The organism is Amycolatopsis sp. PS_44_ISF1 (genome assembly GCF_032335455.1).
GTDB lineage: Bacteria > Actinomycetota > Actinomycetes > Mycobacteriales > Pseudonocardiaceae > Amycolatopsis.
In genome coordinates this window covers 1,544,477-1,601,453 of the sequence record NZ_JANUXO010000002.1, presented here as the reverse complement: position 1 = coordinate 1,601,453, position 56,977 = coordinate 1,544,477, and the positions used below count along the sequence as shown (strand labels likewise).

General features: G+C 70.5%; 50 protein-coding genes and 2 pseudogenes (1 of these 52 only partly in view). 34 read left to right on the top strand and 18 right to left on the bottom strand.

Features of this window, described 5'->3' with window-relative positions:
- The first annotated feature begins 148 nt into the window (after nt 1–148).
- The gene (locus NYF13_RS21505) at nt 149–754 is read left to right on the top strand and encodes a hypothetical protein (RefSeq protein WP_315659143.1); all 606 of its coding nucleotides are present in this window, start codon (nt 149–151) and stop codon (nt 752–754) included.
- A gap of 494 nt (nt 755–1,248) precedes the next feature.
- On the opposite strand, the gene NYF13_RS21500 is transcribed toward NYF13_RS21505, so the two are convergent.
- Entirely contained in the window at nt 1,249–2,022 is a 774-nt protein-coding gene (locus NYF13_RS21500) for a type I-E CRISPR-associated protein Cas6/Cse3/CasE (protein WP_315659141.1), read from the bottom strand.
- Between the two features lie 405 nt (nt 2,023–2,427).
- Between NYF13_RS21500 and NYF13_RS21495 the strand changes: the two genes are divergently transcribed.
- Entirely contained in the window at nt 2,428–2,901 is a 474-nt protein-coding gene (locus tag NYF13_RS21495; RefSeq protein WP_315657392.1) for a hypothetical protein, read from the top strand.
- A 67-nt stretch (nt 2,902–2,968) separates the two neighbouring features.
- Here NYF13_RS21495 and NYF13_RS21490 read toward each other — a convergent pair whose 3' ends face one another.
- Nucleotides 2,969–3,289: a hypothetical protein gene (locus NYF13_RS21490; protein ID WP_315657394.1), complete on the bottom strand. Its 321-nt coding sequence runs from the start codon at nt 3,287–3,289 to the stop codon at nt 2,969–2,971.
- Between the two features lie 42 nt (nt 3,290–3,331).
- Nucleotides 3,332–4,255, bottom strand: a complete 924-nt coding sequence (locus NYF13_RS21485) for an OB-fold nucleic acid binding domain-containing protein (protein WP_315659140.1) — start codon at nt 4,253–4,255, stop codon at nt 3,332–3,334.
- 186 nt (nt 4,256–4,441) lie between these two features.
- On the opposite strand from NYF13_RS21485, the gene NYF13_RS21480 reads away from it, so the two are divergent.
- From NYF13_RS21480 to NYF13_RS21470, 3 genes are all read left to right on the top strand, one after another.
- Complete coding sequence (locus NYF13_RS21480) at nt 4,442–5,524, top strand: site-specific integrase (protein WP_315659138.1); 1,083 nt, start codon at nt 4,442–4,444, stop codon at nt 5,522–5,524.
- A complete protein-coding gene (locus NYF13_RS21475; RefSeq protein WP_315659137.1) occupies nt 5,521–5,850 on the top strand; it encodes a helix-turn-helix transcriptional regulator in 330 nt (109 codons plus the stop codon). Before NYF13_RS21480 ends, NYF13_RS21475 begins: the two co-directional genes overlap by 4 nt.
- Before the next feature lie 425 nt (nt 5,851–6,275).
- Complete coding sequence (locus tag NYF13_RS21470) at nt 6,276–7,457, top strand: hypothetical protein (RefSeq protein WP_315659136.1); 1,182 nt, start codon at nt 6,276–6,278, stop codon at nt 7,455–7,457.
- Here the strand turns inward: NYF13_RS21470 and NYF13_RS21465 are convergent.
- Together NYF13_RS21465 and NYF13_RS21460 are read right to left on the bottom strand one after the other, a co-directional pair.
- Nucleotides 7,421–8,662 (bottom strand): lanthionine synthetase LanC family protein, encoded by a 1,242-nt coding sequence (locus tag NYF13_RS21465; RefSeq protein ID WP_315659135.1) that lies wholly within the window; start codon nt 8,660–8,662, stop codon nt 7,421–7,423. The two genes, NYF13_RS21470 and NYF13_RS21465, sit on opposite strands and share 37 nt — an antisense overlap.
- Nucleotides 8,663–8,904: 242 nt before the next feature.
- Entirely contained in the window at nt 8,905–12,327 is a 3,423-nt protein-coding gene (locus tag NYF13_RS21460; RefSeq protein ID WP_315660385.1) for an error-prone DNA polymerase, read from the bottom strand.
- 259 nt (nt 12,328–12,586) lie between these two features.
- Here NYF13_RS21460 and NYF13_RS21455 point away from each other — a divergent pair, with 259 nt between their 5' ends.
- Nucleotides 12,587–13,036 carry a GNAT family N-acetyltransferase gene (locus NYF13_RS21455; protein WP_315659134.1) on the top strand — a complete coding sequence of 150 codons (450 nt, stop codon included), beginning with the start codon at nt 12,587–12,589 and terminating at the stop codon, nt 13,034–13,036.
- Between the two features lie 209 nt (nt 13,037–13,245).
- Here NYF13_RS21455 and NYF13_RS21450 read toward each other — a convergent pair whose 3' ends face one another.
- Nucleotides 13,246–13,764, bottom strand: coding sequence for a hypothetical protein (locus NYF13_RS21450; RefSeq protein WP_315659132.1), 519 nt, complete (start codon nt 13,762–13,764; stop codon nt 13,246–13,248).
- A 398-nt stretch (nt 13,765–14,162) separates the two neighbouring features.
- Here NYF13_RS21450 and NYF13_RS21445 point away from each other — a divergent pair, with 398 nt between their 5' ends.
- Both NYF13_RS21445 and NYF13_RS21440 read left to right on the top strand, forming a co-directional pair.
- Nucleotides 14,163–14,696, top strand: a complete 534-nt coding sequence (locus NYF13_RS21445; RefSeq protein ID WP_315659131.1) for a hypothetical protein — start codon at nt 14,163–14,165, stop codon at nt 14,694–14,696.
- Nucleotides 14,697–14,833: 137 nt separating this feature from the next.
- Nucleotides 14,834–15,475: a hypothetical protein gene (locus tag NYF13_RS21440; RefSeq protein ID WP_315659130.1), complete on the top strand. Its 642-nt coding sequence runs from the start codon at nt 14,834–14,836 to the stop codon at nt 15,473–15,475.
- Nucleotides 15,476–15,573: 98 nt separating this feature from the next.
- Here the strand turns inward: NYF13_RS21440 and NYF13_RS21435 are convergent, their stop codons facing one another.
- The 3 genes from NYF13_RS21435 to NYF13_RS21425 form a co-directional block, all read right to left on the bottom strand.
- On the bottom strand, nt 15,574–16,719 hold the full coding sequence (locus NYF13_RS21435; RefSeq protein WP_315659127.1) for a methyltransferase domain-containing protein: 1,146 nt from the start codon (nt 16,717–16,719) through the stop codon (nt 15,574–15,576).
- Nucleotides 16,720–16,842 carry a hypothetical protein gene (locus tag NYF13_RS21430; protein ID WP_315659126.1) on the bottom strand — a complete coding sequence of 41 codons (123 nt, stop codon included), beginning with the start codon at nt 16,840–16,842 and terminating at the stop codon, nt 16,720–16,722.
- Nucleotides 16,843–17,205: 363 nt separating this feature from the next.
- Nucleotides 17,206–18,510, bottom strand: a complete 1,305-nt coding sequence (locus NYF13_RS21425; protein WP_315659125.1) for an IS110 family transposase — start codon at nt 18,508–18,510, stop codon at nt 17,206–17,208.
- A 1,413-nt stretch (nt 18,511–19,923) separates the two neighbouring features.
- On the opposite strand from NYF13_RS21425, the gene NYF13_RS21420 reads away from it, so the two are divergent.
- From NYF13_RS21420 to NYF13_RS21360, 13 genes and pseudogenes are all read left to right on the top strand, one after another.
- A complete protein-coding gene (locus NYF13_RS21420; protein WP_315659123.1) occupies nt 19,924–20,088 on the top strand; it encodes a hypothetical protein in 165 nt (54 codons plus the stop codon).
- Nucleotides 20,089–20,646: 558 nt separating this feature from the next.
- Nucleotides 20,647–20,862, top strand: a complete 216-nt coding sequence (locus tag NYF13_RS21415; protein ID WP_315660384.1) for a helix-turn-helix domain-containing protein — start codon at nt 20,647–20,649, stop codon at nt 20,860–20,862.
- Between the two features lie 93 nt (nt 20,863–20,955).
- The gene (locus tag NYF13_RS21410; RefSeq protein ID WP_396287626.1) at nt 20,956–22,164 is read left to right on the top strand and encodes a tyrosine-type recombinase/integrase; all 1,209 of its coding nucleotides are present in this window, start codon (nt 20,956–20,958) and stop codon (nt 22,162–22,164) included.
- A gap of 92 nt (nt 22,165–22,256) precedes the next feature.
- A pseudogene (locus tag NYF13_RS21405) lies at nt 22,257–23,105 on the top strand (phosphopyruvate hydratase); the annotation flags it as partial.
- Nucleotides 23,106–23,375: 270 nt separating this feature from the next.
- Nucleotides 23,376–25,175 (top strand): FAD-dependent monooxygenase, encoded by a 1,800-nt coding sequence (locus NYF13_RS21400; protein WP_315659121.1) that lies wholly within the window; start codon nt 23,376–23,378, stop codon nt 25,173–25,175.
- Complete coding sequence (locus NYF13_RS21395) at nt 25,175–26,335, top strand: MFS transporter (protein WP_315659120.1); 1,161 nt, start codon at nt 25,175–25,177, stop codon at nt 26,333–26,335. Before NYF13_RS21400 ends, NYF13_RS21395 begins: the two co-directional genes overlap by 1 nt.
- A gap of 9 nt (nt 26,336–26,344) precedes the next feature.
- Nucleotides 26,345–26,866, top strand: coding sequence for a MarR family transcriptional regulator (locus NYF13_RS21390; protein ID WP_315659119.1), 522 nt, complete (start codon nt 26,345–26,347; stop codon nt 26,864–26,866).
- Nucleotides 26,867–27,224: 358 nt separating this feature from the next.
- Nucleotides 27,225–28,169 carry an ABC transporter permease gene (locus NYF13_RS21385; RefSeq protein ID WP_315659118.1) on the top strand — a complete coding sequence of 315 codons (945 nt, stop codon included), beginning with the start codon at nt 27,225–27,227 and terminating at the stop codon, nt 28,167–28,169.
- Complete coding sequence (locus NYF13_RS21380; protein WP_315659116.1) at nt 28,169–29,068, top strand: ABC transporter permease; 900 nt, start codon at nt 28,169–28,171, stop codon at nt 29,066–29,068. The genes NYF13_RS21385 and NYF13_RS21380 overlap by 1 nt, the downstream gene beginning before the upstream one ends.
- A 1-nt stretch (nt 29,069) precedes the next feature.
- Nucleotides 29,070–31,169, top strand: coding sequence for an ABC transporter ATP-binding protein (locus NYF13_RS21375; RefSeq protein WP_315659115.1), 2,100 nt, complete (start codon nt 29,070–29,072; stop codon nt 31,167–31,169).
- A complete protein-coding gene (locus NYF13_RS21370; RefSeq protein WP_315659114.1) occupies nt 31,166–32,992 on the top strand; it encodes an ABC transporter substrate-binding protein in 1,827 nt (608 codons plus the stop codon). The genes NYF13_RS21375 and NYF13_RS21370 overlap by 4 nt, the downstream gene beginning before the upstream one ends.
- Before the next feature lie 210 nt (nt 32,993–33,202).
- On the top strand, nt 33,203–33,403 hold the full coding sequence (locus NYF13_RS21365; protein ID WP_315659113.1) for a hypothetical protein: 201 nt from the start codon (nt 33,203–33,205) through the stop codon (nt 33,401–33,403).
- A gap of 65 nt (nt 33,404–33,468) precedes the next feature.
- Entirely contained in the window at nt 33,469–34,059 is a 591-nt protein-coding gene (locus NYF13_RS21360) for a TetR/AcrR family transcriptional regulator (RefSeq protein ID WP_315659112.1), read from the top strand.
- Between the two features lie 94 nt (nt 34,060–34,153).
- Here the strand turns inward: NYF13_RS21360 and NYF13_RS21355 are convergent, their stop codons facing one another.
- The 3 genes from NYF13_RS21355 to NYF13_RS21345 are packed head-to-tail and all read right to left on the bottom strand — an operon-like array spanning nt 34,154 to nt 35,482.
- Nucleotides 34,154–34,615 (bottom strand): VOC family protein, encoded by a 462-nt coding sequence (locus NYF13_RS21355; RefSeq protein ID WP_315659111.1) that lies wholly within the window; start codon nt 34,613–34,615, stop codon nt 34,154–34,156.
- 42 nt (nt 34,616–34,657) lie between these two features.
- The gene (locus tag NYF13_RS21350; protein ID WP_315659110.1) at nt 34,658–35,128 is read right to left on the bottom strand and encodes a DinB family protein; all 471 of its coding nucleotides are present in this window, start codon (nt 35,126–35,128) and stop codon (nt 34,658–34,660) included.
- Between the two features lie 45 nt (nt 35,129–35,173).
- A complete protein-coding gene (locus NYF13_RS21345; RefSeq protein ID WP_315659109.1) occupies nt 35,174–35,482 on the bottom strand; it encodes a hypothetical protein in 309 nt (102 codons plus the stop codon).
- A gap of 261 nt (nt 35,483–35,743) precedes the next feature.
- On the opposite strand from NYF13_RS21345, the gene NYF13_RS21340 reads away from it, so the two are divergent.
- From NYF13_RS21340 to NYF13_RS21320, 5 genes and pseudogenes are all read left to right on the top strand, one after another.
- Nucleotides 35,744–36,244 (top strand): methylated-DNA--[protein]-cysteine S-methyltransferase, encoded by a 501-nt coding sequence (locus NYF13_RS21340; RefSeq protein ID WP_315659108.1) that lies wholly within the window; start codon nt 35,744–35,746, stop codon nt 36,242–36,244.
- Nucleotides 36,245–36,269: 25 nt separating this feature from the next.
- Complete coding sequence (locus NYF13_RS21335; RefSeq protein WP_315659106.1) at nt 36,270–36,884, top strand: hypothetical protein; 615 nt, start codon at nt 36,270–36,272, stop codon at nt 36,882–36,884.
- Nucleotides 36,881–37,333, top strand: a pseudogene (locus NYF13_RS21330) (RNA polymerase sigma factor); the annotation flags it as partial. The gene NYF13_RS21335 and the pseudogene NYF13_RS21330, both read left to right, overlap by 4 nt.
- A gap of 218 nt (nt 37,334–37,551) precedes the next feature.
- Nucleotides 37,552–38,133 (top strand): methylated-DNA--[protein]-cysteine S-methyltransferase, encoded by a 582-nt coding sequence (locus tag NYF13_RS21325; protein ID WP_315660383.1) that lies wholly within the window; start codon nt 37,552–37,554, stop codon nt 38,131–38,133.
- Nucleotides 38,134–38,372: 239 nt separating this feature from the next.
- Nucleotides 38,373–38,951, top strand: a complete 579-nt coding sequence (locus NYF13_RS21320) for a uracil-DNA glycosylase family protein (RefSeq protein WP_315659105.1) — start codon at nt 38,373–38,375, stop codon at nt 38,949–38,951.
- Between the two features lie 39 nt (nt 38,952–38,990).
- Here the strand turns inward: NYF13_RS21320 and NYF13_RS21315 are convergent, their stop codons facing one another.
- Entirely contained in the window at nt 38,991–39,842 is an 852-nt protein-coding gene (locus tag NYF13_RS21315; RefSeq protein WP_315659103.1) for a LysR family transcriptional regulator, read from the bottom strand.
- Nucleotides 39,843–39,910: 68 nt separating this feature from the next.
- Here NYF13_RS21315 and NYF13_RS21310 point away from each other — a divergent pair, with 68 nt between their 5' ends.
- The 4 genes from NYF13_RS21310 to NYF13_RS21295 all read left to right on the top strand — a co-directional run bounded on the left by NYF13_RS21310 (nt 39,911) and on the right by NYF13_RS21295 (nt 44,470).
- Nucleotides 39,911–40,840, top strand: a complete 930-nt coding sequence (locus tag NYF13_RS21310) for an EamA family transporter (RefSeq protein WP_315659102.1) — start codon at nt 39,911–39,913, stop codon at nt 40,838–40,840.
- Complete coding sequence (locus NYF13_RS21305; RefSeq protein ID WP_315659101.1) at nt 40,837–41,700, top strand: oxidoreductase; 864 nt, start codon at nt 40,837–40,839, stop codon at nt 41,698–41,700. The genes NYF13_RS21310 and NYF13_RS21305 overlap by 4 nt, the downstream gene beginning before the upstream one ends.
- A 34-nt stretch (nt 41,701–41,734) precedes the next feature.
- The gene (locus tag NYF13_RS21300) at nt 41,735–42,355 is read left to right on the top strand and encodes a TetR/AcrR family transcriptional regulator (RefSeq protein ID WP_315659099.1); all 621 of its coding nucleotides are present in this window, start codon (nt 41,735–41,737) and stop codon (nt 42,353–42,355) included.
- A 189-nt stretch (nt 42,356–42,544) separates the two neighbouring features.
- The gene (locus tag NYF13_RS21295) at nt 42,545–44,470 is read left to right on the top strand and encodes a hypothetical protein (RefSeq protein ID WP_315659097.1); all 1,926 of its coding nucleotides are present in this window, start codon (nt 42,545–42,547) and stop codon (nt 44,468–44,470) included.
- Nucleotides 44,471–44,594: 124 nt separating this feature from the next.
- Here the strand turns inward: NYF13_RS21295 and NYF13_RS21290 are convergent, their stop codons facing one another.
- Nucleotides 44,595–45,734 (bottom strand): glycoside hydrolase family 88 protein, encoded by a 1,140-nt coding sequence (locus tag NYF13_RS21290; RefSeq protein WP_315659096.1) that lies wholly within the window; start codon nt 45,732–45,734, stop codon nt 44,595–44,597.
- 223 nt (nt 45,735–45,957) lie between these two features.
- Here NYF13_RS21290 and NYF13_RS21285 point away from each other — a divergent pair, with 223 nt between their 5' ends.
- Nucleotides 45,958–48,702, top strand: a complete 2,745-nt coding sequence (locus tag NYF13_RS21285) for a ricin-type beta-trefoil lectin domain protein (RefSeq protein ID WP_315659094.1) — start codon at nt 45,958–45,960, stop codon at nt 48,700–48,702.
- 116 nt (nt 48,703–48,818) lie between these two features.
- Here the strand turns inward: NYF13_RS21285 and NYF13_RS21280 are convergent, their stop codons facing one another.
- Nucleotides 48,819–49,967 carry a glycoside hydrolase family 64 protein gene (locus tag NYF13_RS21280; RefSeq protein WP_315660382.1) on the bottom strand — a complete coding sequence of 383 codons (1,149 nt, stop codon included), beginning with the start codon at nt 49,965–49,967 and terminating at the stop codon, nt 48,819–48,821.
- A gap of 592 nt (nt 49,968–50,559) precedes the next feature.
- On the opposite strand from NYF13_RS21280, the gene NYF13_RS21275 reads away from it, so the two are divergent.
- Nucleotides 50,560–51,756, top strand: a complete 1,197-nt coding sequence (locus NYF13_RS21275) for an IniB N-terminal domain-containing protein (protein WP_315659092.1) — start codon at nt 50,560–50,562, stop codon at nt 51,754–51,756.
- A gap of 669 nt (nt 51,757–52,425) precedes the next feature.
- Here NYF13_RS21275 and NYF13_RS21270 read toward each other — a convergent pair.
- Nucleotides 52,426–52,800: an RNA-binding S4 domain-containing protein gene (locus NYF13_RS21270; RefSeq protein ID WP_315659090.1), complete on the bottom strand. Its 375-nt coding sequence runs from the start codon at nt 52,798–52,800 to the stop codon at nt 52,426–52,428.
- A 118-nt stretch (nt 52,801–52,918) separates the two neighbouring features.
- Nucleotides 52,919–54,703 (bottom strand): murein biosynthesis integral membrane protein MurJ, encoded by a 1,785-nt coding sequence (gene murJ, locus NYF13_RS21265; RefSeq protein ID WP_315659088.1) that lies wholly within the window; start codon nt 54,701–54,703, stop codon nt 52,919–52,921.
- A gap of 241 nt (nt 54,704–54,944) precedes the next feature.
- Here murJ and NYF13_RS21260 point away from each other — a divergent pair, with 241 nt between their 5' ends.
- On the top strand, nt 54,945–56,042 hold the full coding sequence (locus NYF13_RS21260) for an amidohydrolase family protein (protein ID WP_315659087.1): 1,098 nt from the start codon (nt 54,945–54,947) through the stop codon (nt 56,040–56,042).
- A 171-nt stretch (nt 56,043–56,213) separates the two neighbouring features.
- Nucleotides 56,214–56,774, top strand: coding sequence for an isochorismatase family protein (locus NYF13_RS21255; protein WP_315659086.1), 561 nt, complete (start codon nt 56,214–56,216; stop codon nt 56,772–56,774).
- Nucleotides 56,775–56,883: 109 nt separating this feature from the next.
- Here NYF13_RS21255 and NYF13_RS21250 read toward each other — a convergent pair whose 3' ends face one another.
- On the bottom strand, nt 56,884–56,977 hold the end of the coding sequence (locus tag NYF13_RS21250; RefSeq protein ID WP_315659085.1) for a DJ-1/PfpI family protein. The gene runs 545 nt beyond the window's last position; 94 of the gene's 639 nt are visible here — the last part of the coding sequence; the start codon falls outside the window, past its right edge; the stop codon is at nt 56,884–56,886.

Genomic DNA, 56,977 nt, shown 5'->3' with positions numbered 1-56,977 from the left:
AGCGCCCGGACCCGAGGTCTCATCCGCTGCCCAAGCCGATGGCAGGCTAGTGTCCGGAATGCCGGTGGCTGGGCATCACCCTCATCGGCCTTGACGAGCTGGACGGGGGCGACGCGTGGTCAGGCTGGCAGGGGCGACGGGTGCGTCGATGTCGCTGGAAGCAGCCACGATGGCGCCGGAATGGTGTCTGGATCCGCAGCCGTGGTTTTCCTGTCTCGACTGCGGAGTAGGTCTCTACTGGGTTGACCTTGCCCACGGCGAGTTGCTGATCTGTGCCAATGCCCAATGTGTCGGTGCTGGGATCGAGGTGCCGGTGTGGCGTGCGCAGCAGCACCGCGAAGCGCTTGGCCTGGACCGGCCGGTGTCCGACGCGGGGTGGCCGCGGCCGGTGCTGGAGGGCCGACCGGTGCCGTACGTAACCCCGGTGACCGCCGGTCATCCGTGGTGGCGGCTGACCCACGGCCCACGCCTATTGCACTGCCAGAACGACTGGTGCTGCCAGGTATGTGGCCAGGGGCTGGAGGCAAGCGGGTGGGTCGTGGTGGACCCGCGCGGGATGGTGCAGACCGACGCGGCGATGCACGAGCGGTGCCTTCGGCTGGCCACCGCCGCCTGCCCGCATCTGCTCGCCGTGGCAGCGCAGCGGGCGGCGCAAGTGCGCCGCGCTGACATACACGGTGACGGTCGGCCGTTGCGCGACAGCGGTGCACTGACGCGGGAGCAGTGGACCGTACCTCGGCTGGGCGCGGCGTAGCCGATCAACGGAGCGCGTAGGAGCCCGGAGCGCGGTCACTGCTCGCGAACACAGGCATCCTGGCGGAGCGGCTGCGGTCGGTTCGAGCGGAGAAACGCGGTCGAAGCTCGCGGATAGAACCAATCCCCGCGCAGGCGGGGCGCATGCGCCCCGGCTGGACCCTCTTCGACACCGACGGAACCAATCCCCGCGCAGGCGGGGCGCATACTTGCTGACCTGGGTTTGTGCTGGGTTGGGTGCGGGTTTTCATTCGGTTTGTGTGGGTGAGGGTGAGCGGGTCTGCATCTGGGGGTTTTGGCGTGGTGTTGTCGAGGGAGGGCGGTGGGGTGCGGTGGAGTCGTGTGGGTCAAGGCTGCCTTGGTGGTTGGTGGTACGGCAGTGTGTGTTGCGGGTGTGGCGGCAGGTTGTGGTGTGTGTGCTGGTGGGGTGTGGTGCTGCTGGGGTTGGTTGGGTTTCGGTCGTCGGTGCGGCGGTGTGTCGTGTCGGGGGTTGTGTTAGTTCAGTGGTGCCACTGTGAGCAGTCCGCTGCCGTAGGCGCGGCCGGTGCCGGTGCCGGTGCCGGTGCCGGTGCCGGTGCCGGTGAGGATCGCGTGTCGGAGTTCGGTGGGTTCGGCGATGGTGGCTACGCCTTCGAGGAGGGTTGCGGTGATCGCTATGCGGCGTTGGTCTCGTTGCCGCCAGCCGGTCAGTTTGATCGTTTCCCCGCTTGCTTGTGCCGCCAGACCGCCATCGCCATCGCCGGCGCCGTCTCCGTCCTGCTGTGACTGCTCGGCGCCGCCGGTGCCCGGGCTGCCCGCCTCAGCTCGGGCATCATCGTCCGGCTGACCAGGGTTCTGTTGCTGGCCGTCGCCGGTCACGACCCGCCGCTGCTGCGCGTCCTCGCGGGGGCCCTGTACCGACGACTCGGCCACGGCTGGGGCGCCGATGGGGAAGAGTTCGAGCTGTCCGGCGGTGGCGAGTTCCCGGCGGCGCTGGTTGCCCAGGCGGCGGGCGCAGGTGATGTTGTCGGTGGTGGCGGCCAGACCGCGGGCGTCCCAGCCGTTGAGGCCGGCGCCGCAGGCGGGCAGCCACTGGCCGGTGACCTCGTGGACGGTGCCGGAGGGGGCGCGGCCGTGGGCGCCGGGATGGATAGCGGCCCACACCCGCGGGTCGGGCGGGAGCCGTGCCGAGCCGGGGCGGGTGTGCCGGATGCGGCGGCGGAAGGCATCCAGCCCGGTGTGGTGCAGCGCCGAGACGGGAAACAGGGCGGGTGGCTCCGGCGGGGTCACATCGGCCATACCCACCACGGTGGCACCGGTCCTCGGGCCAGGCCGGCACCCAAGCGGTGCTGCCCTGGCCTCCGGCTAGGCAAGCCGGTGGCGGACATGCTCATACCCGCATCGGCGTGATCTTGTTGACCCGTCTGGCGGTGTCGATTTCCTCGGTATTACGGGTTAGATGATGCCCAGGGGAGGGGCAAGGGGGATTTAACGTCCAATTCATTGTTCACTCATAATCAGTTTACAGCGTTTTCGACGAAGCTTATTTCTTTGCTTCCCCTTCCTGTGTTAAGCAGATTTTTGGATTCCGTTGTGCCAATTCATCGGCATAGTGAAGAGGGGAATTTTGTGAAGTTTTCCAGGGTGATGGGAACAGTCACGGCCGCCAGCGTGCTTTCGCTGGGGTGTGCGGGGATGGCTGACGCGTCCACGGCGTCGGCGCCTGCACACGTCCAGCGACTGAACGAGCGGGCGGGTGCCGTGCAGGTGAACGCCCAGGGCGACGTGGTGGTTCGTCTCGACCCGGCCAACCCGGCCGATGCCGCCCTGATGAAGCAGCTGAAGTCACCGGCCGGCATCGTGGTTCAGGGCCCGCACGGGTACGCCGAGACTGTGCTGGGCATCCTCGCGCTGCACGTCCACCTCGACAAGTACTTCACCGACCTGCTGAAGAAGGGTCTGACCGCGGCCGGTGGTATTACAGGGATCACCGTGGCGCTCGGTGGCGGCACCGCCGCCGCTGCGATCGCCTCGGCAATCGCGACGTCACTGGCCATCGTGACGTTGTGCACCAACGAGCAGGGAGAGCTCAACATCTACTTCCTCAACACCGGCTTCCCCATCCCGCCGGCACCGCTGCCCGTGCCCGTGTGTAACCCGTTCGACTAGGACCACTGCCGGCAAGCTCCCGGAATGGCAGACTGTCAGATCCGGGAGCCTGCGGGCTCAGGTCGTCTCACTGGAACGGTGAGCGCCAGTTGATCGAGCGCAACACACCGAAGGCGGCCAGCCACAGAAGCAACAGGACCGTAGCCGGCCACGCTGACATGTCGCTATCGGTAAAAGAGATTGTTGCTACCACGACAACCGCCAGCCCCAGCGTCAACAGCACCACGAAGCCGACCCGGTTAATCCTTTGCTCCCGCTGCTGATTCGTCATGGAAATATTATGGTGCTTCTTGCGATGTGATGGCAAATCATCCGGCTTGTTGGGTTTGGCCCCGGTCCCCGGGCCCGAGCCGGTGACGTCCTGCCGGTGAGATCGATCACGGCTCACGGCCTGCAGCTTAGGCTCGGACAAATCGCTGTTCCCTCGGGGTCAGCGGAAGTCGCGGGAGGCGGCGGCGAGGGTTGTGAGGTCGAGTGGGGTGATGTGGTCAGCGACGACGGAGACGGTGCCCTGCCCGGTTTGGGCGATGCCGCGGATGAGCAGGGCAGTGCTGGCCAGCAATGTCCGGCGGTGGCGTTGCCACAGGCCGGGGCTGACGACGATATTGACCATGCCGGTTTCGTCCTCGAGGTTGAGGAAGGTGATGCCGCCGGCGGTGGCGGGGCGTTGTTTGTGGGTGACGGCGCCGCCGACGGTGATGCGGGTCCCGTCCAGGACATCCAGGAGCCGGCCCGCAGGGAGGGCGCCGAGGGTCTCGAGGTGGGTGCGCAGGAACTGCACCGGGTGGACGCCGGGGGTGACGCCGTTGGCCCACAGGTCGGCGGAGGCGAGTTCGACGGCGGTCATGCCGGGCAGGGCGGGGGCGTCCTGGCCGAGGGCGAGGCCGGGCAGGTGCTCGGCGCGGGTGGCCGCGGCGGCGCCGGCGGCCCACAGGGCGGCGCGCCGGTCGGGGCCGAGGGGGGTGACGGTGCCCGCGGTCGCGAGGGCCTCGACCACGGGCCGGGTGAGCTGGATGCGTTCGGTCAGCTGGGCGATGGAGGTGTAGGGGCCGGCGGTGTCGCGTTCGGCGACGATGCGGTCGGCGACGGCCTGGCCGACGTGGCGGATCCCGGCCAGTCCGAGCCGGATCGCGACCCCACCGGCGCTGGCGGGGTCGGGTTCGAGGGTGGCGTGCGGCAGCGACAGGTTCAGGTCCGGCTCTCTGGTCACGACGCCGTGGCGGCGGGCGTCGGCGATGAGGGACTGCGGGGAGTAGAACCCCATCGGCTGGGCGCGCAGCAGCCCGGCGCAGAACGCCGCGGGGTAGTAGCGCTTGAACCACGCGGAGACGTAGACCAGCAGCGCGAATGACATGGAGTGGGCTTTGTGCGACACCGCCCGGGTTCGCTGGGGCGCCGGCGGTGGCGGCACGCCCCGAACTACGCAGGACCAGGGGTTCTCTCGCCGCGGTGTGATCTACTTAATGATGACAAAAATTCAGTATTCCTGAAAGAATAATTCAAGTTGTGATGATTCGTCGTGGCTTGTGAATTTGGGGTGGTGGGGTTGCCGCTGGCTGTGGTGCGGGACCTGCGTGACCGACGACCGCGGCTCAATCCGGAGCAGCTGCTGGATTTCGAGACCGACGTGATGGCGGGGTTCGTGCTGGCTCGCGCGTCGGCTGGCCTGGCGGACAGCACGATCCGGCACGACGTGTCGAACCTGGAACACCTGCGGGGGTGGTTTGAGCGGCCGCTGTGGGAGATGCAGCCCCCGGACGCCGACCGATACTTCGGCGAGGTGATGCGCACGGCCGCCAAGGGCACTCGTCACGCCCGCGCGCAGACCGTGACCACGTACTTCGAGTTCCTCGAGCTGCGGCACAAGGTCGAGCTGCACGAGCTGACCGGGCGCGTGGTCGAGTGCCCGATCGACGAGATGAACCGCCCCCGAGGCCACAAAGACGCGGCATTGCGAATCCCGCCGACCACGGTGGAGCTGGCTCAGCTGTTCGAGGGGTGGCGCGGGGAGCTGGCGACCTGCCGCAAGTTCGCGCCGACCGCCCGCAACTACACGGCGGCGAAGCTCTCGTCGCTGGTGGGTCTGCGGATCAACGAGGTCCGGTCCCTGGATCTGGACGACGTGAAGTGGCATCTCGGACCATTCGGCAAGCTGCACGTCCGGGTCGGCAAAGGAAGCCGAGGCAGCGGCCCGCGTGAGCGCATGGTGCCGCTGATCAACGGCGCCGACCGGTTGCTGCGCTGGTTCGTGGAGGATGTGTGGGGTCAGTTCGGCGAGGACCACGCCCGGCCGGGCGCGCCGCTGTTCCCGTCCGAACGGCGCGCCCGCGACGGGTCAGCCAGCCGCGTCGGGTGCAACGCCCTGCGAACGGGGCTGGTCGCGGCGACCGTGGAGTACTTGCCATCCTGGGCCGGTCGGCTGACGCCGCATATGCTGCGCCACTTCTGCGCCAGCGAGCTCTACCTCGCTGGCGCGGACCTGCTCTCAATCCAGGAAATCCTCGGGCACGCGTGGGTGGCCACGACCATGAAGTACGTCCACATTCACCGAACCCGCATCGAGGAGGCGCTGCTGGCCGGCCAGCAGCGCGCCGCACGGCGGCTGGAGGGACTGTTGCCATGAAGTGGAACCTGCGTCTGGCCGCCGCCAACCGCGGCATCTGGAAGGCCAGCGAGCTGCAGCGGATGCTGGCCGAACGCGGTGTCGTGTTCTCCGTGGGAAAGATGTCCGGGCTGTGGTCGGGAAACCCCGCGAGTTTCAAGGGCGCCGATCTCGATGCCCTGTGCGCGGTGCTCGACTGCGGGCTCGCGGAGATCATGGTCGCGGAGCCCGAGGCGTTCCCGGTGCCCGAGCGCGACGCCGCGCGCCCGACCGCGACCGGCGACACCAACTCGCCGCCGACGGTCACTCCGCGCCGCCGTGACGGGCGATCCTTGCCGCCGGAATGAGCGCACGGCCGGCCAAACGAACGGTCGACTCCTGCGAGAGCTGCTTGGGCTGGGGAGCGCTCTTCGCGAGGAAGCGGTGCAGGGCCTGTTACGAACATGACCGAACGCGACCGGACGGCACGTGCGCGACCTGCGCTCGGACCGCGTCGCTGCGTCGCGGACATTGCCGCCTGTGCTGGGAAAACGCCCGGACGCAGGCCCACGCCATCGGCAACCGCGTCATCACGGAGATCCACTGCGTCAGCGAGGTTCGCGATCTCCAACTGTACTTCACGAACCTCATCCCGCGCCGCCGAGCCGGCAGCAGCTCGAGTCGCTCGTTCACCAGTGCTCTTTCGGCTCCACCTCGGTGGAGGCCAGACCGGGGCGGTGGGCCGTCTGATGGCCAGTGCAGTCTCTTCCTCATCGACGAGGACGGAGCAACCGTGAGCATCGACGGCTTCCCGGTCACCGCGGGGCGTCGGGCCCTCGCCGCGGCGTTGCGGCTGGTGGACGAGACCAGCGAAAGGCACGGCTGGGGCGCGGCCGTGACAATCAACTGCCGGCGGGCCTTGACGATCGTGCTCGCCGGGTTCGTCGACGGCGACCGGTTCTCCCATTCCCGCCTGTATGCCATTCTGCGTGCGCCAGCGGTGCTGCTCTCGGTTGAGCGCTCGGCGGAGATCCTGGACGCTCTCGGCCTCTACGTCGACGATCGTCCGTCTCGCGTGGACACCGCGCTGAGCCGTGCCCTGACTGGTGTTGCTGCGGGAATCTCCGACGAGGTCGAACGGTGGGTCCGTGGCCTGATCGCCGGTGACGCGCGCCGGTCGCCGCGTCAGAAGCAGACCGCACTGCGCTACCTCCACAGCCTCCGCCCGGCGCTGGCGGCCTGGTCGCAGCGCTACGCTCACCTGCGGGAAGTCACCCGCGAGGACGTCCTGGACCAGCTGGCGTCGTTGTCGGGCAACACCCGCCAGGCGACGCTTGTGGCGCTGCGGTCGCTGTTTCGCACGTCGAAAAAGTCGGGCGTGGTCTTTCGCGACCCCACCAGCCGGATTCGGGTGGGCGCCTCGGTCGGTGCGATCTTGCAGCCCCTGCCTGACGAGCAGGTGCGGCAGACCGTCGCCGCGGCCGCGCGCCCGGCCGACCCGCTGATCCTCGCGCTGGCCACGATCCACGCTGCCCGCGGTCACACCATCCGTGCCGTGCTGCTGCAGGATGTCGACCTCGGCAACCGGCGCATTCTGCTCGCCGGCCGCGTCCACCCGCTCGACGAGCTCACGCACCGCGCCTTGCGCAGCTGGCTCGAGTACCGCCGCGCCACCTGGCCGGTCACGCCCAATCCGCACCTGCTGATCAACGTGCGCACCGCCGCGACCCCCGCGAAGGTCGGTCACGCCTGGCTGAGCAAGGTTTTCCGCGGCCTTCCCGCCACGCTGGAGCGCCTGCGCATGGACCGCCACCTCGACGAAGCCATCGCGTACCGCGCTGACCCCCGCCATCTGACCGCGGTGTTCGACATCGACGAGAAAACCGCGCTGCGCTACGCCAACTCCGCGCGACAGCTGCTCTCCACCGCGCTCGAAGACTACGACCGACCGGACTCCGTACCCGCACCTTCGTGACCTGCAAGATCAGTCACGGGACGGGTGACCGGGTGGCCCGGCCATGCTGTGGTGTAGGCCGGATCGTGGCCGGAACTGACTCGGGCGAACCTCAGCAGCTCGCGGATGATCCCGGCGTTGCCCATCGCCCAGCCCGTGCGAGGCTCCAGGACGCTGGGCGTCGCCCGGTGTTCGTGGTTGGACCAGCAGACCCCCCGGGCATCGGTGGTAGCCCGAGCGGCGAGGTCATCGACCAGCCCAGCACCGAAGCCGGACTGCTCCCGCCGCTCGACGTGCCGATCGCACGCCAGCGCGAGCACTCCGGCGGTGCCGCAGCACGAGCCGTTGTTGTCCCAGAATCCTGGGCGGATCCGGCGCGGCAGGCCGGACTGGGTGACGGTGTGCCAGCACCGATCGGCGAGAACGGCCCATGTCGGGTCGTCGGTGATCGCACCGAGCAGTCGAAAGGCCTGGGCGTCACCGGCAGGGCCATTGCACCAGCCGTAGCTGTAGCGCTCGATCAGGTCCGGCCGGTGTTGCGGGTCGGAGTGCGGAACGAGGAAACCGCTCGGCCCGGCCTCGTCACGGGCCACCACATCAGCGGCACCGGCCAGCGCCAGGTCGATCAGATCACGGCGGTCAGTGGCGGTTCCGATCGAGGCCAAGGCGACCACGATGCCGAGAGTGCCGTGGGCCAGGTGGTGAGATCGTGGCGGGCTGGGCCGGATCGCCCAGTTCACGCCGCCGGGAGTTGGATCGGCGGAGCGGAGATAGGGTTCGACGGCGAGGATGGCCAAGTCGCGATCACCGCAGGATAGTGCGCCCAGGCCGATACCGGCGTTGCCCGCCATCAGTTCGAACATGCTGCCCCATCGCTGCCCGTCGAAGCGAGAACGCACGTGGCGCAGCGCGGACCGTGCGGCGGTCGTCGCGGAGGCGTCGTCCAGCAGAGTGCCGACGGCGTGGAGGGCGAACGCCATGCCGGTCAAGCCGAAGTAGAGCGAGCAGTCCTTGTCGCGATCGACTGCCGCCGCGATGGCGCGCGCACCTCGTTGGGCGGCGTCGCCGTAGCGGTCGTCGCCGAAGTGGCGCTGGGCTTCCAGCAATGCGAGCACGATCCCCGCTGCTCCGCTGTAGAGGAACGGGTCCACCTCGTCGTCGGTCGCGGTGCTTCCCCAGACTAGGCCGGCATCGGTGGTCCGCGCGGCGCTCAGCAACCAATCCACGGCCTCCACGGCAAGGCCTTCGGCCATCGCACCGCGCGAGGCACCGAGTGACTCAACGTGCCCAACTCGCATCGTCACACATTAGCCTCGACCCGCTGACGGCTTGATCGCCCATCGTCCGTCGCGGACAGGCGAGGAACCTCTGAGCATTGCGCTTGGCAGCTGGTGACGCTTATCGGCGTTGTGGTGCAGCCTCTCCTCGGGAGCAGCGACCTCTGCCGGTGCACATTGCCGCCGCCCGCTCAGTCACCTGAACCTCGTGGCGCGCTCTCGGGACCGGCCGGCTCGACGCCGCCGCCCAGCCGCCGGGCCCCGTCGTGGTGCCGGCAATATAGGTGCCCGCCGTCCGTCGCAACCGGCAACATCTGCTCGAACGCGCGCGCCTCGTCGGTGTCGGGCACCGACGCCGTCGTCCACGCGTAGCCAGCGCCCCGCCGCACCGCGGCCAACGCACGCCCACGCAGATCGCCGCGCACCCACCGCGGCTGCGCGGTCGACCAGTCGTAGCGCGACAACACGGCCAACGCCAACGGCCGACCGTAGCCGCGGCGCCGATAGCCCGGCGCTACTCGGACGTGCTCCAGTACCCCGCAACGGTCCGTGGCGCATACGAACAGGGTCGCTTCCCCGACCACCCACCCGTCGAGGCGTAGCTCGATCCGGCCGGCCGCTGAACTGACCGCACCATCCAGTGCGAGCGCGACCAGCTCAAAACCCGTTCCTGCGGCCTCACTCAGCTCGACCTGCTCGTAGGCAGGGTCAACGAGCGCCCACGCGTGGTCCTCGTGGCCGCTCTCCCAGCAGACACCACACACGAGTTCGTACAGGCGCAGCGACGTGTTCCAGGAGAATGTCCCGGAGTCCCGCACCCGTGCTCGCGCGGGCAGTTCGACGGCGGCGAGCAGCTGACACCCCCCATCCGGCAGGAGCATCCACCGCAGTGCCGGCCGGACCGGAACGTCGCCCGAGCCAAACTCGTTGTGCGAACCGGACCGAAGCTTGTCACGGCCCCCGAAGACTTGCCCGACCATCAGCGTCAGATGGCTGTTGTGGTGACCGACCGAAGGCAGCGCTCGGCCACAAGCCCCGCCGACGGCATGGCCGCGCCGCCACGACGCACGCCGCTCGTGCCCGTGGCGCGAACCATTGGCCGCCAACGCTTCGCTTGACCTGAACCCGACCCGTCGTACGCTCAAAATCCGACACCTGAGCATCCGGTTCCGCTCGAAGGACCTTCGGAATTCCTGAACCCGTGGCAGTCCGGGGAAGCCATACCCGCTGAAGGCGTGGATCTGCTCGAAGATGCGCACGGCGAGGTCGCGGGGGATGTCGTGGGCGTCGGTGCCGGCGAAGAACCGGCCCGCCAGGCGCCGCATCTTCGTGCTGGAGCGTTTCGCCCCCATCGCCCGCCGCAGCTGGTCGGCCTCGGCCGGAGTGAAGCCGGCGACGTCGCGGGCCATCTGCATCACCTGCTCCTGGAACAGCGGCACCCCGAGCGTGCGGTCCAGGGCGGGGGCGAGCAGCGGGTGGGCGTGCTCCCAGGGAGCACCATCACGCCGGCGCAGGTAGGGGTGCACCGAGCCGCCCTGGATCGGGCCGGGCCGGATGAGGGCGACCTCGACGACGAGGTCGTAGAACTCCCGCGGCCGCAGCCGGGGCAGCGTCGCCAGCTGTGCCCTCGACTCGACCTGGAACACCCCGACCGCGTCGGCGGCGCACAGCATGTCGTACACAGCCGGGTCCGCGAGGTCGAGTGCGCCCAGGTCGACCTCGACGTGGTGATGTTCGGCGACGAGGTCGGTCATGTAGTGCAGCGCGGAGAGCATCCCCAGCCCGAGCAGGTCGAACTTCGTCAATCCGATTGCGGCGCAGTCGTCTTTGTCCCACTGCAGCACCGACCGGTCCTCGGCGGTGGCCCACTCGACCGGCACCACCTCCGATACCGGGGTGTCGGCGATGACCATCCCCCCGGAATGCACCCCGAGGTGACGTGGGGTGTCCTGCAGCCAGCCGGCGTAGATCAGCACCTGCTCGGGGATGTCGTGGCCCAGCCGCCCGTCGGGGCCGGGGGTGCGGGCGTCGTAGACCGAGCCCCACCGGTCGACCTGTTTGCCGAACGCGTCCTGCTGGCCGGGGGAGTAGCCCAGGGCCTTGGCGGCGTCGCGCACGGCGGAGCGGGGCCGGTAGGTGATGACGTTGGCGACCTGGGCGGCGTGGAAGCGGCCGTGCCGGTGGTAGACGTACTGGATCGCCTCCTCGCGGCGGTCGGACTCGATGTCCACATCGATGTCCGGCGGCCCGTCCCGCTCCGGCGCGAGGAACCGCTCGAACAGCAGCTTCCACTTGACCGCGTCGACATTGGAGATCCGCAGCGCGAAACACACCGCGGAGTTCGCCGCCGATCCGCGGCCCTGGGCCAGGATCCCGGCCTCACGGCAGAAGCGGACGATGTCCCACACCACCAGGAAATATCCGGGGAACCCGAGCTCGGCGATGACGGTGAGTTCGTGCTCGAGCTGGGCGTAAGCCTGCGGGGCCTCGGCGGGGGTGCCGTAGCGCTCGGCGGCGCCGGTGTAGGTGAGGTGGCGCAGGTAGGCGTTCTCGTCGGCGAAGCCGCCGGGGACGGGGAACGGGGGTAGTTCCGGGGCGATCAGGGCGAGGTCGAAGGCGACTTCGACGCCGAGCTGGGCGGCGCGCGCGACGGCACCGGGGTAGCGGGCGAAGATCTCGGCCTGCTCGGCGCCGGTGCGGATGAACGCCATCGCATCCGGCGGCAGCCACGGCTCCATCTGCTCGATCGAGCGGCCCGCGCGGATCGCGGCGACCATGTCCGCGTGCGCGCCCCGGGTCGGCCGGTCGTAGTGCACCACGTTGGTCGCGACCGTGGGCAGACCGTACTCGCCGGCCATCGCGGCGAGGAGGTCGTTGTGGGTGTCGTCCAGCGGCAGCCCCAGGTCATACAGCTCGACCGCGACGTGCTCGGCGCCGAACCGCCCGGCCAGCCCGCGTAGTTGCCGGGCCGCCGCAGCCGGCCCGGCTTCCACTAGCGCCCGGCGGACCAGGCCTTTGCGGCAGCCGGACAGGACCAGCACGTGCCCGCGCAGTTCCTCGGTCACCTCGTCGAGGTCGTAGACGGGGCAGCCTTTCGCGCCGGCCAGCTGGGCGCGGGAGAGGACCCGGCAGATCCGCCGGTAGCCCTCCAGCCCGCGGGCGATGACGTGCAGGTGCGCCCCGGCCGGATCCGGCACCCCGGACTGGCGGCCCCGCAGGCCGAGTGACAGCTCGGCCCCGAACCCGGTGCGCAGCCCGAGCTCGCGGGCGGCCTCGGCGAACCGGACAGCGCCGTACATGCCGTCGTGATCCGAAAGCACCATCGCATCCAGCCCGGACCGCACCGCCTGCTCCACCAGCTCCTCCGGCGAGCACACCCCATCCAGGAAGGAAAAGTAGGAGTGGGCGTGGAGTTCGGCGTAGGGGACCCGCGGGGTCTCGACCTCCAGGTCCGCCCGCGGCACCAGCCCGGCCGGGCGCCGGTAGCCGTCGCGTTTGCGGGACCAGGCGGGGGAGTCCCCGCCGTTCCCGCGCACGGTGGTCCGGTCCCGGCCGGCCGCGATCCGCTCCAGCTCCCGCCACGGCAGGCCGGGCTTGTTGGTGAACGACAACAGGGCTCTCCCACGGCGGGTCGTGTCGCCGTGGGGAAGGCGGCGATCTAGGCTCGGTATCGAACTGATGTACTAGGGTTGTCCGTCACCGCATCTTGCGCTTCATCTGCGGCGATGTGCAACATGGACACCATCGCATTGGGCCGAACAGGTGAAGGGGGCGTCGATGGCGGCTCAAGACGAGCCTGATCCGGGCCTCCTATTCCGGCCGGCCGGGTCGCACTCGCGGTGCCTGCATAGCCACCGGCTCGATCTGGCCGGGATGGCCCCTACCTCCAGCAACGACCACGACCTGCAACTCGGTTGGCCCGGCCTGGACCACATCATCCTTCGCAGCGCCGGCACCCCGCCGGGTCCGGACCCGCGGATGGTTGAACTGGTGGCGCATCCGCCGGACCGGCCCGCCGGCGTCGGCTACCTCGCACTGCAGATCCATGGTCGCGCTGTCGCCGACATCGACCTGCAGCTGTGCCAGCTCGACCACATCGGGGTGATCGAGCAGGTCAGCGTGGACCTCGGCTACCGGCGCCGCGGCCTGGCCACCGTTCTCGTCGCTGCCGCACTCGCCCGCGGCCCCGGATTCTCCTGGTCGACCACGGCAATCGACGCCACGGTCGCAGCCCGGGCGTTCTGGGCCTCGCTCGACACCGCCGAGCCCCTGCAGTTCGGCCAGCCGCGATACTGCAACCACATGACCGGCGACGGGCTGTAACCCGCTCGATATGCTCGTCTCGTAAGGCGGGGGACCCGGTGGAGCCGAGCTAGGCGACGTCGGGGTGATCGCAGCCGTGGAAATGATCATTTTGGTGGATCCGCGGTCATCCGGGCGGTAGCTCAACGATGGCGGCAGGCCTGGCACCTGCCACTCCCGACGGTCGGCTCGCGCGACCATGGTGAACGACTCGCGGGCCGGGAACCGGCTTACGCCTCGTCGAAGGGGGTCGTGGTGTGAGTTCGGCCCGCGCGTGCTTCGTCGAGCATCTGCTGGGCGAGCTTGAGCGTGCGGGCGGCGTCATCCCATCCGGGTGCGCGGGGATCGGCGTGCGCCGGTTCCGAGTCGCTGCTGACCAGTTTGAGGATCTGGTTCGCCGCGACCACGGCCTGCTCGGCAGCAGCGAACCCGGTCCGCCACTGGTCCTTGTCGGCGTCGAAGGCGACGTCGGACAGCCGAGCTTCGGCCCAGCGCAGTTCCCACCGCGCCGCTGCGCGGGCGTCCTCGCCGGGGAGTTCGATCGTGCCGGGCATGGCAATATATCCGCAGCCGGGCGCCTCGGAGATGTCGGTGGCCAGGGCCAGCAGCCGACCGGTTTCCCGGTAGAGCACGCTGAGCAGGCCGGCGATTTCCAAGTGCCCGCGCACCTCGTCCGGCCAGCCCTCGAGCTCGATATGCCGGGCCACCAAATCCGGGTCACGCCCGATGCCGCGCACGGTCGCCCGCATACGTTCAAGCATGGACAAGGCCCCGCCCCTTCCCTCGTCGCCCGGCTCCCCGTGGGGACTGATCGTGCCAGCATCGCGGCGCAGCCGACCGCACCGCGACTCGGCCAGTCGGGTGATCCACACAGGGGCCACGTGCCGTGCCCAGGCAAATGACTCTTTTCGACGTTGTTCCTGTTCAGGGCCGCGCTCGCTCGTGAGTCACAGGGTGAATCACCAGGGCCTTCGGTGAGCGCTGCCGATCGCGGTATCGCTTCGCACGTAGCCTGGCGGAGTCTCAATGCCGTGGCGAAGGAGGTGGTGAATCTTAGCGTCTGACACCACCTTGATGAGAATGCACCGCTCGCTTGAGCGGCCGCCGATTTTCGGCCGGCAACCAACTACTAGGAGATGGGGGCGAGATGCCCGACGAGACGATCGATGACGACCTGGGCCGCGACGGTTCGACGACCAGCCTGAGGGTCGCCACGAGTGGCGAGCGCATCCGGGCCGGTAAAATCTACGTGATTACACCCGGCGGTGCGGTATCCCGCAACGATCAGCTGGAATACCTGTTTATTCAACCCGATCATCTGTGGCGGATATCCTGGTCGACGACGGTCGCCGGGTTGGTCGAGCTGGTTCGCGACGACCACGGCATTACCTGGACTAACCCGGTGTGGTCGACGGCGGCCGGACTGCTGGGTGTGCGCCCGTGTGTTGATCGGGCGCACCCGCTCGTCGGTGTGAGCGTGGAACAACTGAGGACGGTGACGTCGACCATCGTCAACCAGATGACGAACTTCTCACCCGTCACCTGGGCCCGTGTGGCTGTCCCAACCGGGTACACCGTCGACATCGTCCGGCCCGAATTGGTCTACGGGACGATCGGCGAGCATCGTCGAGGGCTGGAAGCGGATTCAGATCCGGACACGAGATTATGGAATCGCTCGTAAGTAATTCGTCAGATCACGTGAAATAGCTGGCCAAGACGATGGTCGACGCGAGTGGCGAGCCACAGTTCGGCGCTACACCCGCCCGCCGGTGCAACCGGCAGGCAACACGTGGAAAACCGATGTAGCAGAGGAGAATTATGCGGATCGTCGAAGTCATTCCCGGCCTCAACCTGGATGAAGAGATTTTCGGTGCTGCGGCCGATTGTCTAGCCGCTCATGCACCCGCCCACTGTGCGCTCACCTGGGAAGCATTTGCTGACCCTGCTCGGTGGTGGCTGGTACCGAGTCCTGATGACGATGAAACCGGCATCCCGTTGGCCTATAAGGCCGAATTTGTTGTGGTCCAGACCGTGGATCTGACCAACAAAATCAACATCTGGTATCGCCCGGACCTCCGAGCCGGAGAGATCTCCAAGCCCCATACACATCCGTGGATCGTCATGGAAGCCCATCCCGCAATGGGTGGATACGAAGATGAACACTGGAACCGTACTGCCACTGGATTGTTGGTGCAGAAAGGAAGTCAGCTCAATGTCCCCGGCTCTGTGAATCGGATCTTCGATCGCGACTACCACGAGGTGACCTACGTTGCCGCGCCTGGCCGCACGGTCTCGGTCATCGTCTGCGGCCGGTGGCTTCACGACGAGGACAGCAAGGGCCTTTGGGGTCATTTGGACCTCGACACCGGCTGCCACGTCCCGGTGCAGCGTGACCCCGTCGAGCAGGAACGGTTCCGGGTGCGGATGTACCGGATCAACCCGCAGCACGCCGCAGTCTAGGAAAGTCCTTGAGAGTTGTTGCTCGGCTGCGGTGGCTAGCCGTTCGCTGCTCAAGCCGCAGCGCTCGGGCAGCGAGCGGTGCACGGCGGGCGAGCTGATCACAATATCCAGGTGCGGACGATCGTGTCTGGGTTATCGAGGAACGCGACCTGGTGTCCGGAGTCCGGGTTGATGGTCAGTCCGAGTCTGTCGGGGCCGGGTCGGCCGTGTTCGTACCACCAGTCGTAGGCGGCTTCGGCCTCGTCCCACAGACGGCGGGGTCCGAGCTGGGAGATGGTGAACGGTTCGGTGCTGTCGGTCGGCCAGTCGAGGCGGGCGAACGATTTCGTGGTGAGGTCGTCCAGCTCGATTAGGTGGTGGCCGGGGCCGCGGGCGTCGCGGTCGAACACCAGGGACATGTGGGGCAGCCGGGCGCCGATGACGAGGTTGCCTCGGGCGGGGTCGAGCATCCGGTCCAGGTCGATGTTGCGGCACTCGGTGGTGGTGACCGCCGCTCCGGCGAGCGTGTCCTCGCCGGGTTCCCAGCCGAAGAGCCCGCGCCGGTGCGCGCGCAGCCGCATGAACGACAGGTAGGAGGAGAATCGGCCGTGCGCGACGCCGTCGTCGCCGAGGTCGAGGGTGAGCAACGCGCCGTTGGCGTAGTCGGTGCTCCACGGGGTGATTAGCCGCCCGCCGGGGCGCAGCTGGGCCAGCAAGGCGAGCGGCACGATCTCCCGCACCGAGGCGGTCGAGATCACCCGGTCGAACGGCGCGGCGGCCGGCCATCCGGCCTCGCCGTCGCCGGTGACCACGCAGGCGGCGAAACCGGCCGCGGACAGCGCCGCGCGGGCGGCGTCGGCGAGCGTGGGGTCGACTTCGATCGTGGTGACCCGCCCGGCCGGGCCGACCCGGTGTTCCAGCAGGGCGGCGTTCCAGCCGGTGCCGGTGCCTATCTCGAGTATCGCCTCCCCGGGCTGCGGGCCGAGTGCGGTGAGCATGTCGGCGACGATGCTGGGCTGGCTGGAGGAGGACGTCGGGAAGTTGTCCCCGCCAGGTCGGTGTGGCTCGCCGAGGTTGATCTGCGTGACGACTGGCGCGTTCGCGGCGACCGCCGCGTCCCACGCCGCGCGGTCGCGCTGGCGCGACACCTCGCGGTAGCCGGGATCGTTCGGAATGTCGACCCAGATGGTGTCCGGGATGAACATGGCCCGCTCGACTTCGTCGAACAGCGTCCGCCACGGCGGTGTCGCGGCCTTCACCGTCATCTAGTCGTCGCCCTTGTCGTCCTTGTCGTGCTTCCCACCGCCGGACTCCTCCGCCGGTTTCGTCGCCGTCGGGTCGTAGGTGCCCTGACCATCATCCTGCGACTTGTTCTCATGCTTGGCCACGCCGCCGCCCCTCTCGTCCCGCTTCACGGATGCCAGCCCCTCCACCCTGCGCACCGCGGGCCGCAGGGCACAAGCTCCAACCGAGCGAACTGCCCCAGCGAGACACTTGGCAAACAGATCACCCGTTCAGCTGACGTTACGGAGCTGGTGCTTGCACCACACCTGTGCCGCTCCGGCCGGCGGCCCGCCGGAGCGCGGTTCCTGCTGGTTGGTGTCGCGGGTCATGCGGCGCAGCCTGGTGCGGGCGCCGGCCAGGTCGAGCTCGTTTGTGGCGATCCTGCGGTGTGGCCCTGAGTGGGCAGGGGGCAGCCGGGGCGCCGTTCCCGCGTCAGGGCTCGAGGGCCCGGGGTGGATTCCGAGGCGTTATACCCGGCTGCCTCCTGCCCGGCCGACGCGTCGGCCGGGCGGAAATGCGAGGTCTTCATCGTACAACTGGCCGGTGCACAGGCACCGGTGGAGGCTCCCGAGCAATCTTCCGTAGAGGCTACGCAGCGCGGGTGCATAACGGTCCCCGGCCTGGCGGCGATGGTCGTAGTACGCGCGGCAGCCTGGTGATCGCGTCAGAGAAGTGAATGCCCATACGTGTCCAGTGGCCTGTAGCCAGGTGTTCGCGATCCGGCGACGCGTGACCGAGGAAGTCGCCCCGGAGGCCCAGGTCAGCGGGGCTGCCCCGGCGTAGGCGCGCAGCCCTCGGGCGGTGGCGAACCGGGCCGGGTCGTCACCGATTTCGCCGAGCAAGCGCGCGCCGAGGAGTGGTCCGCATCCGGGGAAGGACAGGTAGATCGCTGCCTGTGGATGTTCGATGAACGCGTTCTCGGTTTCGCCGGTGAGTGTCTCAGAGGTGGCGCAGGCCTGGTCGAGCATGCTGAGGCAGGCCAGGACTTCTATTCCCATGGCGTCTTCGACGGGCCGGGGGCGGTTGATCACGGGCTGGGCGAATTCGGCTTGCAGGTGCAGGGCGCGGTCCATGCGCAGCCGGGTGCGTCCGGCCTCGGTCAGGATGCGGCATAGCTGGATCGCGTTGAGCCGGGCGGCCTGACGTGGGGTCGGGCCGGCGGCGAGCACCGCGCGGGCTTCGGTGCGGCGGAAGCCGTCAGGAAGGTCTGCCCATGCGGTCAAGGCTGCCGGGTGGATCTGGCGGAGCAGGGAACGTAGCCGGTTCGCGTGGTACTCCCGTGTCCAGCGAGCCTGCACTTGCGCTCGTGCCAAGACCGTGATGGATCGAGCGAGGTCCGACGTTCCCGGCAGGGGCCGGTGGGAGTCGCCGTCGATGCGCAGGATGTTGGCCAGCATCGCCGCATCGCCCTTGTCGGACTTGATCTTGGCGGGAGAAAGCCGGGCCCGGTAGCGCGCGGCCATCGCCGGGTGGATGACGTGCACCGGTTGCCGAGCCGATCGCAAGCCCTCCACGAGCAGGCTGCTGCCGGTTTCGATCGCGATCGGGACCTGGCGGCGGCTGTGCCGGTGGCTACGGCTCAGCTCAGAAAGCAGCCGCAGGAGTTCCTTCAGGCCGTCCGGGGTCTCGGCGATCCGGGCGCGCACCACCACCTGTCCCGCTGCGTCGACGACTGCGACGTCGTTGAGTTTTTCCGACCAGTCGATCCCGGCCCAGAACCCGCCTGCCACATCAATCCTTCGCATCTGGGGTCGAGTGCGTTCGTTGCCCATTCGGGGCTTACAGCGTGGGACCGCCGTGGGCGTTCACCGGCTCGCCGCGTGGTCATGATCAACCGCCTTCCGCACGATACACACTCACCGGGCGGGGCGGGCTGCGGAACGCTGGCCCGGGGGGACGACGAAGACCAGGATCGACCTATGGCGTCTGCCAGACCGGAGAAACCGTCGGCGGCCACATATCTGTCAGGTGCACGCCGACTGTGTCCAGTGCTGAACAGTGGTGCCGGGGCGGACGTCGAGCGCGGGGTGAGCCCGTGCGAGCGGAGCAGTTCGTCGATGTCGCGGGCCGGTCGTCTGGTGTGGAACTACTTTGTCCCGTGGCTGCGGCTGACGCGGGGCGGCCCGCGGAGCACGCGCTGACGCCTCCGCCGCGGGCATCCCGTCCAATTGATCCAGCCGATGTCCAGTTGATGACTATGGCTAGGCCGCAGCCACCTAAACGGTTGCGACATCGGGGCCGCCATGGCCGGAGACGCCGTGCTGCTCGGCTTCATCATCACCGCCCTCGGGCAGTGCAAACCTGCATGGTGTTGGTTCATGGAGACGTTGGGGTTCGGGGAGGAGCCGGATCGGCTGGCACTCTGTTTGTACTGCGCTTGGAGGCGGTGCCAGCCGGGGCTCCTCCCCTTCATCACCGCGTCGTTACGAAAGGGAACGACATACCTGTAAGCATACGGGAACCAAGGGAGCCTGGTGATTGCAATTTTAAGGATCTGGGATCCGGTGTGGCTGGCGTGTTCTTTTCAGCGCCTCGAATCCGTTGTCACTGACACTGTAGATGTCAAGCACCGCCGCGTCGTACTCGTGCCCGGTCGTGCCCAGGTCAGCTCCCCGACATCCTGGGTGGCACTGCGGATCGCGACGCCTCCGTTGGTGGTCGACGTTCGCGCCGGTGTCGTAGTGGATCAATTTGGGTCTCATCCACGGCGGTAATCGGACCTCTGTCAGGTCAGCGCACGAGAAGGCAGCGGACTCGGCTCAGGTACGGCCAGCGTGGGGCTCTGGAGATACCTGTCGGCGACCTCGATCAGGCCCGGGGTTCCTCGTGACCCAGATAAGGCCCTCGCGGCGACGCAACCACGCCCCGATCGAGACCACCGGTGATCTCGGGCCACAGAAGGACCCCGCCCAGACCTGAGGAAGACCCGGGCACGCCGGAGATCGGGCCTGTACAGGGCATGCGGTGGAGGACTAGTCCTGCGGTGTATGACCTGCGCAGGCCAGCCGACGTGGTATGACGCCGACATCGGTGCGCAGTTCGTCGTAACGGCATCGTTCGGGCAGGCGGCGCACTGCCTGCTCTCCACAGGACGGCCGAGTTGGAGGAGTTGATCCTGCTGCGCGCCGATGAGCACACGACCCGGGCTGCAAGCACCCTCGCGATGCGCGGCTAAGGTCTCATCCATGGGAGCCGACTGGGAGAACATCCTCGACTCAGACAACGTCGCCGAAGCCTGGGACCGGGTCACAGCGGACGCCTTGTACCAGGACCAGATGGTGGCCGCGTTGGGACAGCCTGCCGACCAGGGCGACGAGGATTTGTTGATCTCGATCGACGAGACCGAGTAAAAAGGGGCGGACGTCTGGACGGGTTGAAACTTGGCGTTCGAACCTAGCGGACCATGTGTTCTTTGGTCGTTGTGGTGTTGCGATTGCCTGTCTGTGCGTAGTCTATGGGCAAGGCGATGCTCGGACAGCGTTGCCGATCCAGGCAGATCGCCAGACCGCGGTAAGCCTTTTTAGGTCGCGGGACGAGGGATGGACTCGGACGGGGCTCGCCGCGCGGGGCGCGGGTGGAACGAGACAGCTCATCTACGTATGAGAGGTCTCCAATGTCTGTTCAACAGAGGCTAGCGCACTCGATCAATGAGGTCGCCTCGAGCAGTCCGGGAATGAGAGGTTGTCGGTTACGAGCCGGATTTCCTATCACCTCGTCTTCGGGCTGCTGCGGCACTTACTATCTTCGCCTGATTATCTCGAAAAGTCGGAGTAAAAATCACGCTGCGACATCATGTGGAATTTGGATTTTTTCCGTTTCACATAAGTTAAGTTTTCGTATAAAAAATTTGATTGTTGTTGATGGGATAGGGTCTTGTGGGTCTGATCGGATGCGGGCGCGTGGGTTCGATGAGTGAAAGCCCAAATATACGTTCGATCAGCGTCGAAGCACTTTGGACGCCGGAAGAACTGTCCGCCTACTTGGTCATACCCGAAAAAACGCTTAGAGACTGGCGTCTAAAAAACTATGGCCCACCGTGGCATCGCATTGGCAAACATGTTCGCTATGACCCGGCCGCCGTCCGCGCTTGGCTTGGTGGACCTGAAACCAGTTACGCGGTTTGAAATTTACTTAACCTGCAATGAAATGGTTGCACAATGGCGCATATTCAGGACCGCTGGTATCGAGACCAGAAAGACCCCGCGACAGGGAACCCCGTGTTCAGCACCAAAGGGAAACCCGTGCAAGAACGCACGGACCAGCACGGTAAAGGTATGCGCTACAAAGTCCGCTGGGAAGATCCTAACGGAAAAGAACGTGGTAAGTCTTTCCCGGACAAAAAATTGTCTGAGGCGAAACAGTTTTTAACTAAAACTGAAAATGATTTATTTTCGAAAACTTATCACGATCCCAACGCTGGGGACGTGGAGTTCAAGCGCTACGCAGTTGAGGTTTTGAGTAGCCGCAGTCAAGACGAGTCAAGCAAGAAGACGAATCAGTCAAGGCTTGACAACCAGATATTCCCGTACTTTGCGGGTGTCAGGGTGTCTGCGTTTGAGAAAGTTGAGACCGTTCGAAGATGGATGGCCTGGCTTGGCAGCGAAGAGAAGAACCTGTCTCTTTCCTATCAAAACGCCATATTTCAGCTTCTGTCATCCATCCTTGATGCTGCAGTTGATGACGAAAAGCTACGTAAAAATCCATGTAAAAATAAATCTATATCTGCACCCCGTGCAAAACCGATACAAGTAATACCCTGGAAGGAGCAAAAACTCTTTTTAATTCAAGATGCTTTGCCGGAAAGGAATCGTCCGGCTGCGCTTCTAGGCGCAGGATTGGGTTTGAGGCAAGGTGAGGTTTTAGCTTTTAACCTTGACAGCGTAGATCGTAGAGAGATGGTTTACCATTGTACTCGACAAATTGTACGCGTCGGAAGTAAATATAAGTTTAAATTACCAAAGGGGCATAAACCTAGGTCTATTCCAATCGGTGCTCATCTTCTGGATAAGTTAGATAGTTATGCTGAATTGTATCCACCAGTCGAAGTTACTCTGCCTTGGGGTGAAAGAGATGGGAAAAAATTTGAAACCTTAAACTTGCTGATGACGACGGAAAATCGAAAATTCTATACAAGAGACAATTTCAACGACAATGTGTGGCGTAAAGCGTTTGATGTTGTTGGTTTTGAATATAAAGATAGAACCGACGGAATGCATGCCTTACGTCATTTATTCGCGTCGAATATGCTCGCTCGAGCCGTTTCGATTAAAGAACTTGCTGCGTTTCTTGGTCACAGTGACGAAGGTTTTACGCTGCGAACTTATACGCATTTGATGCCTTCTAGCTTCGAACGCGCACGGCGGGCTATGGACGCTCTCTTCCGTGTCGCGTCGGCTGTCGACGACGACAAGAGAGTGACCAAGTGATGCCCTGGCGGCCTGTAGACGGCCTAGACGCAACACTGAATGCTGCGATCAGGTAAAGATGCAGATCAGCGGGTTAGGAGTCAAACACCCTGATGATGAACATCATCAACGGCGGCGCCCACGCCGACAACCCGATCGACTTCCAGGAGTTCATGATCGGCCCGGTCGGTGCCGAGACCTTCGCCGACGCCGTGCGCATGGGCTCGGAGGTCTTCCACACCCTGCGCAAGTCGCTGCACGAGGCCGGGCACAACACCAACGTCGGCGACGAGGGCGGCTTCGCGCCGCAGCTCGGCTCGGCCGACGAGGCGCTCGAGTTCGTCGTGCGCGCCATCGAGCAGACCGGCTACACCCCGGGCGAGGACATCGCGCTGCTGCTCGACCCGGCCGCGTCGGAGTTCTACACCGGCGAGGTCTACGACTACACCGGCGAGGGCCGCAAGCGCAGCGTCGAGGAGCACGTCGCCTACCTCACCGAGCTGACCAACCGCTTCCCGATCGTCTCCATCGAGGACGGGCTGGCCCAGGACGACTTCGCCGGCTGGAAGCAGCTCACCGACGGCATCGGCGACCGCGTGCAGCTCGTCGGCGACGACCTGTTCTGCACCAACGTCGACATCCTCTCCGACGGGATCGAGCGCGGCATCGCCAACTCGATCCTGATCAAGGTCAACCAGATCGGCACCCTGACCGAGACGCTCGACGCGGTCGAGACCGCGCACAAGGCGGGCTACTCGGCGGTTCTTTCGCACCGTTCCGGCGAAACCGAGGACACCACGATCGCCGACCTCGCCGTGGCCACCAACTGCGGCCAGATCAAGACCGGCTCGCTGTCCCGCTCGGACCGCACGGCCAAGTACAACCAGCTGATCCGGATCGAAGAGGAGCTGGGCACCGAGGCGCGATACGCCGGTCGCGCCACCCTCCGCGGCCGGCGCTGAGCCCGCCGACCGGCTGACCATGCTGAACGGCTGAGCCCGCTGAACGGCTGAGCCCGCCCCGGCTCCGGCCGGTGGCAGAACCCCCGGGACCGCCGGCTTCGTCCGGCGGTCCCGGGCCGGTCTCCGGCGCCGCGCTTTCCCGGCCCGCCTTGGTGATCGAAGTCCGTTTTCGCGGCCCAGCCCGAAAATTTGCCCCGGTACCACCCTTGCCGTAAATCTCAATCTTAAGTATCTTCATGTTAAGAGAAAACGAGCGAGAGGAACGGTGGGATGACGGACGTGATCGTGGCCGGCGGGGGACCGGTCGGGATGATGGCGGCCGCGCTGCTGGACGCGGCGGGGGTGCGGGTGGCGGTGTACGAGCGCAACCCCGGGCCGGTCCGCCAGTCCCGCGGATCGACCATGCACCCGCGCACCCTCGAAGTGCTCAGCCTGCTGGACACCGGGACGGGCGAGCGGATCAGCGACGTGCTGCTGGCCCAGGGCCGGCGGGTCCCGGACTCGCACTTCGCCACGCTGCCGGACCGGCTCGACTACCGGGACCTGGACACGCCGTTCCCGTTCGTGCTGCAGATCTCGCAGTGGCGCACCGAAGCGGCGCTGGCCGAGTTGCTGCGCACCAAGGGAGTCCCGGTGCGTTACGGCGCCGAGATCGTCGAGGTCGCCCAGTCACCGGACGAGGTCCGCGTGCGGGTGGGCCAGGACTGGCACTGCGCGCGGTTCCTGATCGGCGCGGACGGCGCGCACAGCCCGGTGCGCAAGGCGGCCGGCATCGGCTTCCCCGGCACCACCCCGGACCAGGTCGGGTTCGTCGCCGACCTGGAGCTGGCCGAGCCCGTCGAACGGCCCCTGCACTTCTGGGACGCCGGGACCGGCCACGCCAGCGTCGTCCCGCTGACCGACCGGCTCGTCCGGGTCTTCGGGGTCCGGGCCTCGGACGTCGGACTGTCCTCTTCGGAGGTTCGCCGCCGCCAGGCCCGGCCGCTCACCCTCGCGGAGGTGGCCGAGGCGCTCACCGCCATCTCCGGCCGGGATTTCGGCGTGCACAACGCTTCCTGGCTGTCCCGAGGGTCCACCAACGCGAGCCGGCACGCCTCGGCCTTCCGCGTGGGCCGGGTCCTGCTCGCCGGCGACGCCGCGCACGTGCACCTGCCGGCCGGCGGCCAGGGCCTCAACGTGGGGCTTCAGGACGCCACCAACCTCGCCTGGAAGCTCGCCGCCGAAGTGCACGGCTGGGCCCCGTCCCGCCTGGTCACCGGCGAGTCCGGCTACGACGCCGAGCGCCGCCCGGTCGCCGAAGCCCTCTGCGTCAACACCCAGGCCCAGGACGCGCTCATGCACACCTTCACCCCTTCCGGCGCGGCGCTGCGCCAGATGTTCAGCGGCTTCATCGCCCAGGGCGGCGAACTCCACCACGAGCTGGCCGGCACGATGTCCGGCCTGTCGCTGGCCTACCCGCCCCCGGACGGCACCCACCCGCTGACCGGCACCCGGGCACCGGACCTGCCCCTCGGCCGTCGCCCGGCCGGCCCGATCCCGGCGGATCGTGGCCCGGCGGATCGTGATTCGGTGATCCGCGCCCTGCGGCCGGACCGGTTCCTGCTCCTCGACTTCACCCCCGGCCACTCGCTCGCCGACCTCGGCTCCGCGCGCGTCGAGGTCCGCTCCGCGCCCGTTCCCGAGCGGGCCGGCTGGCGCGGGGTGCAGGCGGCGCTGATCCGGCCGGACGGGTACGTCGCGCACGCCGCCACGTCGCCCGCCGGACTCGCCGAGGCCGTCGCCGCGTGGACCGAGCCGGATCGACACCCTGGTGCCTCGCCGGAGTCGGAGCAGGGGCCCGGTGCCTCGGCCGGATCGGAGCAGGGCCCCGGTGTCTCGGCGGAGTCGGATCAACGGCCTGGCGTCTCGGCCGGGCCGGATCGGCGGCCTGGCGTTTCGGCGGAGTCGAATCAACGGCCTCGCGTCTTGGCCGGATCGGAGCAGGGGTCTGTCGGCTCGGCCGGGCCGGACCAGCGGGCCGTCGGTTCGGCCGGGCCGGGTGGACGGTCCGTCGTGGCCCGGGGGTGCTGATGCCGGTCGCCCTGTTCGCGCTGGCGCTCGGCGCCTTCGGTATCGGCGCGACCGAGTTCGCCATGATGGGCGTGCTGCCCGCGGTTGCGGCCGACCTGCACGTTTCCATCCCGCAGGCCGGCTACCTGATCACCGGGTACGCGCTCGGGGTCGTGGTCGGCGCGCCGCTGCTGACCGCGGTGTCCGGCCGCTTCGCCCGCAAGAACCTGCTGCTGGGCATGATGGCCGTCTTCACCCTCGGCAACTTCGCCGCCGCGGCCGCACCCGGTTACGGCTGGCTCATGGCCGCGCGGGTGCTGACCGCCCTGCCGCACGGTGCGTTCTTCGGGGTCGGCTCGGTGGTCGCGACCGGGCTCGTCGGCCGGGAGCGGGCGGCCCGGGGGATCTCGCTGATGTTCACCGGCCTCACCGTCGCCAACGTCGTGGGCGTGCCCGCGGCGACCGCGCTGGGCAACGCGGTCAGCTGGCGGCTGGCGTTCGCGCTGATCGGCGGGCTCGGCCTGCTCGCGGTGCTCGGGCTCGCGGTGCTGGTGCCGCCCGACCCCGCGCACGTCCCGGTCCGGCTGCGCACGGAACTGCGCGCGTTCACCCGCCCCGCGGTGCTGCTGACCCTGGCCGTGGGCACGTTCGGCTTCGCCGGGGTGTTCGCCACCTACTCCTACATCAGCCCGACGCTGACCACCCTGGCCGGCGTCGGGCCCGCCGGGCTGGCCGTGGCCCTGGCCCTGTTCGGCCTGGGCTCGTCGGCCGGGAACCTGGTGGGCGGGCGGCTGGCCGACCGGGCCCTGCGCCCGGCCGCCCACCTGGCCCTCGGCCTGCTGGCCGCGGTGCTGGCGCTGTTCGCGCTGACGGTGCACAACGAGGTCACCGCGCTGATCACGCTCACCGCGATCGGCCTGGCCTCGGGTCTGGTCATCCCGCCGGTGCAACTGCAGATCATCCGCGCAGCCGAAGCGGCTCCGACCCTGGCCGCCGCTTCGGTGCAGTCCGGCTTCAACATCGCCAACGCCGGCGGCGCGGCCCTCGGCGGAGCCCTGATCGGGGCCGGCTTCGGCTACACCGCCCCGAGCCTGGCCGGCGCGGCGCTGGCCCTGATCGGCCTCGGCCTCGCTCTGGTGCCGAACCGGGTGAACGTCAAGAATCTTCAGGCTCACGGTTAGCATGAGCCGATGGTGACGCCCCCGGGCCGGCAGGGCCGGCTGGACTACGTGGACGAGATGCTCGAGGTGACCTCGGCCCACTACGACGAGGACCACGCGCTGGCCAAGGCGCTCGCCTACCGGGTCCGCCGGCTGGCCCACCGCCTGGAGACCGAGATCAAGCGCGAGCTCACCCCGCACGGCATCGAGCTGTGGGAGCTGGAACTGCTCGCCTGCCTGCTGCGCACCAAGCCCACGCCGCGGCTCAGCGCCGGGGCGCTGATGGCCCAGCTCCAGCTCACCTCGGGCGCGGTCACCAACCGGGTGACCAAGATGGAGCGCAACGGCTGGGTCACCCGCGACCTCGACCCGGACGACCGCCGCTCGGTGCTGGTCACCCTGACTCCGGCCGGGGAGGAGCGGGCGATGGAGGTCTTCGACGTCAAGAGCGAGGCCGAGCTGACGGTGCTCTCCGCTCTCGGTCCCGCGGCGCAGCGCCGGCTCAGCGACGACCTGCGCACGGTGCTGCTTTCGCTGGAAGGCGAGCGTTGACGGAATCGGCGAACCTGGGCCCGTAGGCTCCCCGGCGGTTTTCGCATGGCGTTGGCGGAGGCTTCACGATGGGCGGAAGACATCTCCTTGCCACACAAGGAAACCCGGATCTGGGCGACGGCTGGACCAGCGTCGGTTTCGCACCAAAAATACCGAATTGACCGATATGAACGAAACCCTCTTCGGTCTACATCGGACGATCGGGCGACGGTAGCGCCGAAGGTAGGAAACCGGCCGGGGCGAAGATCACGAACCGGGACACCGGGCGGCCAGTTTCCGTGGACGCCATGGACAGGTGAGCCGTCGCCGGTGTAGTTGTGGGCACGTCGGGTTCGGAAACGATTCTGGGGGCGGGTGCATGGCGGGGTACCTGGTGCGCCGCGTGCTGCAGTCCCTGGTGGTGGTCGTGCTGGTCGCGGTGGTCACCTTCGTGCTGCTGCACCTGCTGCCGGGTGGGCCGGCGCGGGCCGTCCTCGGGCCCCGGGCGACGTCGTTGCAGATCAGCACCTTCCTGCGCGACAACGGCTACGACCGGCCGCTGCCCGCGCAGTTCCTGACCTGGGCCGGGCACGTGCTGACCGGCGACCTCGGCTACTCCTACAAGCTCAACCAGCCGGTCACGGCGGTGATCGCCGACCACCTGCCCAAGACGCTGCTGCTGATGACGCTGTCCACTGTGGTCGCTCTGGCGGTCGCGGTGCCGCTGGGGGTGTACCAGGCGCGCCGGCGCAACACCGTGGGCGACTACCTGGTCACCGGGCTCTCGTTCGCGTTCTACTCGATGCCGAGCTTCTTCCTCGGGGAGATCCTGGTGCTGCTGTTCGCCGTGCAGTTGCAGTGGTTCTCGCCGCTGGGGCCGAGCGGGGACTCGATCGGCGAAATCCTCACGCAGGCGCCCGCGCTGGTGCTGCCGGTGCTCACCCTGGCGCTGATCACGGTGGCTTCGTTCAGCCGGTACGCGCGCTCGTCGGTGATGGAGAACCTGAACCAGGACTACGTGCGCACGGCGCGGGCCGGTGGGGCGAGCGACGGCCAGGTGCTGACCCGCCACGTGCTGCGCAATTCGCTCATCCCGATCGTGACGCTGCTCGGGCTGTCGCTGCCGAGCCTGTTCGCGGGCGCGCTGATCACCGAGCAGGTGTTCAACTACCCGGGCATGGGCTTCACGTTCATCCAGGGCGCGCAGGTGCACGACTACCCGCTGCTGCTGGGGATCGGGCTCGTGGTCGCGCTCGCGACCGTGGCGGGCTCCCTGCTGGCGGACCTCGGCTACGCCGTGCTCGACCCGAGGGTGAAGTACTGATGACCGAGGCGAAGACCCCGCCGGCTGAACCGGCCGGCCCGGCGGAGCCGTCGCGTCCGGCGTGGCGGATGACGCTGCGGGCGTTCCGGGAGAACCGGCTCGCGGTCGCCGGGCTGGTGCTGATCGGGCTGTTCCTGCTCTTCTGCTTCCTGGGCCCGCTGGTCTACCACACCGAGCAGGTGGCCACGGACCTCGCCGGCGCGAACCAGCCGCCGGGTGGCGCCCATCCGCTGGGCACCGACGACGTCGGCTACGACGAGCTCGGCCGGTTGATGGAGGGCGGCCGGTCCTCGCTGGAGATCGGGGTGGCGGCGGCGGTGATCGCGACCGTGTTCGGCACCCTGTGGGGCGCGGTGGCCGGGTACGTCGGGGGATTTGTCGACGCGGTGATGATGCGGGTGGTCGACACCCTGCTGGCCATCCCGACCCTGTTCCTGCTGCTGATCCTGGCGGCGATCTTCAGCCCGAGCGTCGGCCTGCTGATCCTGGTGGTGTCGTTCGGCGCGTGGCTGAGCCCGGCGCGGCTGGTGCGCGGGGAGACGCTTTCCCTGCGCACCCGCGAGTACGTGCAGGCGGTGCGGATGATGGGCGGCGGGAGCCGGCGGGTGATCCTGCGCCACATCATGCCCAACGCCATCGGCACCATCGTGGTCAACGCGACCTTCCAGGTGGCCGACGCGATCCTGCTGGTCGCGTCGCTGAGCTACCTCGGCCTGGGCATCGCCCCGCCGCACGCGGACTGGGGCAACATGCTCGCGGGCGGCACGGAGTTCGTGCAGAACGGCTACTGGTGGATGATCCTGCCGCCGGGCATCGCGATCATGCTCGTGGTGGTCGCGTTCAACCTGCTCGGCGACGCCCTGCGCGACGCGCTCGAAGTGCGGCTGCGGAGGCGCTGAGATGAGCCCGGTCCTGAGGCTGGAAGACCTGCGCACCACCATCGACGGGCGCGACGGGGTGGTGCGCCCGGTCGACGGCGTCACGCTCGAGGTCGGCCGCGGTGAACTGCTCGGGCTGGTCGGCGAATCCGGCTGCGGCAAGACGATGACCGCGTTGTCGATCCTGCGCCTGCTGCCGCCGGGCGGGCGGGTCGAGTCGGGCCGGATCCTGCTCGGCGACGACGATCTGGCGGCCCTGGGCGACCCGGAGCTGCGGGCCGTGCGGGGCAACCGGATCGGCATGGTCTTCCAGGACCCGATGACCTCGCTCAACCCGACCATCCCGATCGGCCGGCAGGTGACCGAGCCGCTGGAGCTGCACGAACGGGTCCCGCGGGCCAGGCTGCGGGAGCGGGCGGCCGAGGTGCTCGACCTGGTCGGCCTGCCGGACGCGCGGCGCCGGGCCGGGGACTACCCGCACCAGCTCTCCGGGGGCATGCGCCAGCGGGTGATGATCGCCCGCGCGCTGGTCTGCGAGCCGGAGCTGCTGATCGCCGACGAGCCGACCACCGCGCTGGACGTCACCGTGCAGCACCAGATCCTGGAGCTGATCGACGACCTGCGCCACCGGCTCGGCATGGCCGTGATCCTGGTGACGCACGACCTCGGCGTGGTCGCGGGCCGGGCCGACCGGGTCGCGGTGATGTACGCCGGCCGCATCGCCGAGCTGACCGGCACGCGCTCGCTGTTCGGCAACCCCCGCCACCCCTACACCGAGGCGCTGTTCGAGGCGCTGCCGGAGAACGCGGCCGAGTCGGGGGAGAAGCTGTACAGCATTCCGGGGCTGCCGCCGGAGCTGAAGGACCCGCCGGCCGGCTGCCGGTTCGCGCCGCGCTGCCGTTACGCCACCGAGGACTGCGTCACGGCCGAACCGCCGTTGGACGGCGAGGTGGCGGGGCACGTCTACGCCTGCTTCCACCCGGTCGGCGAGCCGGGCGTGACCGAGCCGTCCCGCGTGGTGCGGGTGCACGAGCGCGGCGGGGTGCCCGGGGACGAACGCGAAGGGGCCGGGGCCGCGCCGCTGCTGGAGGTGGAGCACCTGGTCAAGGACTTCGCCGTGACCAGGGGCGCGGTGCTGCGGCGGAAGGCGGGCACGGTGTCCGCGGTGGCCGGGGTGAGCTTCTCGGTGGCGGCGGGGGAGACCTTCGGCCTGGTCGGCGAGTCCGGCTGCGGCAAGACCACGGTCGGCCGGTCGATCGTCGGGCTGGAACCGCCGACCTCGGGCCGGGTCCGGATCGGCGGGGCCGAGCTGACTGCGCTGCGGGGCAAGGAGCTGCAGCGGCGGCGGCGGGAGACGCACCTGGTCTTCCAGGACCCGTACGCTTCGCTCGACCCGCGGATGCGCGTCGGTGCCGTGCTGGCCGAGCCGCTGGAGATCCACGGCGTCGGCACCCGCTCCTCGCGGGCCGGGCAGGCGCGCGAGCTGCTGGCCGAGGTGGGCTTGCCGGCCGATGCGGCCGACCGGTACCCGCACGAGTTCTCCGGCGGCCAGCGCCAGCGCATCGGCCTGGCCCGCGCGCTCGCGCTGGAGCCGAAGCTGATCGTGGCCGACGAGCCGGTTTCGGCGCTGGACGTGTCCGTCCAGGCGCAGATCCTGAACCTGATGAACGACCTGCGCTCCCGGCACGGGCTGACGTACGTGTTCATCTCCCACGACCTGTCGGTGGTGCGGTACCTGGCGCAGCGGATCGGCGTGATGTACCTCGGCAAGCTGGTGGAGGTCGGGCCGGCGGCCGAGGTGCACGGGCGGCCGCGGCACCCGTACACCCGCGGGCTGGTCGACACCGTGCCGGTGGCCGACCCGTGGGCCGAAGGGCGTGCGGGCGGTGTCGCCGGTGAGCTGCCTTCGGCGCTCGACCCGCCTTCGGGCTGCCGGTTCCGCACGCGCTGCCCGTTCGCGCAGGACGTGTGCGCGGCCGAGGAGCCCGTGCTGCGGACCTTCGGCGACGGGCACCAGGCCGCGTGCCACTTCCCGCTCGAACCCAGCCCGCTCGAACCCGGCCCGCTCGAACCCGGCCCGCCCGACGCGGAACCGATCGTCTACCGAGGAGAGAACGGATGAGAATCACCAAGGCGCTGGTGCTGCCGGTGGTGGCGCTGGCCGGGTTGGCGACGGCGTGCAGCGGCAGCGGCGGCGGCTCCGGCGGCGGCACCCCGACCGAGGGCGGCACGGCGGTGTTCGCCGAGGCGCCGGGCACCCAGCCGAACTGGATCTTCCCGTTCGTCGACTCGGCGCACAACAGCGGTTACGCCACCGGCGACCTGCAGCAGCTGATGTACCGCGAGCTGTACTGGTACGGCGACGCCGGCGGCGGCACCGGGGTGAACACCACCAAGAGCCTGGCCGACCCGCCGGTCTACAGCGACGGCAACAGCAAGGTCGTCATCAACGTCAAGCCCTACCGCTGGTCCAACGGCGAGACGGTGAACGCCAAGGACGTCGTGTTCTGGATGAACATGATGTACGCGGAGAAGTCGAACTGGTACGGGTACGTGCCCGGCCAGTTCCCGGACAACGTCAAGTCGGTCACCGCGACCGGGCCGCAGCAGGTGACGCTGCAGCTCACCGACTCGTATTCGCCGACCTGGTTCACCGGCCAGGAGCTGGCGCAGATCGCTCCGCTGCCGATGGCCTGGGACAAGACCTCCGACGCCGGGGCGGCGGGCAGCGGCGGCTGCGCGGACGACCGTTCGAAGTGCGACGCGGTCTACAAGTACCTCTACGACAAGAGCAAGAACCTCGCGACCTACGCCACCGATCCGCTGTGGCAGGTGGTGGACGGGCCCTGGCACCTGACCTCGTTCGACGCCGAAGGCAACATCGGCTACGACCCGAACCCGAAGTACAGCGGCCCGGACAAGCCGCACCTGGCGCACTACAAGATGCAGCCGTTCACCAGCACCAGTGCCGAGTTCAACGCGCTGCGCAGCGGCAAGACGGTTTCGGTCGGCTCGGTGCAGGGCTCGGACCTGCCGCAGAAGAAGGCGTCGGAGAAGCTGCCGGCCACGAATCCGTTGCAGGCGAACTACAACCTCGTGCCCGCCTACGGCTGGGGCTGGAGCACCACCCTGCTGAACATGGACAACCCGGCGTTCGGGCCGGCGTTCAAGCAGCTCTACCTCCGCCAGGCGATGCAGCAGACGCTGGACCAGGAGACCGACGTCAACGTCGCGTTCCGCGGCTACGGCGCGCCGACCACGGGCCCGGTGCCGATCAACCCGGACAACGAGTACGTGACCGCGTCCGAGCGCGGGGCCGGCCCCTACCCGTTCGACAAGGCCAAGGCCAAGGGACTGCTCACCGGCCACGGCTGGACCCTGCAGAACGGGGCGATGACCTGCACCAGCCCCGGCCCGGCGCCGAACCAGTGCGGTGAGGGGGTCGCGGCGGGCACGCGGCTGGAGTTCACGGTGCAGTACTCGACCGGCAACGCGGCCTACGGCCGGATCATGCAGCAGTGGAAGTCGGACGCGGCCGAGGCCGGCATCGTGTTCGACCTGAAGGGCCAGGAGTTCAACGCGCTGATCAACGACATCAGCGGCTGCCGCGGCTCGGGCCCGGCCTGCGACTGGCAGCTCGGCTTCTTCGGCTACCAGCAGTACAACGCGGTGCCGACCGGCGACCAGCTGCTGCTGCCGGGCTCGACCGGCAACATCGGCAACTACAGCGACCCGAAGCTCACCTCGCTGATCCAGGCCACCCTGCACAGCGACGACAAGAACGCCTTCGCCGCGTACGAGGACTACGCGGTGCAGACGCTGCCGGGGCAGATCAACATGCCGCTGCGCACCTACATCGAGGTGGTGGACAAGAAGCTCGGCGGGGTCGCGTTCCCGGCCGTGCAGACCGCCCGCGCCCCGGAGGAGTGGTACTTCACCAAGTGACGCGGCTTTCCGCCGCCGAGCCTCGCCGACGAGCGCGGGGCCGGCCTCCCCCTTCCGGAGGCCGGCTCCGCGCTCGGCTCCATTGGACACCGTGTGTGGCGGTGGTCGGCAGGGATCACGAAGGGTCACACTCGAACGGATGAGCAGCGGCCTCGCTTGTCCTTCGTTCGGCGGCGCCGCTCTACTGCGGGTCGCAGTAGCCTTCGCGCCATGAACGACCGTAGGACTGCTTCCCGCACCGCCCAGATGGCCGGGCTCGGCCTGGTGGCCGGGCTGGGCTTCCTGGTTTCCAGCCTGTGGTGGTCGTCCGCGGCGTGGTGGACCTGGCTGGGCGGCAGCCTGCTGGTGGGCCTGCTGACCTGGATCTTCGTCTTCGAGCTGCTGCGCCTGCACCGGGGCCGCGGCGACTGAGGCTCGGCGTCCACTGTGGACTTCACGGCGCGCGTGGCCCGGGTGGGCGCGGGTACCCTGGGGCCATGCCGAAGATCAGCGAGCAGCACCGCGAGGAGCGCCGGCGGCACGTGCTGGTCTGCGCCTGGCGGTGCTTCGCGCGCGACGGCTTCCACGTGACGTCCATGGACGACGTGATCGCCGAGACCGGCATGTCGGCCAGCGGGGTCTACCGTTACATCAGCGGGAAGGACGAGCTGATCGAGGCCGCCGGAGTGGAGTCGGCCGCGATGTTCCGGTCCGTGTTCGACCGCCTGCTGGCCGCCCCGGAGCCCCCGCGCCCGGCCGAGCTGCTCCGGGCGCTGACCGCGGAGCTGGGCCGCCGGCCGAATTCCGACCTGTCCCGGATCGCCGTGCAGGCCTGGGCCGAAGCCCTGCGCAACCCCGCGGTGGCCGCGAACGCGCGGGCGTTCCACGCCGAGCTGCGCGGCCGCCTGGGCGGGCTGGCCCGCCGCTGGCAGGCGCTCGGGCAGCTCCCACCCGCCGCCGACCCGGACGTGGTCGGCCTGGCCCTGGCCACCCTGCTGCCCGGACTGCTGGTCGCCCAGCACGTGCTGGGCGGGATCGCGGTGGACAGCCTGGTCGCCGGGCTGCGGGGCTGGGCCGGCCCGGGCTGAGCCACGCCGGTGGGCCCGGGGCGGGTCCGCGCCCGCTGCACCGGGCCGCGTCTGTCCACATCGGACCGTACGGCGAGGGCCACCCCGCGGGGCCTCACCGCGGCGCCATCAGCTCCGTCGACACCCAGGGCGAGCCCAGGTCCGCCTCCGCCGGGTCGATCAGCGGGCCGGGAACGGTGTGGATGCGGATCATCAGCCCGTCCGGGTCGCGCAGCACCACCAGGTGCCCGGCGAGGCTGCGCAGCACGGGGGAGCGTTCGATCCCGGCGGCGTCGAGGTGGTCGGTCCACTCGCGCAGCCGGGCCTGGTCCTCGACGGCGAGGGTGAGCGGGTCGTACCCGGCCACGGCCGCGGCGGCCCGCGGGGCCAGCCGCAGCTCGATCGGCACCGGCACGCCCGGCAGGCGCAGGATCCGCGCGAACAAGAGCCCGTCCGGGGTGCGGTGGTCGAGCGCGGGGTCGACCTCGGCGCCGAGCGCGCGTTCGTACCAGGGCACGGCGACGGCGAGGTCGCGGACCGGCAGCTTCACGTGGTGCAGCCCGGAAAAGCCCGGCACGGCCAGCCCCCTTCAAAAGGAAACGTTCGTTCCTGTTCGAGGCTACACCCGGTCTTCGCCGGCTGTCAGGAGATCGCGGGTCGCCTCCAGGTGACCGCGGTGCTGCGCCAGCTCCTCGTAGACGTGCTGAAGCGCCATGCCCTGGCTGCGGCCGATGGGGGTGTCGCGGTACTTCGGCGGGACCACGCCGCGGCAGGGGTCGGCCGGGACCGCCGCGGCGACGTCGGCGGCGAACTGCTCGCGAACGGCGTGCAGCCGGGCCACCAGCTCGTCGACGGACCCGGTGGCGGTGAACTCCGCCTCACGGTCGCGCGCAACATCGCGGCCCGAGACGACCTGCCCGCCCCAGAAGGACACGACGCCCAGGCAGTGCGTGACCAGCGCGTACGGCGAGTTCCCGCCCGGTGGCCCCGGCCGCCGGTTCGCCCGGTCGTCGCCGAGCCCGGTGAGGACCTCGGCCATCCCGTCCAGCGCGCGGTCGATGAAGTACAGGTAGCCGTCCGTGGTGATCACGCGGGCGAGCGTAGCCGGGCCGGGCGCAGGGGATCCACGCCGAGCTCAGGGCAGCGGGAACAGGGTGGTCTGGGCCGGATCGTCCGGCTCGCCGAGGAACCGCGAGCACTTGCGGCAGGTGACCGCCCGCCGGGCCGGGGTGATCTCGCCGCCGGAGCCGAGACCCGACCAGCCCTGGTGGCAGGCCGGGGCGGGCAGGGTGAGGGAGTTGATCCACTCGACCCAGACCACGGCGTGGACCACGTCGGAGCGGCCGATGTGCAACCGCCGGTCCGCGAACAACCGGTGCTGCTCCTCGGCGAAGACCTCCGGGTCGATCCGGTGGACCGGGAAGAGGGGAATCGGCTCGCTCACCCGGCCATTATCGCCGCGCCGGGCCCCGGCGGCGGGCTCCCCGCGGTACCCGGCGTGGCGGCGGCGAGGCTGCTGCGGGTGGTGGACCGGCCCCGGGACCCCCGCGTGCTCCTGGCCGGAAACCGAACCACGGCTCGCGCACCAGCCGCTCGGGGGACAATGCGGTCCGGTGCCCGGTGGGCCGGACCTCACGTTCCCGGCCGGCGGGCCGTCTTCGTGGTGGGGGAGCATGGAGCTCCCGGCAGGGAAGGGATGAACGGCATGGGTGTCCGGCACACGGTCATGGACTCGCCGGTGGGTGAGCTGACGCTGGTCGGGGACGGGGACGCGCTGATCGGCGTCTACTTCGACGGGCACCGGCGCAAACCGCGGCTCGACGGGCTCGGCCCGCGCGACGACGGCGGGTTCGGCGAGGCGGTCCGGCAGTTGCGCGAGTACTTCGCCGGCGAACGGACCGGGTTCGACCTGCCGCTCGCGCCGCGCGGGTCGGGGTTCGAGCGGAAGGTCTGGGCCCTGCTGACGAAGATCCCGCACGGCCAGACGCGCACGTACGGGCAGCTCGCCGCCGAGCTGGGGGACCCCGGGGCCGCCCAGGCGGTCGGGAACGCCAACGGCTGGAACCCGATCAGCATCGTCGTGCCGTGCCACCGGGTGGTCGGCGCGAGCGGCGGGCTCACCGGCTACGCGGGCGGCGTCGAGCGCAAGCGCTTCCTCCTGAGCCTGGAGGAGCGACCGGCCGACGAGGACGGCCGGCTGTTCTGAGCACGATCGGCGAGGAGGGACCGGCATGACGGGCCGCAACCGGGTCACGCCCACCGGGGCGATCGAGGAGTTCGCGCTGCGCGGGGCGTGGACGGGCAACCGCGGCATCCTCCACCGCGGCCGGGAGATCGTCCGGTTCCACGCGGGTGAGCGGTGGATCACCTGCGCGCTGGAGTTCCGCGGGCGGTGGCGCGAGCAGTGGGGGCCGAACCGCTGGACCCCCCTGTACTTCCACGACGAGGCGGTGGCGTTCGCCGCCGGTCACCGGCCGTGCGGCGAGTGCCGGCACGGGCAGTACACGGCTTATCGCGAAGCCTGGTCCGAAAGGCTGCGGGTGCCGCCGCCGGCGGCGAAGGAGCTGGACCGGCGGCTGCACGGCGAGCGCCTCGTCCCCGGCACCCACCGGCGGCGTTTCCACGACCTGCCGTGGGCCGGCCTGCCCGACGGCACCTTCGTGCTCCGCGAAGGCCGTCCCGCGCTGGTGCTCGACGGCCACCTGATCGAGTGGACCCGTCAGGGTTACGGCCCCCGCTTCTCCCGGCCCCGGACGGGCCCGGCGACGGTGCTCACGCCACCGTCCACAGTGGCCGCTCTGCGGGCGGGTTGCCCGGTGCAGATCGACGAAGGGGCGCGCCGGTGAGCCGGCGGCCGTTCGAACGGCTGGTGGACGAGCACGGGCCGATGGTGCTGCGGGTCTGCCGTGCGGTGGTCGGCCCGGCCGACGCCGAGGACGCGTGGTCGGAGACCTTCCTGTCCGCGCTGAAGGCGTACCCGCAGCTGCCCGGGGACGCGAACGTCGAAGCCTGGCTGGTCACCATCGCGCACCGCAAGGCCATCGACCTGCACCGCGCGCGGGGGCGCCGCCCCGTGCCGGTGGACGCGCTCCCGGAGGAGCCGAGCCGCACCGGCCGCCCCGAGGACTGGGACGGCGACCTGTGGCACGCGCTGGGGGAGCTGCCGGACCGGCAACGGCGGGCGGTGGCCTACCACTACCTGGCCGGCTTCCCGTACCGCGACGTCGCCGCGATCACCGGCGGCACCGCCGACGCCGCCCGGCGCGCGGCCGCGGACGGGATCAAGGCGTTGCGGCTGAAGGGTCTGGGCGTGACGGGCCCGGACCGTGCGGGATCGGACGGCGCGGGATCGGGCAGTGCGGGATCGTGCAGTGCGGGATCGGACGGCACAGGTTCGGGCAGCACCGGTTCGGGCGGTGGCCGCCGGGCCGCGAACGAAGGAGCACGCGCATGACCGAACCGGTTGAGAGCGCACCACCCGGGGTCGAACCGGAGGGGTTCGCGGCTGAGCTGATGCAGGCCGTGCCCGGCCCGGACGAGGACACCGAGGCCAGGCTGCGCGCGCGGCTGGCGGCGCTGGCGCAGCGTGACGGCCTGCTGGACGTCGCCTACCGGACGCTCGATTCGCCGGTCGGGCCGTTGCTGCTCGCCGCGACGGAGCAGGGTCTGGTGCGGGTGGCGTTCGGCATCGAGGGCCACGAAGCGGTGCTGGAGGAGCTGGCGGGCGCGCTCAGCCCGCGGATCCTGGCCGCACCCGCCCGGCTCGACCCCGCCGCCCGCGAGCTGGACGAGTACTTCACCGGCCGGCGGCGCGCCTTCGACCTGCCGCTGGACTTCCGGCTGTCCAAGGGCTTCCGGCGCGAGGTGCTCACCCATCTGGCCGAAATCCCTTACGGGCGAACGGAAAGCTACGCCCAGGTCGCCACGGCGTCGGGCCGCCCCCGGGCCGTGCGCGCGGCCGGCACGGCGTGCGCGACGAACCCGCTGCCGCTGGTCGTCCCGTGCCACCGGGTGGTCCGCTCGGACGGCACCTCCGGCCGCTACCGCGGCGGCGAAGCGGCGAAGCTGACGCTGCTCGCCCTGGAGAGCTCGTGAGGGTGGATCGCCGCCGTACGGCACCGCACCTCGGCTTGGCGATCCCGTTTCACCAGGCGAGGTCCGGCGTGGGGTGAATCCAGATGGTGCACTGTGGACGGTCTATCGCAGGAGCTGATCTGCGAAGGGGGACCAGGCAGCCGCTGAAGCTCGGGTGGGCCCGCTTGGGCTGGTGGAAGCCTTGACGGCGCTTGCGCAGTAGCATCCACGGCGAACCGAGCCGGGGTGGAAGGGGAGCGATGCCTGCCGAGCTGGAGGTGGTCCGGGCCGAGCTGGTGGCCGATCCGGCCAATGCCTGGGCGCGGGAGCGGGGGTACGAACCCGTGTACGCCGCGGCGGCGGGTTCGCGGATCTTGCTGATCGGGCAGGCTCCGGGGCGCAAGGCGCAGGACAGCGGTGTGCCGTTCGACGACGCCAGCGGGGTCAGGCTGCGCGAGTGGCTCGGCGTGACCGACGAGCAGTTCTACGACCCCATGCGGTTCGCCATCCTGCCGATGGACTTCTACTTCCCCGGCCAGGGCTCGTCCGGGGATCTGCCGCCGCGCAAGGACTTCGCGCCGCGCTGGCACCCCCGGCTGCTCGCCGCGATGCCGGACGTCGCGTTGACGCTGCTGGTCGGCGGGTACGCGCAGAAGCACTACCTGGAGACCCATCGGAATCTCACCGAGACCGTGCGCGCCTATCGGGAGTACCTGCCCTCGAAGCTCCCGCTGGTGCACCCCTCGCCGCTGAACTTCCGCTGGCACAAGAAGAACCCCTGGTTCGAGACCGAGGTCGTACCCGTGCTGCGCGCGCGGGTGCGCGAGGTGCTGGGCTGATCCACGTCCACAGTGGACGTCAATCGGCCCGGACCGGGTTCAGCGACCGTACAGCTCGGTCAGCAGCGAGACCGCGTCCGGGGTGGCCGGGTGCGGGTCGGCCCGGCGCCAGGTCAGGTGCACCGGCACGGGCGCGGCGTCGCGGACGCGGCGGTAGACGATGCCGTCGCGGCGGTACTGCGTGACGGTGGAGTGCGGGGTGATCCCGACGCACCGGCCGGTGGCGATGGCGGCGAGCCAGTCGTCGACGTCGTGGGTGGGCTCGGCGCGCGGGCGGGCGCTCTCGGGCCACAGCTCGACCGTGGTGGTGCCGGTGCGGTGGTCGACCACCAGCTCGCGCCCGGCGATCTCGGCCAGGGTGACGGTGCGGCGGCGGGCCCACGGGTCGTCGGCCGCCATGGCGCAGTAGCGGGCCTCGTAGCCGACCACGCGGTGGGCGTAGTGGCGCGGGTCGGCCGCGGTGCGCAGCACGGCGAGGTCGCACAGGCCCTCGGCCAGCCCGCCGGTCGGGCTGTTGGTGCGGACCACCAGCAGCTCGACCTCCGGGTGCCGCGCCGCCCAGGCCCGCTGGAACCCGGCGGTGTGCCGCCCGAGCGCGGACCAGGCGTGCCCGACCCGCAGCCGGGTGTGGCCGGTGGCCGCCTCGCGGACCAGGTCCCCGGCCTCGGCCAGCAGGTGCCGGGCGCGGGCCAGCACCTGCCCGCCCGCGGTGGTCGGGGCGAGGCTGCGGCTGGTGCGGTGCAGCACCCGCACGCCCAGCACCCGCTCCAGCGCGAGCAGCGTGCGTGAGACGGCGGCCTGCGAGACGCCCAGCTCGATCGCCGCGTCGGTGAACGTGCCGGTGTCGACGATGGCGACCAGGCACCGCAGGTGGCGCAGCTCCAGATCCATGCGCTCAGCGTATCGTCGCGCGCATCCATGCATTTTGCGCATGCGAGTCCGGGGCGCAGGCTCGGGTCATGACCACGACCGAAAGCGCGCCGCTGTCCGCGCCGGAAGAGGGCCGCGCCGCCGGGATGGCGCTGATGCTGGGCAGCGCGCTGGCCAACCAGGCCGGGGCGGCGACCGGGGCGCTGGCCTTCCCGGTGGTCGGCCCGGCCGGGGTGGTGGCGGTGCGGCAGTGGGTGGCGGGCGCGCTGCTGCTGGCCGTCGGACGGCCGCGCCCGCGTTCGTTCAGCGCGCGGCAGTGGCGTCCGGTCCTGGCGCTCGCGGTGGTCTCCGGCACGATGAACCTCGCCCTGTACACCGCGATCGGCCGGATCGGGCTGGGGCTGGCCGTGACGCTGGAGTTCCTGGGCCCGCTCGCGGTGGCGCTGGCCGGCTCCCGCCGCCGGCCGGACCTGGTGTGCGCGCTGGCCGCCGCGGGGGCGGTGGCGGTGCTGGCCCGCCCCCGGCCCACCACGGACTACCGCGGCATCGGGCTGGCGCTGCTGGCCGCGGCCTGCTGGGCCGGCTACATCCGGCTGAACCGGACCGTCGGCCGCCGCCTGCCCGGCGTGCAGGGCAGCGCGACCGCCGCGTGCGCGTCCGCGCTGGCCTACGTCCCGATCGGCGCGATCGCCTTCGCGCACCACCCGCCGACGGCCGCCGCGCTCGGGCAGGCGCTCGCCGCCGGGGTGCTGTCCTCGGCCCTGCCGATGCTGGCCGACCTGCTGGCCCTGCGGCGGGTGCCGGCCGCGCTCTTCGGGGTGTTCATGAGCGTCAACCCGGTGCTGGCCGCGCTGGCCGGTCTGGCCGGGCTGCACCAGCACCTCGATCCGGCCGCCTGGCCGGCGATCGCGGTCATCGTGGCGGCCAACGCGGTCGTGGCCGGGCGGCGGCGGGTCCGGCCCCGACATAATCGACAGAGTGTTGATTTAACCCGACGTGATGTAGAGTCGATGCCATGACCACCAGAACCTTCTTGATCACCGGAGTCAGCAGCGGTCTCGGCCGCGCCTTCGCCCAAGGGGCGCTCGACGCCGGGCACACCGTGGTCGGCACCGTCCGCCGGGAAGCCGACCTCGCGGCCTTCGAGGCGCTGGCCCCGGGCCGGGCCCACGCGCGCCGGCTCGACGTCACCGACGATGAGGCCGTGCCGGTCGTGGTGCAGGAGGTCGAACGGGCCGTCGGGCCGATCGACGTGCTGATCGCGAACGCCGGCTACGGCCACGAGGGGGTGTTCGAGGAGTCGCCCATCGCCGAACTGCGCGCGCAGTTCGACGCCAACGTGTTCGGCGTCGCTTCGACCGTGCAGGCCGTGCTGCCGTCCATGCGTGAACGGCGCCGCGGGCACATCTTCGCGGTCAGCTCCATGGGCGGGCTGATGACCGTGCCGGGGCTGGCCTACTACTGCAGCAGCAAGTACGCGGTGGTCGGGCTGCTGGAAACCGTGGCCAAGGAGGTGGCCGGGTTCGGCGTCCACGTGACGATCCTCGAGCCCGGTTCCTTCCGCACCGACTGGGCCGGGCGCTCCATGGTCCGCACCGAGCGGTCCGTAAAGGACTACGACGCGCTGTTCGAGCCCATCCGCGCGGCTCGCCAGGCAGCGAGCGGCCACCAGCTGGGTGATCCGGCCCAGGCGGCCCAGGCCGTGCTCGCGGTGATCGAGGCGGAGCAGCCCCCGGTGCACCTCGTGCTGGGCTCCGACGCCCTGCGCCTGGTCGAAGCGGGCCGGGCGGCGGTGGAAGCCGATCTGCGCGAGTGGGAGCCGCTCTCCCGGTCCACGGACTTCCCCGACGGTCACCAGCTCGGGCCGAACCGGTCGTGACCGGCGTCGGCCGGCCGGGCGGTACGGTCGGCCCATGGTGACGGCGAAGCCCGGCGGACCGGGGCGGCGGCGTTCGGCGCCGACCAAGGGCGACCGGCGCGAACAGGCGATCCTCGATGCGGCCGAGGCGCTGCTGGAGCACGAGCGCGAAGAGCCGATGACGGTCGAGACCATCGCCAAGGGCGCGGGGATTTCGCGGGCATCGCTGTACTTCTACTTCGGCTCCAAACACGAGGTGCTGGCCGCACTGGTGGCGCGCACGGTCGCGGTGCTGCGCGAAGACGCGCTCGGCGCCGCGGACGACACCGCTTCCAGCCCGGCCGCCACCGTCACCGAAGCCGTGCGGCGCACCGCGAAGCAGTGGAGCGAGCACGGCCCGGTGATGCGCGCGGCGGTGGACTTCTCCGCCACCGTCCCGGAGATCGACGAGCTGTGGCAGGGCACGCTCGCCTCCTACGCCGAGGCCATGACCCGGGTCCTGGTCCGCGGCGGCGTGCCCGGCGACCAGGGTCCGGCGGGCGCCGCCGCGGTCGCGCGCGGCCTCTGCTGGATGACCGAGCGAATGTTCTACTGGGCCTCGGCCCGGCCCATTGAACTCCGCGCGGCGACCGAAACCTGCACGCAGATCTGGCTGCGGGTGCTCGAATCCGCCTGACGCCGGCGGCGAAGGGCGGAGTCCTCGAGCCGGACCGGCCAAACGAGACAATCGCTTGAAGATCCGGGGAAAAAAGGGCTCGATCCGACTTCACTTCCGTTCCGGGAAAAGCTAATACGTATTAGCTTATTGCCTTCTTCTCGGGTGGCTGCCTAACGTCTTGGCCACGCCGGACGAAGGAGTTCACCGATGGTCTTGTCGCGACGCGGAATGCTGCTGGGAACCGTGGGCCTCGGGGCCGCGGCCGGGTTCGGCCTGGCGCTGCCGGCGGGGGCCGCCGCCTCGGTCACCCCGCCGGCCGGACCGTTCCCGCCGCTGCCGCCGCTGCCCGCCGGGGCCCCGGTGCGGAAGCTGTTCACGCCGTCGGAGCAGCGGTTCGGGCCCTACCTGGCGATCCTGCCGGGCATGGTGAACGACGTCGAGGTGGCCGATGCCGCGAAGCTGGGCTACCTGGGCGGGGGCTGGTGGCGCACCCCGAGCGGGCCGACCAACGCGCGGGTGCAGGAGCACGTGTTCACGCTGAGCTGGTTCCACGCGAACGCCCGCTCGTGGAACCCGTACTCCGGCGACGCCGCCCTGCTCCACCGCCTCGAAGCGGCGATCACGCACTACCTGAACCTGCAGCACGCCGACGGTTCCTGGCCCGAGTACAGCGCCACCGAGCAGTCCAAGGCGGCCACCGGGTTCGGTCTCGGCTACCTGGCCAAGACCCTGGCCAACCTGCGCCGGGCCCGCGCGCTGCCCACCCGCCGCGGCCAGATCGGCGCGGCGCTGCACCGGGGCATGACCTGGTTCCTCGACCCGGCCAACCCGATCTGGGCCTCGCCCGTGCACTACGCCAACCAGAACACCGCCGGGCTGGCCGGCTCCACCCTCGCGCTCGAGCTCGACCCGGACGCCGCGATGCAGGCGAAACTGGCCGACCGCATCGCCTACCTGGCGGCGCACGGGCAGAGCCCGGCCGGGTTCTTCTACGAGCCGACCGGCATGGACATCAACTACAACTTCGAGGTGATGCTTTCCGAGCTGGCCGAGATCCACGTGCTCACCGGAGACCGGACCGTGCTGTCGATGGCGGAGAAGTTCGCGAGCTGGTTCGCTCACACCATCGTCCGCGAGCCGGACGGCAGCGGCTCGCTGGCCTACACCGGCATGTCCGCCCGCACCACGGTGACCGGCTACGACGACGTGATCCCGGACCGGGACCGGACCAGCCTGGCCTCGTTCTTCGTCCCGGAGGTCCCGGCCCTGGCCCCGTTCTTCACCTCGGCCGAGGACCGCGCGGCCACCCGGGCGGCGTGGGGCGCGGCGTCCGGCCCGTCGCCCGGTCTGGCCAAACAGGACACTTCCCCGCGCATCATCGCGCACGCGCCGTACGGGGAGTCGTTGCCCTCCAAGGCGGCGAAGCAGGCTGCGATCACCCAGCTGCCGTACCTGGTGAACTCGAACTTCGCCGTGCAGCGCCGCGACAACGGCACGGACCAGGCGTACACCTTCGTCCGGCGTCCGGGCCTGTACCTCGCCGCGTTCTTCGGCACCCGCCCGTCCTCGAAGGTGCGCGGCTCGGCCGGTCTGCTGTGGCACCCGGCCGCGGGCGCGATCGTGCAGAGCCAGCAGGCCGACACCGAGTGCTGGGCCAGCCTGCTGCCCGGCGGGAACCCGGACGCCCGCAGCGACCTGGACGCCACGTACCAGGTGGGCGGCCGGGTCTGGGACGGGCGGCGGATCAGCCCCGGCAGCGCCCCGGTGGTGGTGGACTACGCCCTGCCCGACGGCCGCATCCGCACCACGCTGACCATCACGCCGAACACCGTCACCCGCGCGGTGCGGGGGACCAGCGCCCTGACCGAGCAGGTTCCCCTGGTGCTCAAGCCGACCGATTCGGTGTCCTTCTCCGACGGCACCCCGATCGTCCACGGCCGGAACACCACCGCCACCGCCACCGGCCTGACCATCCGCCGCGGCGGGCGGTCCATCACCTTCCACTGGGGCACCGCGCTGGCCGCCTCGGTCACGGCGACCTCGGTGGCCGTGCTGAGCAGCGGCGGCCGGCGGATCCACGTGCTGCGGGTGCCGCACGGGGGCACGTTGAGCACGGTGATCACCCTGCCGTGAGCGCCGCGCGGTGAACCCCGGGGCCCGGTCCGGTGGGGGCTCCGGGGGACCGGGCGGATCTGCGCAGCGGGCCCGGCGCGGCGTGACCAGCCACAGTGGACAGTCGAATCGGGGAAAGCCGGAATCACCCCACGCTGTCGATCTGCTCGTTCAAGTACAGGAACGCGCCGATCCCGTGGAAGTCGTTGGTGGCGCGGGGCCGGGCGAGGTAGAAGGCCTGGTCGCCCACGTTGGTGCCGACGCCGATCTGGGTGATCTGCGTGGCGCCGCCGTCGGCGACCGAGACGCGGTCGCGCACGCCGTCGTAGCCCGCGTCCACCACCGGCTGGTAGTCCGGGCCGAGGTAGCCGCGCTGGATGCCGCGCGAAAGCGTGTAGGTGAACAAGCTCGAGCACGAGGTTTCGGTCCAGTTGCCGGCCAGCGCGGGCTTCACCGGAAGCTGGAACCAGCGGCCGGTCGCGGGGTCCTGTTCCTGGCGAAAGCCGTCGGCCAGGTAGCGCACGATGTTCGTCAGCGCGCCGCGGTCCGGGGAGGCCGGGGGGAGCGCGTCGAGCACGTCGACGGTGGCCGCGCCGAACCAGCCGACCGCGCGGCACCACACCTCGGGCGAATTGCCGGTGGTGGCATCGGCCCAGCTCGCCTGGTGGGTTTCGTCGTAGGCGTGGTACAGCAGGCCGCCGGGATTGCGCAAGTGGCCGAAGTAGGTGAGCAATTGCTTCGAAGCCTGCTGGGTGGCGAAGGAATCCCCGGTGTCCGCGCCGTAGTGCGCGAGGAACGGGGTGAGCATGAACGCGCCGTCGGCCCACAACTGCCCGGTCAGGCCGGTGTTGTGGAGGAACCCGCCGTCGGTGGTGCGCGGGTAGGTGGCCAGCCGGGTGCGGATGCGTTCCGCGGCGAGCGCGTACCGCTGGTCGCCGGTCTGCCGGGCCAGGATCAGGAAGACGTTGCCCGCGAGCATGCTGTCGAGGTCGTTGTAGGCGTTGCCGGTGCTGCCGTCCGTCTTGACCTTGGCCGCGCCCCAGTCTTCGAGGTAGTCGACGTAGCGTGAATCGTGGGTGCGCTGGTAGACGCGGTACAGGCCGAGCAGGAACAGGGCTTCGGGATAGCCCGTGCCCAGGGTGGCCGCGGGGTGGGCCCGCATCGTCGAATCCGCGACGGCGCGGGAGAGATCGGTGCGCTGCGCGGCCGTCGCCGCCGGGACCGGCACGAGGCCGGCGGCGACGAGAATGGCGCACAGCAATCGGAAAACGGCACGGATCGCCAAGGGAAACCAGCTCCTTCACCGGGCGGGCGGCGGCTTGAAGCGTGATCATCGGCGTGAATCGCCGAAACGGTCAACCGCCCGCCGGGGAAAAGAACCGGACAGAAAACGGGACTGATACATCGGCACGGGGCTTCGCTGCATTGACTCGACCGGCCGGGGGCCGCTTTCCTGGACGGTGGTGCCCTGGTCGCGGGGTGCTTCGCTTCGGCTGGAGGAGCGCACCATGGTCCTGGCCCGGATCGCCCGCCTCAGCGCGGTCCTGCTGCTCGCCCTCACCGCGCCGGCCGTTTCGGCCACGGCGGCCACCGCGGCCATCAGCACCTCGGTCGCGGTGAACGGCGCCGCGACGGGCCGCACCTTCGACGGCGTCGGCGCGATCAGCGGCGGTGGCGGCAACACGCGGCTGCTGCGCGACTATCCGCCGGTCCAGCAGGCGCAGATCCTCGACTACCTGTTCAAGCCCGGGTACGGGGCCGCGGTGCAGCTGCTGAAGCTGGAGATCGGCGGCGACGGGAACTCCACCGACGGGGCCGAGCCCAGCCACGAGCACGTGCGTGGGCAGGTGAACTGCGACGCCGGCTACGAGTTCTGGCTGGGGGAGCAGGCCGTCGCGCGCAACCCGGGGATCAAGCTGGTCGCGCTGCCCTGGGCCGCGCCGGGCTGGATCGGCGGCGGGAACTTCTGGTCGGCCGACATGATCGACTACGACGTCTCCTGGCTCGACTGCGCCAAGCAGCACGGGCTGACCGTCGGCTACCTCGGCGGCTGGAACGAGAAGGGCCACGACACCGGCTGGTACAAGGACCTGCGCGCCGCGCTCGACGCCCGTGGCTACGGCTCGGTGCAGATCGTCGGCGACGACACCGGCTGGGACACGGCCGACGACATGCTTTCCGACCCCGCGTTCGGCCGGGCGGTCGGCGTGGTCGGCTCGCACTACCCGTGCGGTTATCTCTCCGACGCGACCTCGTGCGCCTCCACCGCGAACGCCGTGGCGACCGGGAAACCCCTGTGGGCCAGCGAGTTCGGCTCCCAGGACGACAACACCGGCTCCGGCCCGCTGATCCGCAGCATCACCCGCGGCTACCTCGACGGGCAGATGACCGGGTTCATGAACTGGCCGCTGGTCGCCGCGCTGTACCCGAACCTGCCGTTCGACACGGTCGGGCTGGCCACCGCGAGCTCTCCGTGGTCGGGGGCCTACCAGCTGGGTAAGAGCGTGTGGGCCACCGCGCAGGTCACGCAGTTCACCCAGCCCGGCTGGAAGTTCCTCACCGGCAGCGCGAGCGGCTACCTCGGCGGCGACCGGGCGAACGGCAGTTACATCAGCCTGAAGTCGGTCAACGGCAAGGACTATTCGACCGTCTACGAGACCACCGGGGCCACCGCGGCGCAGACGGTGAACGTCAAGGTCTCCGGCGGACTGGGCACCGGCGCGGTGCACGTGTGGTCGACCGATCTCGGCTCGGGCAACGCTTCGGACTACTTCGTGAAGCAGGCCGACGTGACCCCGCAGGGCGGCGCCTACTCGCTGACCCTGCAGCCCGGCCGCATCTACTCGGTCACCACCACGACCGGCCAGGGCAAGGGCAGCGCGACCTCGCCGTTGCCGCACGGGCTGGCCCTGCCGTATGCCGACGACTTCGACCGCTACCCCAGCGGCACCGAGGCGAAGTACTTCTCCGACATGCAGGGCGCCTACGAGTCCCGCCCGTGCGCCGACGGCCGCGGCGGACAGTGCCTGCAGCAGGTCGCGCCGGTCAAACCGATCGAATGGCAGGGCGACAGCGACGCGTACGGCCTGATCGGCGACCTGGAATGGCGGGACTACGCGGTCGCGGTGGACGTGGACCTGCAGCAGTCCGGCACGGTCACCCTGCTCGGCCGGGCGAACGCGCAGAGCCGGCCGCAGAGCAACCAGGCCGCCTACCAGCTCCGGCTGAACGAGCAGGGCGCGTGGTCGATCGCGAAGAACGACACCGACGGCCGGCTGAGCACCCTGGCCTCCGGCACCACCCGGGCGCCCGGCCTGCGCTCCTGGCACCGCGTCGGCCTCGGCTTCTCCGGCGACGACATCACCGCGACCCTCGACGGCGCCCCGCTCGGCACGGCTTCGGACAATTCGTTCCCCGCGGGCCAGGCCGGTTTCGGCGTGGTGGGCTACCAGACCGACCTGTTCGACAACCTGTCGGTGACCGCGGCCCCGCCGGGCAACCACACCGGTGTCCTCAAAGGACGGGAGTCGGGCCTCTGCGCCGACGTGCCCGAGGTGAGCGATCAGAACGGAACCGCGATCGCGTTGTGGGACTGCAACGGCGGCGGCAACCAGCAGTGGACGGCCACGCCGTCCGGGCAGCTTCAGGTCTACGGCACCAAGTGCCTCGACGGAACGGACCCGGCGGCCGCCCGGATCCAGGACTGCACCGGCGCCGCGGCGCAGAAGTGGGACCTGCGCGCCGACGCCACCGTGGTGAACGGCGGCTCGGGCCGGTGCCTGAACGCCCCCGGCACCGAGCCGGCCGCCGTGCTCGGCACCGCCGCCTGCACCGGCGCGGCGAACCAGAGCTGGGCCCGCGGCCCGGTGACCAGCATGCTCCAGGGCCAGGCCTCGGGCCGCTGCGCGGACGTGCCCGGCGGCAACTCCGATCCCGGCACCCGGCCGACCCTGTGGGAGTGCCACCACGGCAGCAACCAGGAGTGGACCTCGACCGCGCTCAACGAGCTGACCGTGTTCGGCGACCGCTGCCTGGACGTGGTCGGCGGCGGCACCGCCGACGGCACCCCGCTGCAGATCAGCGAGTGCACCGGCCGCCCGGCCCAGCAGTGGCGCGTGCGCTCGGACGGCGCCGTGGTGAACGTCGCCTCCGGCCAGTGCCTGGACGTGCAGGGCGGCGGAACGGCGGACAGCGATCCGCTGGTGGTCTCCGCGTGCACGGGGGCGGGCAGCCAGCGCTGGGGACGGGCCTGAACCTCCGGCGCTCGTTCGTGGCGCCGGTGGCCGGCTTTGCGCCGGGCCGGTGGACCGGTTGGCCCGGTCCACCGGCCCCTCGGTTCTGTCGCGGGTGAGAGCGCGGTGCCGGACGGTCAGTCGAACGGATCGAGGGTGAGGAACCCCTTCTGCGGATGACTGTCGTGGACCAGGGATTCGAAGTTCCCGACGTCGTCGAAGGCGAATCCGTAGGCTTTGCCGTCGGCCATCCGGGCGTGGATCTGGCGGGAGTACTGGTTGGTCACGGCGTCGGTGTAGAAGTCGGCCGCCGAGGTGTCGGGCTGGGTGGTGCTGGTGAGCAGGGTGGAGCGGTTGAACCCGGCGCACAGGGTGCGCGAGATCGGCCCGCGGACCAGGTCGTTCGGCGCGTCGAGCAGCTTGTAGCAGCCGAAGATGCTGTCGGAGTCGGGTTTCTGGAACGAGGTGACCACCGCGCCCGAGCCGTTGGTGAAGTTCATGACGTTGCCCGAGACCCGGCCGAAGTACTTGGTGTTCGGCTGGTCGGCGAACGGGGTCACGGTCAGCGTGGCCGAGCTGTACTTCGCCCAGACGCGGTTGACGTAATCGCTGAGCACCGAAGCGGGCAGCGCGCCGGTTTCCAGGCCGTGACCGGGCGAGAGCGCGCGCAGCACGGTGCCGTCGGAGCGGGTCTTGACCAGGTTCGCCCAGCCGCCGGGCTGCCCGCGCAACGCGGAGTAGACCCCGTTGTACCCGCCCGGCTTCAGGTGCCCGGCGCTCTTGGTGCTGCCGTCCGGGAGCTTGACGCCGACCGCGTAGGGGGCGGAGAACATGTCCACCTGGGTGCTGTTGATGAACAGCCCGGAGTCGTCGAGGGTGTACTCGCTCCAGTTGAACAGGGTGTCGACGTTCGGGTCGCTCGGATTCTGCACCGCGGGCTGGACCAGCCCGCCGGTGGCCAGCTTGAACACCAGCTTCTTGCCGTAGGAGAAGTAGATCCGGCCGGAGAAGCGGGGGATGGCGATGGTGCTCGAGGAGCCGTTCGCCGGTCCGGTGATCGCCGCGTCCGGTGCCGGGACCGGCGGGTTCCCCCCGGCCGGCCACGGGTGGAAGGCGCCCCCGGCGTCGGCCCAGCCCTGCTGCCCGGTCGGCAGGTAGGTGCCCAGGTCGTAGAGGTACACCGGACCGGAGCGGCCGGAGTTGTTGCTGATGGTCAGCGGGAGGGTGGCCGGCACCGCGCTCGCGGCCGGGGCGGCGGCCACGGTGAGCGCGCCGGCGGCCACCACGGCGGTCAAGGCGGCGGTGACCTTCCTGGCGATGGCTTTTCGGCCGGCGGCTCTTCCGGCCGGGATTCTTCCGGCGGTGACTTTTCGAAGGACGGGCATGGAACGGTCTCCTCGTCGCTCGCCCGGTGGGGGACGAGCTTCAGCGTCAGCGGATTTCCCGGTGGTGTCAAAGGAACTGTCCGGACAGAACGCCGGGCGGTCCGCCGCGGTACCCCGAATGGTCTGGACCTCATCGGCCAACCGGGGGAATGCCGGAAAGCGTCGGTTCCGGCTTGCACTATCGGGTGATTCCCGGAGGCACTTTCCGTGAGCAATGGTGAAACCTCGGGATGACCGTGGGTCACGGTCGGTCCATTCGAGCCTGTGACCACCGGGAATGCCCGTGCGTCCGACCGAATCCCCGGTGCCCCTAATCGGGCGCGCATCCCAGCCCCCTAGTGCGGCGCCGCAAGACCCGGGGCGGCCCCCGTTGGCGGTGCGGGGGTGCCGCCTTAAGTTCGTCCCCGAAAGGCACCGGCCCGTTCGGCTCGTCCGGCGGTACCGGTCCCGGAAAATCCCCGATTCACCGTCGTCATTCCAGGAGAACTAAATTATGGGCCCGGTGCAGACGCTGCACGAATTCGCGTTGAACCTTCTCCGCGACCCGCAGGCTCTGGCGGAGTACAACGCCAACCCGCAAGAGGTGCTGAACGGCGCCGGCCTGAGCGACCTCAGCGCGGCCGACGTCCACGACGTCATGCCGCTGGTGATGGACATCGTGCCGGTGCCGGCGGCCGGCTCGCCCGCCGGCTTCGCCACCGGTGACCTCACCGGCACGCTGGACCACCTCACCTCGTCCGCGCCCCGGGCGGACGCGCTGCACGGTGTGCTGCCCCGCGAGTCCGGCGTGCTGACCGGTGTCTTCGGCGAGGCCAGCGACGTGGCCGGCGAGACCGGTCTGAACACCGTCACGCACGGCGTGCTCACGGAGGCCTCCGGCGCCCTGGACAGCGGCGCCGGCGCCACCGGCGGCGTTCCGCTGGTGGGCCCGATGGCCGTCGCGGGCGCCATCGACACCCGGCACACCACCGACGCGGTGGGCGGCCACGTCTTCGACGGCAAGCTGGTCGGCAGCGCGGTCGACGCCACCACCAACCACCTCGGCGACGCCCTGCTGTGGAGGACCGTCGTGGCCGAGACCGCCACGGTGCCCGTGGCCGGTGCCCCGCTCGCCGGTGGGGTCGAAGGCGTCCGCATGACCGGCGCCGGCCTGCTCGGCGAGGCCAACCACGTGGCCGGCTCCACCCCGGTCGGCGTCAACGCGGAGAACCTGCAGCCGCACGGCGACTTCGGCCCGGCCGGTGAGCTGTCCGGCACGCTGGACCCGCTGACCTCGGTGCTGCCGGTCGCGGTGCCCGCCGGCCTCCCGGTGGTTCCCGCCGTGGCGGGCGGCGCGCTCCCGGCCGTGCCGGTCCTGCCCGCGGTTCCGGCCGTCCCCGCTGCCGGGGTCCCGGCGCTGCCGGCCACCTCGGACACGTCGTCCACCGTCGGCTCGGTCACCCACACCCTGACCGGCGCCGCCACCCACCTGCCGGTCGTCGGCGACGCGATGGACCACACGCTGACCGTCACCGGGGACCACGCCGACACGGGCCTGCGCAGCGACGCGGTCGTCACCCACCTCACCGACCCGTCGCACTCGGGCAACCTGGTCAGCGGCCTGGAGAACCAGGCCCACGACCTGACCAGCGGCCTCGACCTGCACCACGGGGCCGAGAGCGCGCTCGACGGGCTGCACTTCGGGCACTGAGCCCGCGGCCTGACCCCGGGGCCCACTGCGCCGGGACCGGGCCGGGTCCGGACGCTCGGCCCACCCGGCACTGGCCCGGGTCTTCCCCTTCGGAAGGCCCGGGCCTGCTGCTGTCCGGCGGCGGCTCGGGCGGTACGGATTTCCCGCCCGAGCGCCGCGAGCACGGTTCGGACCCGACCGCCCGGGTCATCGGCCCCGCTGAACCGGGATGGGCGGCGCCGGGATCGGCGGGGTCCAGCCGTCAGCCGGGCGAGGGATCGGTGGTGCCGGTGGTCGCGGTGCCGGGTCTCGGTGGTGCCGGTGGTTGGCCGAGCCGGGGATTAGCGGTGCTGGTGGTCAGCGGTGCCCGGCATCGGCGGCGCCGGGATCGGCGGGGTCCGGGATCGGCGGGGTCCAGCCGTCAGCCGGGCGAGGGATCAGTGGTGCCGGCGGTCGCGGTGCCGGGACTCGGTGGTGCTGGTGGTCGGCCGAGCCGGGGATTAGCGGTGCTGGTGGTCGGCCGAGCCGGGGATTGGTCGTGCTGGTGGTCAGCGGTGCCCGGGATCGGCGGCGCCGGGATCGGTGGGGTTCAGCCGTCAGCCGGGCGGGGGATTGGTGGTGCGGGGGTCGGCGGTGCCGGGACGCAGTCGTGCGGGGGGCGTTCGGGCCGGGGGCCGGTGGTGCCGGGGATCAGTCGAGCCGGCCCTGGCGGGCGCGGAACTCGTCCAGTTCCCGCCGTTCGCGCTTGGTCGGGCGGCCGGCGCCGCGCTCCCGGCGGGCGACCGGGATCGAGGCCTCGGGCGGGGGCGCCGGGGTGCGGTCGATCAGGCAGGTGGCAGCGTCGGGGGCGCCGACGCGCTTCTCGATCACCCGCGCGACCTCGACGATCCGGGTGACCGGGCCGTGACGCAGCCGCACCTCGTCGCCGGCCACCACGGAGGTGGCGGGCTTGGCCGGACGGTCGTTCACCCGCACGTGCCCGCCCCGGCACGCCGCGGCGGCGTCCGCGCGCGTCTTGGTCAGGCGCACGGCCCACAGCCACCGGTCCACTCGGGTCGACTCCACCCGTCCATGATGGCCCGGTTCCGGCCGTCGCGCGCTGCTGGGTCCGGACGGGTTCGCGGGCGGCCCCAGCGGGCATCCGGGGCGCCCTGTGGGCAGGCGCCGGGTCCGGCCGCGCCGGTCAGGCCCGCGTCCGCCGCAGTCCGGCGAGGCGGCGGGTGATCGGGTCGAACTCGCTGACCTTCAGCGCGGCGAGCAGGCCGAACGAAACCCCGGCGCCGACCAGTCCCTCCAGCGGCAGCCGGACCACCGCCTGCCAGCTCGGGCCGAGGGAGGCGGGCACCGCGAGCCCGGCCAGGTACGCGGTGCCGGCGCCCAGGACGCTGACCGCGGTGGTGACCAGGATGACGCGCAGCGCGCGGCGGCTGCGCAGGTGGCCGAGCCGCACCCAGAGCCAGACCTGGCCGACGACCGCGCCGATCACGTAGGTCGCGCCGTTGACCAGCATCGCGCCGAGCACGAGGTGCTCGCGGTCGAGCAGGCCCTGGCCGAGCAGCAGCATCGGGATCTTGACCGCGGTCATCACCGCCATGATCAGCGTCGGGGTGCGGGCGTCCTTCATCGCGTAGAACACGCGCAGTTGCAGCAGGACCATCGCGTACGGCAGCAGTCCGAGCGCGGAGATCGCCAGGGTCTGGCCGAGGCGGTCGGCGTCGGCCAGCGTGCCCCGGCCCCAGGCGAAGACCGCGATCCCGATCGGCGTGCCGATCACCGCGAGCACGGCGGAGCAGGGCATCAGCAGCACGGTCGAGAGCCGGGCGGCGTAGGACAGGTCGCCGACCAGCCGCGGGGTGTCGCCGTCGGCGGCGGCCCGGCTCATCCGCGGCATGAACGCGGTCAGCAGCGAAACACCGATCACGCCGTAGGGCAGCTGGAACAGCAGCCACGCGTAGGTGTAGGCGGTGACCCCGCCGCCGGTGCCGCTGGTCAGCACGTTGGTGTTGACCACCAGGCCGAGCTGGCTCACCGCGACGTACCCCAGGATCCACGCGGCCAGCCCGCCGAACTCCTTGAGCCGCGGGTCGATGCCCCAGCGCCAGCGGAACCGGAAACCGCTGCGCAGCAACGGCGGCACGAGCACCACGGCCTGGACCACGATGCCGAGCGTCACCCCGAGCCCCAGCACCAGCAGCTTCGGGTCGCCCATCCGGACCGGGTCCAGGGAGATCTGCCCGGGCACCAGGGCGAACACCCCGAGCGTGACCAGCACGACGAGGTTGTTCAGCACCGGCGCCCAGGCCGGCGGGCCGAACACGTTCTTCGCGTTCAGGATCGCGGCGAACAGGGCGAACAGGCCGTAGAACAGGATCTGCGGCAGCACCAGGTAGCCCAGCGCGGTGGTCAGCGCCGGGTTGGCGTCGGGCGAGGACTTGTCCACGTAGAGCGCGGTGAACAGCGGTGCGGCCGCGACGGCGCAGACCGTGCCCAGCGCGAGCAGCACCAGGGCCATGGTGATCAGCCGCTGCGCGTAGGCCTCGCCGCCGTCGGGGTCGTCGTGCGAGCGGACCAGCAGCGGGATCACCACACTGGAGAGCACCCCGCCCAGCAGCAGCTCGAACACCATGTTCGGCAGCGTGTTGGCGATGTTGAACGCGTCGTTGACCACGCCGGTGCCGATGATCAGGGCCAGCGCGATCTTCCAGGCGAACCCGGTGACCCGGCTGATCAGCGCGGCCACGGCCAGCCGGCTGCTGGACTGCGCCACCGAGCCGGTCGCCGGCGCGATCGGCGACGGCGGCACCTGCGGAACCGCGACCTGCACCGCGATCTGCGCGTAGGTGCGGGGCACGTCGAGGTCGCGGGTCGGCCAGTGCGCGCCGCCGGGCAGGCTGAGATCGGACGCGTCGAAGGCGATGAACGCGGTCGCCTCCTCGGGCCGGGGGCGGGTCCGATCGTCTTGCTGCATGAGACGACCCTGCCAGCGGCGGTCGCGGCTGTCGACGCCGCCCGGCCCGAGGTCCCCGGGCGGGTCTCGGGTGGCGGAGCCCGCCCGGGTGCCCGGGATACCATCCGCTCGTGGCTGAGGTGGTTCTGGCGAACGTCCGCCCTGGGGTGGCGAGGCACGCGATCTGGTGGTCCGGGACGGGGTGATCGCCGAGGTCGTCCCGGCGGGTACAGCGAGGACGGGGTCAGCGAGCACGGGACCAGTGGGCACGGCCACCCGGACGCCGGGCCCCCGGATCGACGGCGGGGGCCGGCTGGCGCTGCCGGGGCTGATCAACGCGCACGCCCACGTGGACAAGAGCTGGTGGGGCCGGGACTGGGTGTCCTACGGCGGCGAGCCGACCACCGAGGGCCGGATCGCGCACGAGCGCGCGGAGCGGGACGGCCTCGGGATCCCCGGCGTCGACGGGGCGACGGCGGTGCTGCGCGAGTTCCTGCGCCACGGCACCACGGCGACGCGGTCCCACGTGGACGTGGACCTCGGTGTCGGGCTGCGCGGCATCGAGGTGGTGACCGAGGCGGCCGCGGCCCTCGGCGGCGCGGTCGAGGTGGAGATCGTCGCCTTCCCGCAGGACGGGGTGCAGCGCCGGCCCGGGGTGCTCGAACTGCTCGACCGGGCGGCCGCCGCCGGGGTGGCCGCCATCGGCGGGCTCGACCCGGCCTCGATCGACCGCGACCCGGTGGCCCAGCTGGACGGGCTGTTCGGGATCGCCGAACGGCGCGGCGTCGGCCTCGACATCCACCTGCACGACGGCGGCGAGCTGGGCGCGTTCCAGTACGAGCTGATCATCGACCGGACCGTGCGGACCGGGCTGCAGGGCCGGGTCACGGTCTCGCACGGGTTCGCGCTGGGCGAGCTGCCCGAGCCGCGCCGGTCCGGGCTGCTCGACCGGCTGGCCGAGGCCGGCGTCGCCTGGGCGACGGTCGCGCCCGTCCGCTCCGCCCCGCTGCCCTGGCGCGGGATGGCCGAGCGCGGCATCCCGATCGGCCTCGGCACCGACGGCATCCGCGACCTGTGGTCCCCGTTCGGCGACGGCGACCTGCTCCGCATCGCCCTCGGGTTCGCCCGGCTGCACGGGCTGCGCACCGACGAGGAGCTCACCCACGCGGTCGAGCTGGCCACCAGCCGCGCCGCCGGGTTCGTCCACCGCGAGCGCCACGACCTCGAGCCCGGAGCCCGCGCCGACGTGGTCCTGCTCGACGCGCAGAACGGGCCGGACGCGCTGGTCCGCGTCCCGCGCCGGGCCCTGGTGCTGGCCGGCGGCGAGGTCGTCGCCCGCGACGGGGAGCTCACCGTCTGAGGGTCCGGCGGCTCGATGGGGGGCGGTCCACCGCCGCGGCCCGGGTGTCCGGAGTGGACAGTGCCGGCGGGCGGAGGCCGTGGCGCCTGGCCGGGCGGGGGAGGCGGCATCCACCCCCGCCGCCGGCCCGGGCCAAGTAGCCTGGGCGCCGGAACCACGGGGAGGAAGATCATGACCACACTCGAAAACCGGCCCGGCACCGCGCTGCTGGTCGTCGACGTGCAGACCGGGGTGGTGGCCGGGGCCCACGGGCGTGACCGGGTGGTCGCGAACATCGCCGGTCTGGTCGCGCGGGCGCGGGCGGAGGGGGTGCCGGTGGTCTGGGTGCAGCACTCCGACCAGGAGCTCGTCCCCGGTGGCGAGGACTGGCGGATCGTGCCCGAGCTGGAGCCGCGGGAGGCCGAGGCGGTCGTCGGGAAGCGGTACGGCGACGCCTTCGAGGACACCGCGCTCGAGTCCGTGCTGGCCGGCCTGCACGCCGGCCGGCTGATCGTCACCGGGGCGGAGACCGACGCGTGCGTCCGCTCCACCCTGCACGGCGCCTTCACCCGCGGTTACGACGCGACCCTGGTCACCGACGCCCACACGACCGGCGACCGCACGGCCTGGGGCGCCCCGCCGCCGGAGCAGGTCATCGCGCACACCAACCTGTACTGGTCCCACCAGCGGGCCCCGGGCCGCACGGCGGCGGCCGTCTCCGCCGCGCAGGTGCGGTTCGGGACCGGAGACTGACGCCGGCCGGTGTGGCCTGCCGCACCCGGCCGCTTCACTGTCCAGTGTGGATGTCCGGTGTGGACGCTGCCGAGACGGGCTGCCCCGGTCCGAGCAGCGGGCGAAGGGCTCAGGCGCGGAGCGCGCGGTACTCGTCCACCCTGGCCATGACCTGGGCGTCCACCTTGCTCGGGTGGCCCGCGTCGAACGGGGGCTCGGGGTCG

Excerpts from the sequence above, each read along its gene's own strand:
- NYF13_RS21505 (WP_315659143.1), top strand. The coding sequence starts at position 149 with ATGTCGCTGGAAGCAGCCACGATGGCGCCGGAATGGTGTCTGGATCCG.
- NYF13_RS21495 (WP_315657392.1), top strand. The coding sequence starts at position 2,428 with ATGGCTGACGCGTCCACGGCGTCGGCGCCTGCACACGTCCAGCGACTG.
- NYF13_RS21485 (WP_315659140.1), bottom strand. The coding sequence starts at position 4,255 with ATGTCATTCGCGCTGCTGGTCTACGTCTCCGCGTGGTTCAAGCGCTAC.
- NYF13_RS21475 (WP_315659137.1), top strand. The coding sequence starts at position 5,521 with ATGAAGTGGAACCTGCGTCTGGCCGCCGCCAACCGCGGCATCTGGAAG.
- NYF13_RS21455 (WP_315659134.1), top strand. The coding sequence starts at position 12,587 with ATGGCCCCTACCTCCAGCAACGACCACGACCTGCAACTCGGTTGGCCC.
- NYF13_RS21450 (WP_315659132.1), bottom strand. The coding sequence starts at position 13,764 with ATGCGGGCGACCGTGCGCGGCATCGGGCGTGACCCGGATTTGGTGGCC.
- NYF13_RS21445 (WP_315659131.1), top strand. The coding sequence starts at position 14,163 with ATGCCCGACGAGACGATCGATGACGACCTGGGCCGCGACGGTTCGACG.
- NYF13_RS21440 (WP_315659130.1), top strand. The coding sequence starts at position 14,834 with ATGCGGATCGTCGAAGTCATTCCCGGCCTCAACCTGGATGAAGAGATT.
- NYF13_RS21435 (WP_315659127.1), bottom strand. The coding sequence starts at position 16,719 with ATGACGGTGAAGGCCGCGACACCGCCGTGGCGGACGCTGTTCGACGAA.
- NYF13_RS21425 (WP_315659125.1), bottom strand. The coding sequence starts at position 18,510 with ATGGGCAACGAACGCACTCGACCCCAGATGCGAAGGATTGATGTGGCA.
- NYF13_RS21420 (WP_315659123.1), top strand. The coding sequence starts at position 19,924 with ATGGGAGCCGACTGGGAGAACATCCTCGACTCAGACAACGTCGCCGAA.
- NYF13_RS21415 (WP_315660384.1), top strand. The coding sequence starts at position 20,647 with ATGAGTGAAAGCCCAAATATACGTTCGATCAGCGTCGAAGCACTTTGG.
- NYF13_RS21400 (WP_315659121.1), top strand. The coding sequence starts at position 23,376 with ATGACGGACGTGATCGTGGCCGGCGGGGGACCGGTCGGGATGATGGCG.
- NYF13_RS21395 (WP_315659120.1), top strand. The coding sequence starts at position 25,175 with ATGCCGGTCGCCCTGTTCGCGCTGGCGCTCGGCGCCTTCGGTATCGGC.
- NYF13_RS21390 (WP_315659119.1), top strand. The coding sequence starts at position 26,345 with ATGGTGACGCCCCCGGGCCGGCAGGGCCGGCTGGACTACGTGGACGAG.
- NYF13_RS21385 (WP_315659118.1), top strand. The coding sequence starts at position 27,225 with ATGGCGGGGTACCTGGTGCGCCGCGTGCTGCAGTCCCTGGTGGTGGTC.
- NYF13_RS21380 (WP_315659116.1), top strand. The coding sequence starts at position 28,169 with ATGACCGAGGCGAAGACCCCGCCGGCTGAACCGGCCGGCCCGGCGGAG.
- NYF13_RS21375 (WP_315659115.1), top strand. The coding sequence starts at position 29,070 with ATGAGCCCGGTCCTGAGGCTGGAAGACCTGCGCACCACCATCGACGGG.
- NYF13_RS21370 (WP_315659114.1), top strand. The coding sequence starts at position 31,166 with ATGAGAATCACCAAGGCGCTGGTGCTGCCGGTGGTGGCGCTGGCCGGG.
- NYF13_RS21365 (WP_315659113.1), top strand. The coding sequence starts at position 33,203 with ATGAACGACCGTAGGACTGCTTCCCGCACCGCCCAGATGGCCGGGCTC.
- NYF13_RS21360 (WP_315659112.1), top strand. The coding sequence starts at position 33,469 with ATGCCGAAGATCAGCGAGCAGCACCGCGAGGAGCGCCGGCGGCACGTG.
- NYF13_RS21340 (WP_315659108.1), top strand. The coding sequence starts at position 35,744 with ATGGGTGTCCGGCACACGGTCATGGACTCGCCGGTGGGTGAGCTGACG.
- NYF13_RS21335 (WP_315659106.1), top strand. The coding sequence starts at position 36,270 with ATGACGGGCCGCAACCGGGTCACGCCCACCGGGGCGATCGAGGAGTTC.
- NYF13_RS21325 (WP_315660383.1), top strand. The coding sequence starts at position 37,552 with ATGCAGGCCGTGCCCGGCCCGGACGAGGACACCGAGGCCAGGCTGCGC.
- NYF13_RS21320 (WP_315659105.1), top strand. The coding sequence starts at position 38,373 with ATGCCTGCCGAGCTGGAGGTGGTCCGGGCCGAGCTGGTGGCCGATCCG.
- NYF13_RS21315 (WP_315659103.1), bottom strand. The coding sequence starts at position 39,842 with ATGGATCTGGAGCTGCGCCACCTGCGGTGCCTGGTCGCCATCGTCGAC.
- NYF13_RS21310 (WP_315659102.1), top strand. The coding sequence starts at position 39,911 with ATGACCACGACCGAAAGCGCGCCGCTGTCCGCGCCGGAAGAGGGCCGC.
- NYF13_RS21305 (WP_315659101.1), top strand. The coding sequence starts at position 40,837 with ATGACCACCAGAACCTTCTTGATCACCGGAGTCAGCAGCGGTCTCGGC.
- NYF13_RS21300 (WP_315659099.1), top strand. The coding sequence starts at position 41,735 with ATGGTGACGGCGAAGCCCGGCGGACCGGGGCGGCGGCGTTCGGCGCCG.
- NYF13_RS21295 (WP_315659097.1), top strand. The coding sequence starts at position 42,545 with ATGGTCTTGTCGCGACGCGGAATGCTGCTGGGAACCGTGGGCCTCGGG.
- NYF13_RS21285 (WP_315659094.1), top strand. The coding sequence starts at position 45,958 with ATGGTCCTGGCCCGGATCGCCCGCCTCAGCGCGGTCCTGCTGCTCGCC.
- NYF13_RS21275 (WP_315659092.1), top strand. The coding sequence starts at position 50,560 with ATGGGCCCGGTGCAGACGCTGCACGAATTCGCGTTGAACCTTCTCCGC.
- murJ (WP_315659088.1), bottom strand. The coding sequence starts at position 54,703 with ATGCAGCAAGACGATCGGACCCGCCCCCGGCCCGAGGAGGCGACCGCG.
- NYF13_RS21255 (WP_315659086.1), top strand. The coding sequence starts at position 56,214 with ATGACCACACTCGAAAACCGGCCCGGCACCGCGCTGCTGGTCGTCGAC.